The 57,671-nt window shown below is 50.5% G+C and carries 54 protein-coding genes and 1 riboswitch (2 of these 55 cut by a window edge); of the genes, 32 read left to right on the plus strand and 22 right to left on the minus strand.

From position 1 onward, the window contains the following. Nucleotides 1-217, plus strand: partial view of a DUF924 family protein gene (locus EHW56_RS07020; protein ID WP_046073545.1) — the 3' portion only. Its footprint begins 389 nt before the window's first position; only the last 217 of its 606 coding nucleotides appear in the window; its start codon lies beyond the left edge, outside the window; it ends in the stop codon at nt 215-217. A 74-nt stretch (nt 218-291) separates the two neighbouring features. On the opposite strand, the gene argS is transcribed toward EHW56_RS07020, so the two are convergent. Then, nucleotides 292-2,022, minus strand: coding sequence for an arginine--tRNA ligase (gene argS / locus EHW56_RS07025; RefSeq protein ID WP_172969980.1), 1,731 nt, complete (start codon nt 2,020-2,022; stop codon nt 292-294). A 314-nt stretch (nt 2,023-2,336) separates the two neighbouring features. On the opposite strand from argS, the gene EHW56_RS07030 reads away from it, so the two are divergent. After that, nucleotides 2,337-2,882 carry a VOC family protein gene (locus EHW56_RS07030; protein ID WP_172969979.1) on the plus strand — a complete coding sequence of 182 codons (546 nt, stop codon included), beginning with the start codon at nt 2,337-2,339 and terminating at the stop codon, nt 2,880-2,882. 26 nt (nt 2,883-2,908) lie between these two features. Here the strand turns inward: EHW56_RS07030 and purU are convergent, their stop codons facing one another. After that, nucleotides 2,909-3,742, minus strand: a complete 834-nt coding sequence (gene purU / locus EHW56_RS07035) for a formyltetrahydrofolate deformylase (protein ID WP_152794788.1) — start codon at nt 3,740-3,742, stop codon at nt 2,909-2,911. Nucleotides 3,743-3,901: 159 nt separating this feature from the next. On the opposite strand from purU, the gene EHW56_RS07040 reads away from it, so the two are divergent. From EHW56_RS07040 to rnd, 7 genes are all read left to right on the plus strand, one after another. Further along, the gene (locus EHW56_RS07040; protein WP_152794883.1) at nt 3,902-5,866 is read left to right on the plus strand and encodes an ATP-dependent DNA helicase; all 1,965 of its coding nucleotides are present in this window, start codon (nt 3,902-3,904) and stop codon (nt 5,864-5,866) included. Next, a complete protein-coding gene (gene tsaB, locus EHW56_RS07045; RefSeq protein ID WP_077579209.1) occupies nt 5,867-6,562 on the plus strand; it encodes a tRNA (adenosine(37)-N6)-threonylcarbamoyltransferase complex dimerization subunit type 1 TsaB in 696 nt (231 codons plus the stop codon). Nucleotides 6,563-6,594: 32 nt separating this feature from the next. Further along, the gene (locus tag EHW56_RS15690; RefSeq protein ID WP_152794790.1) at nt 6,595-6,897 is read left to right on the plus strand and encodes a chromosome partitioning protein ParA; all 303 of its coding nucleotides are present in this window, start codon (nt 6,595-6,597) and stop codon (nt 6,895-6,897) included. Nucleotides 6,898-6,919: 22 nt separating this feature from the next. Continuing rightward, nucleotides 6,920-7,465, plus strand: coding sequence for a Slp family lipoprotein (locus EHW56_RS07055; RefSeq protein ID WP_158010043.1), 546 nt, complete (start codon nt 6,920-6,922; stop codon nt 7,463-7,465). 18 nt (nt 7,466-7,483) lie between these two features. Beyond that, a complete protein-coding gene (locus EHW56_RS07060) occupies nt 7,484-8,443 on the plus strand; it encodes an alpha/beta fold hydrolase (RefSeq protein WP_227486487.1) in 960 nt (319 codons plus the stop codon). Nucleotides 8,444-8,564: 121 nt separating this feature from the next. Then, complete coding sequence (gene fadD, locus EHW56_RS07065) at nt 8,565-10,256, plus strand: long-chain-fatty-acid--CoA ligase FadD (protein WP_172969978.1); 1,692 nt, start codon at nt 8,565-8,567, stop codon at nt 10,254-10,256. Between the two features lie 85 nt (nt 10,257-10,341). Beyond that, nucleotides 10,342-11,475: a ribonuclease D gene (gene rnd, locus EHW56_RS07070; protein WP_172969977.1), complete on the plus strand. Its 1,134-nt coding sequence runs from the start codon at nt 10,342-10,344 to the stop codon at nt 11,473-11,475. A 74-nt stretch (nt 11,476-11,549) separates the two neighbouring features. Here the strand turns inward: rnd and minE are convergent, their stop codons facing one another. Genes minE through minC form a run of 3 tightly spaced genes read right to left on the minus strand, consistent with a single transcriptional unit; the run spans nt 11,550 to nt 13,313 of the window. Further along, a complete protein-coding gene (gene minE / locus EHW56_RS07075; RefSeq protein WP_046073536.1) occupies nt 11,550-11,819 on the minus strand; it encodes a cell division topological specificity factor MinE in 270 nt (89 codons plus the stop codon). A gap of 1 nt (nt 11,820) precedes the next feature. Next, nucleotides 11,821-12,633, minus strand: coding sequence for a septum site-determining protein MinD (minD, locus tag EHW56_RS07080; RefSeq protein WP_046073535.1), 813 nt, complete (start codon nt 12,631-12,633; stop codon nt 11,821-11,823). A gap of 17 nt (nt 12,634-12,650) precedes the next feature. Continuing rightward, nucleotides 12,651-13,313 (minus strand): septum site-determining protein MinC, encoded by a 663-nt coding sequence (gene minC / locus EHW56_RS07085; protein WP_077579212.1) that lies wholly within the window; start codon nt 13,311-13,313, stop codon nt 12,651-12,653. A gap of 269 nt (nt 13,314-13,582) precedes the next feature. Here minC and EHW56_RS07090 point away from each other — a divergent pair, with 269 nt between their 5' ends. Both EHW56_RS07090 and EHW56_RS07095 read left to right on the plus strand, forming a co-directional pair. After that, a complete protein-coding gene (locus tag EHW56_RS07090) occupies nt 13,583-13,858 on the plus strand; it encodes a YcgL domain-containing protein (RefSeq protein ID WP_069361431.1) in 276 nt (91 codons plus the stop codon). A gap of 10 nt (nt 13,859-13,868) precedes the next feature. Continuing rightward, nucleotides 13,869-14,840: a lytic transglycosylase domain-containing protein gene (locus tag EHW56_RS07095; RefSeq protein WP_046073532.1), complete on the plus strand. Its 972-nt coding sequence runs from the start codon at nt 13,869-13,871 to the stop codon at nt 14,838-14,840. Between the two features lie 51 nt (nt 14,841-14,891). On the opposite strand, the gene EHW56_RS07100 is transcribed toward EHW56_RS07095, so the two are convergent. Beyond that, nucleotides 14,892-15,317: an H-NS family nucleoid-associated regulatory protein gene (locus tag EHW56_RS07100; RefSeq protein ID WP_046073531.1), complete on the minus strand. Its 426-nt coding sequence runs from the start codon at nt 15,315-15,317 to the stop codon at nt 14,892-14,894. 272 nt (nt 15,318-15,589) lie between these two features. Next, nucleotides 15,590-15,771: riboswitch (Lysine riboswitch) on the plus strand. An 88-nt stretch (nt 15,772-15,859) separates the two neighbouring features. Here EHW56_RS07100 and EHW56_RS07105 point away from each other — a divergent pair. Both EHW56_RS07105 and EHW56_RS07110 read left to right on the plus strand, forming a co-directional pair. Further along, a complete protein-coding gene (locus EHW56_RS07105) occupies nt 15,860-17,443 on the plus strand; it encodes a Na+/H+ antiporter NhaC family protein (protein WP_152794798.1) in 1,584 nt (527 codons plus the stop codon). A 107-nt stretch (nt 17,444-17,550) separates the two neighbouring features. Beyond that, nucleotides 17,551-18,132 (plus strand): thymidine kinase, encoded by a 582-nt coding sequence (locus EHW56_RS07110; RefSeq protein WP_046073529.1) that lies wholly within the window; start codon nt 17,551-17,553, stop codon nt 18,130-18,132. Between the two features lie 77 nt (nt 18,133-18,209). Here EHW56_RS07110 and cspD read toward each other — a convergent pair whose 3' ends face one another. Continuing rightward, a complete protein-coding gene (cspD, locus tag EHW56_RS07115) occupies nt 18,210-18,431 on the minus strand; it encodes a cold shock domain-containing protein CspD (RefSeq protein WP_046073528.1) in 222 nt (73 codons plus the stop codon). A gap of 804 nt (nt 18,432-19,235) precedes the next feature. On the opposite strand from cspD, the gene clpS reads away from it, so the two are divergent. Together clpS and clpA are read left to right on the plus strand one after the other, a co-directional pair. Continuing rightward, a complete protein-coding gene (clpS, locus tag EHW56_RS07120) occupies nt 19,236-19,556 on the plus strand; it encodes an ATP-dependent Clp protease adapter ClpS (protein WP_046073527.1) in 321 nt (106 codons plus the stop codon). A 45-nt stretch (nt 19,557-19,601) separates the two neighbouring features. Further along, nucleotides 19,602-21,857: an ATP-dependent Clp protease ATP-binding subunit ClpA gene (clpA, locus tag EHW56_RS07125; protein ID WP_077579213.1), complete on the plus strand. Its 2,256-nt coding sequence runs from the start codon at nt 19,602-19,604 to the stop codon at nt 21,855-21,857. Between the two features lie 64 nt (nt 21,858-21,921). On the opposite strand, the gene infA is transcribed toward clpA, so the two are convergent. From infA to ald, 7 genes are all read right to left on the minus strand, one after another. After that, a complete protein-coding gene (gene infA, locus EHW56_RS07130; protein WP_021022425.1) occupies nt 21,922-22,140 on the minus strand; it encodes a translation initiation factor IF-1 in 219 nt (72 codons plus the stop codon). Between the two features lie 129 nt (nt 22,141-22,269). Next, the gene (locus EHW56_RS07135; protein ID WP_152794801.1) at nt 22,270-22,995 is read right to left on the minus strand and encodes an arginyltransferase; all 726 of its coding nucleotides are present in this window, start codon (nt 22,993-22,995) and stop codon (nt 22,270-22,272) included. Further along, nucleotides 22,995-23,705, minus strand: coding sequence for a leucyl/phenylalanyl-tRNA--protein transferase (aat, locus tag EHW56_RS07140; RefSeq protein ID WP_152794802.1), 711 nt, complete (start codon nt 23,703-23,705; stop codon nt 22,995-22,997). Before aat ends, EHW56_RS07135 begins: the two co-directional genes overlap by 1 nt. Before the next feature lie 14 nt (nt 23,706-23,719). Next, nucleotides 23,720-25,438, minus strand: coding sequence for a cysteine/glutathione ABC transporter ATP-binding protein/permease CydC (cydC, locus tag EHW56_RS07145; protein ID WP_152794804.1), 1,719 nt, complete (start codon nt 25,436-25,438; stop codon nt 23,720-23,722). Next, the gene (gene cydD, locus EHW56_RS07150) at nt 25,431-27,200 is read right to left on the minus strand and encodes a cysteine/glutathione ABC transporter permease/ATP-binding protein CydD (protein WP_152794806.1); all 1,770 of its coding nucleotides are present in this window, start codon (nt 27,198-27,200) and stop codon (nt 25,431-25,433) included. Before cydD ends, cydC begins: the two co-directional genes overlap by 8 nt. Before the next feature lie 77 nt (nt 27,201-27,277). Next, nucleotides 27,278-28,240: a thioredoxin-disulfide reductase gene (trxB, locus tag EHW56_RS07155; RefSeq protein WP_077579218.1), complete on the minus strand. Its 963-nt coding sequence runs from the start codon at nt 28,238-28,240 to the stop codon at nt 27,278-27,280. 117 nt (nt 28,241-28,357) lie between these two features. Further along, nucleotides 28,358-29,482 carry an alanine dehydrogenase gene (ald, locus tag EHW56_RS07160; RefSeq protein ID WP_046073520.1) on the minus strand — a complete coding sequence of 375 codons (1,125 nt, stop codon included), beginning with the start codon at nt 29,480-29,482 and terminating at the stop codon, nt 28,358-28,360. Between the two features lie 166 nt (nt 29,483-29,648). On the opposite strand from ald, the gene lrp reads away from it, so the two are divergent. The 5 genes from lrp to serS all read left to right on the plus strand — a co-directional run bounded on the left by lrp (nt 29,649) and on the right by serS (nt 36,471). Then, nucleotides 29,649-30,143 carry a leucine-responsive transcriptional regulator Lrp gene (gene lrp / locus EHW56_RS07165; RefSeq protein ID WP_046073519.1) on the plus strand — a complete coding sequence of 165 codons (495 nt, stop codon included), beginning with the start codon at nt 29,649-29,651 and terminating at the stop codon, nt 30,141-30,143. Nucleotides 30,144-30,377: 234 nt separating this feature from the next. After that, a complete protein-coding gene (locus EHW56_RS07170; RefSeq protein WP_152794887.1) occupies nt 30,378-33,131 on the plus strand; it encodes a DNA translocase FtsK in 2,754 nt (917 codons plus the stop codon). Nucleotides 33,132-33,147: 16 nt separating this feature from the next. Next, complete coding sequence (gene lolA / locus EHW56_RS07175; RefSeq protein WP_369795671.1) at nt 33,148-33,777, plus strand: outer membrane lipoprotein chaperone LolA; 630 nt, start codon at nt 33,148-33,150, stop codon at nt 33,775-33,777. Between the two features lie 17 nt (nt 33,778-33,794). Then, nucleotides 33,795-35,111 (plus strand): replication-associated recombination protein A, encoded by a 1,317-nt coding sequence (locus tag EHW56_RS07180; protein ID WP_046073518.1) that lies wholly within the window; start codon nt 33,795-33,797, stop codon nt 35,109-35,111. Nucleotides 35,112-35,184: 73 nt separating this feature from the next. Continuing rightward, nucleotides 35,185-36,471, plus strand: coding sequence for a serine--tRNA ligase (serS, locus tag EHW56_RS07185; protein WP_152794808.1), 1,287 nt, complete (start codon nt 35,185-35,187; stop codon nt 36,469-36,471). A gap of 42 nt (nt 36,472-36,513) precedes the next feature. Here the strand turns inward: serS and EHW56_RS07190 are convergent, their stop codons facing one another. Further along, on the minus strand, nt 36,514-37,314 hold the full coding sequence (locus EHW56_RS07190; protein WP_152799319.1) for a hypothetical protein: 801 nt from the start codon (nt 37,312-37,314) through the stop codon (nt 36,514-36,516). Between the two features lie 245 nt (nt 37,315-37,559). Further along, entirely contained in the window at nt 37,560-39,596 is a 2,037-nt protein-coding gene (metG, locus tag EHW56_RS07195) for a methionine--tRNA ligase (RefSeq protein ID WP_152794812.1), read from the minus strand. Between the two features lie 157 nt (nt 39,597-39,753). Here metG and apbC point away from each other — a divergent pair, with 157 nt between their 5' ends. From apbC to EHW56_RS07220, 5 genes are all read left to right on the plus strand, one after another. Next, nucleotides 39,754-40,872: an iron-sulfur cluster carrier protein ApbC gene (apbC, locus tag EHW56_RS07200; protein WP_152794815.1), complete on the plus strand. Its 1,119-nt coding sequence runs from the start codon at nt 39,754-39,756 to the stop codon at nt 40,870-40,872. A 141-nt stretch (nt 40,873-41,013) separates the two neighbouring features. Continuing rightward, complete coding sequence (gene udk / locus EHW56_RS07205) at nt 41,014-41,658, plus strand: uridine kinase (RefSeq protein ID WP_077605938.1); 645 nt, start codon at nt 41,014-41,016, stop codon at nt 41,656-41,658. A gap of 118 nt (nt 41,659-41,776) precedes the next feature. Continuing rightward, nucleotides 41,777-42,364, plus strand: coding sequence for a dCTP deaminase (dcd, locus tag EHW56_RS07210; protein WP_046073840.1), 588 nt, complete (start codon nt 41,777-41,779; stop codon nt 42,362-42,364). A 124-nt stretch (nt 42,365-42,488) separates the two neighbouring features. Then, on the plus strand, nt 42,489-44,627 hold the full coding sequence (locus EHW56_RS07215; protein ID WP_152794816.1) for an AsmA family protein: 2,139 nt from the start codon (nt 42,489-42,491) through the stop codon (nt 44,625-44,627). A 52-nt stretch (nt 44,628-44,679) separates the two neighbouring features. Next, the gene (locus tag EHW56_RS07220) at nt 44,680-45,762 is read left to right on the plus strand and encodes a metal-dependent hydrolase (protein ID WP_077579225.1); all 1,083 of its coding nucleotides are present in this window, start codon (nt 44,680-44,682) and stop codon (nt 45,760-45,762) included. A gap of 40 nt (nt 45,763-45,802) precedes the next feature. On the opposite strand, the gene cobO is transcribed toward EHW56_RS07220, so the two are convergent. Further along, nucleotides 45,803-46,393 (minus strand): cob(I)yrinic acid a,c-diamide adenosyltransferase, encoded by a 591-nt coding sequence (gene cobO / locus EHW56_RS07225; RefSeq protein WP_152794818.1) that lies wholly within the window; start codon nt 46,391-46,393, stop codon nt 45,803-45,805. 110 nt (nt 46,394-46,503) lie between these two features. On the opposite strand from cobO, the gene EHW56_RS07230 reads away from it, so the two are divergent. The 3 genes from EHW56_RS07230 to EHW56_RS07240 all read left to right on the plus strand — a co-directional run bounded on the left by EHW56_RS07230 (nt 46,504) and on the right by EHW56_RS07240 (nt 48,162). Beyond that, nucleotides 46,504-47,247: a dienelactone hydrolase family protein gene (locus EHW56_RS07230; RefSeq protein ID WP_152794891.1), complete on the plus strand. Its 744-nt coding sequence runs from the start codon at nt 46,504-46,506 to the stop codon at nt 47,245-47,247. 19 nt (nt 47,248-47,266) lie between these two features. Continuing rightward, on the plus strand, nt 47,267-47,569 hold the full coding sequence (locus tag EHW56_RS07235) for a Dabb family protein (RefSeq protein WP_077605942.1): 303 nt from the start codon (nt 47,267-47,269) through the stop codon (nt 47,567-47,569). A 104-nt stretch (nt 47,570-47,673) separates the two neighbouring features. After that, entirely contained in the window at nt 47,674-48,162 is a 489-nt protein-coding gene (locus EHW56_RS07240) for a low molecular weight protein-tyrosine-phosphatase (protein ID WP_152794820.1), read from the plus strand. A 97-nt stretch (nt 48,163-48,259) separates the two neighbouring features. Here the strand turns inward: EHW56_RS07240 and EHW56_RS07245 are convergent, their stop codons facing one another. Beyond that, nucleotides 48,260-49,018 carry a DNA repair protein gene (locus EHW56_RS07245; protein WP_152794822.1) on the minus strand — a complete coding sequence of 253 codons (759 nt, stop codon included), beginning with the start codon at nt 49,016-49,018 and terminating at the stop codon, nt 48,260-48,262. Between the two features lie 367 nt (nt 49,019-49,385). Between EHW56_RS07245 and cysB the strand changes: the two genes are divergently transcribed. The 3 genes from cysB (at nt 49,386) to EHW56_RS07260 (ending at nt 52,502) form a co-directional block, all read left to right on the plus strand. After that, nucleotides 49,386-50,363, plus strand: a complete 978-nt coding sequence (gene cysB / locus EHW56_RS07250) for an HTH-type transcriptional regulator CysB (RefSeq protein ID WP_152794824.1) — start codon at nt 49,386-49,388, stop codon at nt 50,361-50,363. Between the two features lie 74 nt (nt 50,364-50,437). After that, nucleotides 50,438-51,664, plus strand: coding sequence for a methyltransferase (locus EHW56_RS07255; RefSeq protein ID WP_152794826.1), 1,227 nt, complete (start codon nt 50,438-50,440; stop codon nt 51,662-51,664). Between the two features lie 112 nt (nt 51,665-51,776). After that, the gene (locus EHW56_RS07260) at nt 51,777-52,502 is read left to right on the plus strand and encodes a sulfite exporter TauE/SafE family protein (protein ID WP_152794828.1); all 726 of its coding nucleotides are present in this window, start codon (nt 51,777-51,779) and stop codon (nt 52,500-52,502) included. A gap of 73 nt (nt 52,503-52,575) precedes the next feature. Here the strand turns inward: EHW56_RS07260 and tyrP are convergent, their stop codons facing one another. Beyond that, nucleotides 52,576-53,748, minus strand: a complete 1,173-nt coding sequence (gene tyrP / locus EHW56_RS07265; RefSeq protein WP_046073504.1) for a tyrosine transporter TyrP — start codon at nt 53,746-53,748, stop codon at nt 52,576-52,578. 226 nt (nt 53,749-53,974) lie between these two features. On the opposite strand from tyrP, the gene EHW56_RS07270 reads away from it, so the two are divergent. After that, nucleotides 53,975-55,228, plus strand: a complete 1,254-nt coding sequence (locus EHW56_RS07270; RefSeq protein WP_370517141.1) for a CinA family nicotinamide mononucleotide deamidase-related protein — start codon at nt 53,975-53,977, stop codon at nt 55,226-55,228. Nucleotides 55,229-55,264: 36 nt separating this feature from the next. Here the strand turns inward: EHW56_RS07270 and yfaE are convergent, their stop codons facing one another. The 3 genes in view from yfaE to nrdA are tightly spaced (at most 52 nt apart) and all read right to left on the minus strand, a layout consistent with a single transcriptional unit that may run on beyond the window. Next, the gene (gene yfaE, locus EHW56_RS07275) at nt 55,265-55,555 is read right to left on the minus strand and encodes a class I ribonucleotide reductase maintenance protein YfaE (RefSeq protein ID WP_046073503.1); all 291 of its coding nucleotides are present in this window, start codon (nt 55,553-55,555) and stop codon (nt 55,265-55,267) included. Further along, nucleotides 55,552-56,685 carry a class Ia ribonucleoside-diphosphate reductase subunit beta gene (gene nrdB / locus EHW56_RS07280; RefSeq protein WP_077579233.1) on the minus strand — a complete coding sequence of 378 codons (1,134 nt, stop codon included), beginning with the start codon at nt 56,683-56,685 and terminating at the stop codon, nt 55,552-55,554. Before nrdB ends, yfaE begins: the two co-directional genes overlap by 4 nt. Before the next feature lie 52 nt (nt 56,686-56,737). Beyond that, on the minus strand, nt 56,738-57,671 hold the final stretch of the coding sequence (gene nrdA, locus EHW56_RS07285) for a class 1a ribonucleoside-diphosphate reductase subunit alpha (protein ID WP_046073501.1). The gene runs 1,355 nt beyond the window's last position; 934 of the gene's 2,289 nt are visible here — the last part of the coding sequence; its start codon lies beyond the right edge, outside the window; its stop codon occupies nt 56,738-56,740.

Here is a 57,671-nt window from a genome sequence, read left to right on the forward strand (position 1 = left end):
AGAAGAAGCACTGTTTCGGTTTGATCAACTGCGTCAGCGAGTGAGTGGGGAGGCAAAAGCTTGGTACGAGCAATGCTTTGATTACGCACGCCAGCACTACGACATTATTACTACCTTTGGTCGATTTCCTCATCGCAATGCGGTGATGGGACGGTTATCGACTCCCGAGGAACGGTTGTGGCTTAGCGAAACGGATCAGCATTTTGGTCAGGGATAAAAAAGGCGCCCACTTGCAACCAGTGGGCGCCCTTCTTCTGCGCTTATCCGCACAACAAGGATCATCTAACCTTGTTACATGCGCTCAAGCGTGTTGATACCCAACAGATCTAGGCCTTGCTTGATGGTTTTGGCCGTCAATGCAGCCATTCTTAGGCGGCTTTGGCGCGTATTCCCTTCAGAAAGCAGGATAGGGCATGCTTCGTAGAAGCTTGAGAATAGACCAGCCAGTTCAAATAGGTAGCTACACATTAGGTGAGGCTGACCCTCTCGCGCGACTGATTTAACCGCTTCTTCAAACTGAAGCAGTTTGGCGACCAGCGCTTTTTCTTTCTCATGCTCAATGAGCATTTCACCGTCGAGTGCATCACGGTCAACCCCAGACTTGGCAAAGACTGACGCCACACGGGTATAGGCATACTGCATATAGGGGGCGGTGTTGCCCTCGAAGGCCAGCATATGATCCCAGTCGAAGATATAATCCGTGGTACGATGCTTTGACAGATCGGCATACTTGACGGCTGCCATCGCGACCGTGGTTGAGATATCTCGCTGCGTATCAGCATCCATATCTGGATTTTTCTCTGCGATCAGTGCCTTGGCACGTGTTTCTGCTTCATCGAGTAAGTCAGCGAGGCGGACTGTGCCCCCAGAGCGGGTTTTGAAAGGTTTACCGTCTTTGCCGAGCATCATGCCAAACGCGTGATGCTCAAGACTGACCGAATCCGGCACATAGCCCGCTTTGCGCACAATGGTCCAAGCTTGCATGAGATGCTGGTGCTGACGTGAGTCAATAAAGTAGAGCACACGGTCAGCGTTGAATTGCTCGTAACGATATTTGGCACAAGCAATATCAGTGGTGGTGTACAAATAGCCACCATCACGTTTTTGGATGATCACACCCATTGGCTCGCCGTCTTTGTTTTTGTACTCGTCAAGGAAGACAACTTGTGCGCCATCATCTTCTACGGCAATCCCTTTGGCTTTTAAGTCTTCAACAATACCGGGCAGCATATCGTTATACAGACTTTCGCCCATCACATCTTTATTGCTCAATGAGACATTCAGGCGATCATAGTTACGTTGGTTTTGCTCCAACGTTACTTTGACAAGCTTTTCCCACTTTTCTTTGCAATAGGCGTCACCGCGTTGCAGGCGAACCACGTAGTCGCGCGCTGTGGCGGCGAAAGCTTCATCTTCGTCGTAGCGAGCTTTGGATTCACGATAGAAGTTTTCGATATCACCCAGTTCCATGGAGACATCGTCACCGCGTGACTCATGTAACTCGAGGTTGGCAATGAGCATACCGAACTGTGTCCCCCAATCACCGAGATGATTGGCACGGGTCACGTTGTGGCCTAAAAATTCGAGGGTGCGTACAACGGCGTCACCAATGATAGTGGAGCGAAGGTGGCCAACGTGCATTTCTTTTGCCACGTTAGGGGCTGAATAGTCCACCACAATGTTTTGTGTGTCTTGTTTATCGACACCTAAACGTGCGTCCGACAGGGCGGCATCTGCCTGTTTGGCTAACCACTGATCGTTAAGGAAGATATTGATAAAGCCTGGGCCGGCAATTTCTGTTTTGCTCGCCATATCACCGAGGTCGAGCGCATCCAAAACCTGTTGAGCAAACTCACGGGGGTTCGTGCCGAGCTTTTTGGCTGCTCCCATGACTCCATTCGCTTGATAGTCACCAAATTGTGGCTTCGCAGACTGACGCACTGCCGCTGGTGTGCCCTCAGGCGCACCCGCCGCAACCATCGCGGCAGACACTTTTTCGTTAAGAAGACTTTGAATATTCACTTGCTTACCTTTACTACTAGCCGGGCTGATTATGAATGACCCGTTTTGTGGGCTTCCAGCTTATTAATACAAGAATCCGCCAACACTGCACTGCCACGTAACCAAGCGTGCAAACACAGTGTTGGCGGGATGCTGTATTGTTGCGAACCATGACGTCAATCGACGCGGATTAGCCCTAATGATACCCATAAAACAGCAGGCATTGGCAATAGTTATTCAACGCCATCCTTGATATCTTTCGCGACTGGAAGACAACGAGCACTTTAAAACCTTGAGAGGTCACTATGCATGATGCCAGCAATTGGGTATCCCTGATGCGAGATCAAGCAACTTTTACAGATAAAATCAATCAGTTGCTGGAAACGCTGGCGATTGATTGTACCCAGTTAACGCTTGATCACGTTGCGATCCGTACCAATGATAGCGTGTTAACACAATCGCTTGCCGGCCATCTAAGCGCACAGGGGCAATTAATATCACAGGCGATGGTCAACCAGCGGCCGATCCATATTTATCAGCTTAATACCTCATTACACTTTGGTGCCTGGCAAACTGATTTAGTGGAATTGCCGTTTCCTCACCACAAAACCTATCCTTTTCAAAGCTGGGAACATATGGAGTTTGTGGTTCCTTGCCGCCATGCCACCCTATCAGGGCTTGAAGACGCGTTACACGCGCAGTTTCCAGGCTTACTCGCGCGCGCAGCAAAGCTGAGCGAGATAACGGTTAAACACAGTGAGCCACAGGTTGCGGGAGAGCGGTTGGCCAATCCAACCATCGCGTTTAAGCAAAATGGTGTTTGCGTGAAGTTTCATCCTTATTCACTCGCGCAAATTATTGCTAGCGAAGCCAGTGTTTGAGCACTGGCTCAACCAATGTTGTCGGTTTACAAGATCACGGTTTTATTGCCATGGACAAATACCCGGTCTTCGACAACACATTCAATTGCTTGACTTAGCACACTTTTTTCCACGTCGCGGCCTGCTTTGGCCATATCTTGCGCGCTAAAGCTGTGATCAACATGAATCACGTCTTGGCCAATAATCGGCCCTTCGTCCAAGTCATTGGTGACAAAGTGGGCGGTGGCACCAATGATTTTGACCCCACGCTCAAACGCTTGATGGTATGGACGGGCACCGATAAATGCGGGCAAAAAGCTGTGATGAATATTGATGATGCGATGCGGATATTGGGCAACAAAGTCAGGCGTCAGAACCCGCATGTATTTCGCGAGAATGATGTAGTCAGGCTGATGGGGTTGAATCGCTTTGAGCATGGCTTGCTCGTGCTCTTCTCGGCTTAGGCCCTCATGGCTTACATAATGAAAAGGGATATCAAAGCGCTCAGTCAGATGTTGTAGTTTGTCATAGTTACCGACTACCGCTGCAATATCAATCTCGAGCGAGCCATCATAGGCTTTCATTATAATGTCGCCGAGGCAGTGGGATTCTTTGGTGACCATGATGACGACGCGTTTGCGGCGCGAGCTAATCAGCTGGCGCTGGCTGCCAGGTGGTAGCGCATGGTCAAGGTCGAGAAGCAGGGTGTGATCGTTAAAAATCCCCTCCAGCTCAGTGCGCATATAAAACTGCCCAGTGACATTATCGACATACTCTCGGTTGTGAATAATGTTGAGCTGATGTTTATAGCAAATGTTGGTGATGGTCGCGATGAGCCCTTGGGCGTCAGGACAGTCCGTGAGAAGTGTTTTTCGTTCCATGTTGGTCGTGTACTGCTGATGACTAAACCCTCGGTTTTACCCTGTCTCAGCCGCAAGGTCAAAGTGATTTTACGATGCGCCATCGGTTTCTCAGGGGAGTGGTTTCATCCCGAAGAGGGGTTTGGCATAATGGCGGCTTTCCCCCTGTGTATTTATACAATGATCCGTAAGGTTTTCTCAGACACCGGTGCGCTGGCCAAAGCGATTGATGGTTTTGTGCCTCGCCAGCCGCAAACAGATATGGCGATTGCTGTTGATGCGGCAATTCGTGACCAAGGCCAGCTCGTGGTGGAAGCGGGCACAGGAACCGGGAAAACCTATGCCTATCTGGCGCCTGTTTTATTAAGTGGTAAAAAGGCCATCATCAGCACTGGCTCGAAAAATCTGCAAGAGCAGCTCTACCATCGAGACTTACCGCTGATGAAGTCAGCCTTGGGCTATACAGGAACCACCGCCTTATTGAAAGGCCGAGTCAATTACCTGTGCCCAGAGCGACTCGAGCGACAAATTAGTGAGTGCCACCGCCCCGACAGCGAGCCTGGGCAATTGAGTCAGCTGGTTAAAATTCGCGAGTGGTCGTCCTATACCGAGTCGGGTGATCTGAGTGAATGTGACGCATTGGCTGAAGACAGCCCACTGATCCCTGTGGTGACGTCCACCAATGACAATTGCCTTGGTAAAGACTGTCCAAGTTATGAAGACTGTTATGTGGTCAAAGCGCGGCGTCGTGCGATGGATGCCGACGTGGTGGTGGTCAACCATCACCTATTTTTAGCGGATGTTGCCATCAAAGAAACGGGGTTTGGCGAGCTCATCCCAGAAGCAGACGTGATGGTGTTTGATGAGGCGCATCAGCTTCCGGACATTGCCAGTCAGTATTTTGGCCAATCTCTATCTAGCCGGCAGCTGCAAGATGTTGCCAAAGACATTCATATCGCCTATCGCACTGAGTTACGAGACACGCGTCAACTGGAAAAAGTTGCTGATCGCCTCTCGCAAGCTGCGATGGATATGCGCTTGGTGATGGGCGAGCCTGGATACCGAGGTAACTGGCGTGAATTACAGACGTCGCCCAGCGTAGAGAAAGAACTGGTACGGTTATCAGATGCGCTCGATCTTGCGCATGACGTGGTGAAATTATCACTCGGCCGCAGTCAATTGCTTGACGCTGCATTTGATCGCATCACTTTATTTAAAGCGCGGCTTGCACGCTTAAAAGATACCTCAATCACCGGGTACTCTTATTGGTACGAATGTACTCGTCACCACTTTAGCCTCAATATTACCCCCTTATCGGTGGCGGATCGTTTTCGTGAGCAAATGGCCGAACAGGGCGGCGCTTGGATTTTTACCTCCGCTACCTTGGCCGTTGAGGGCGACTTCGCGCATTTTAATCACCGTCTCGGGATTGACGCTAAGCAACAAATGACATTGGAAAGCCCCTTTGACTACCCCAATCAAGCGAGGCTTTGCGTGCCTCGTCATGTACCGGAAACCAATAGTTTTCGTCGTGCCAACAGACTTGCCGCATTATTGGGACCGGTGATTGAACGTAACCAAGGGCGTTGCTTTTTCCTGTGTACGTCACATCAAATGGTACGAGAGCTGTCAGCCTTGTTTCGTGAGCAGCTGTCATTGCCCGTCCTCATGCAAGGAGAGATGCCCAAGCAGCGCTTATTGGCAGAGTATTTGTCGTTGGGCAATGCGTTGCTGGTGGCGACGGGCGCCTTTTGGGAAGGCATTGATGTGCGTGGACAAGCGCTCAGTTGTGTGATCATCGATAAACTCCCGTTTGCTTCCCCCGATGATCCTTTATTAAAAGCACGAATAGAAGATTGTAAACTGCAAGGGGGCGATCCCTTTGCTCAGGTACAGATCCCCGAAGCGGTGATCACCCTAAAGCAAGGAGTGGGGCGTCTCATTCGGGATCAACAAGATTTTGGTGCACTGGTTATTTGTGACAACCGATTGGTGACCCGCGCATACGGCGCAACCTTTTTGCGCAGCTTGCCGGCGATCCCTCGCACGCGGGATTTACACCACATTGACGATTTTTTGTCGGGCAGTGACACCAACAGCAACACGATGCAATCGCATTTATTAGATCAACCGATAGAGGGTTAAATGACGCTACGAATATTGGCCGTAGATACGGCGACCGAAAACTGCTCTGTCGCACTGTGCTGTGATGATCAGATTATCACACGCAGCGAAATTGCACCGCGTGAGCATACCAACAAGATCCTACCCATGGTCGATGAGGTATTGGCAGAAGCGGGCCTAACATTGACGCAATTGGATGCACTCGCGTTTGGTCGCGGGCCGGGCAGTTTCACAGGCGTCCGTATTGGCATCGGAATTGCACAAGGTCTAGCGTTTGGTGCAGATCTCCCAATGATTGGCGTTTCAACATTGGCAGCGATGGCAGCACAAAGCGGTCGCTTACATAATGCGACGCGCGTATTGACGGCGATTGATGCGCGTATGGGTGAACTCTATGTTGGCCAATATCTGCGGACTGACGCTGGCGTATGGCAGTGTGTCGGTGAAGAGAGGGTCGTCGCCCCGGACGCATTCACCCCTGAGTGCACCGAGGGGGTGTGGACATTGGCAGGAACCGGATGGGCAGCCTATCCTGATCTGGCAACACGCTTGGCATTGCAGACAGCGCCGTCAGAGGTGTTATACCCCCAAGCACAAGATATGCTGGAGATTGCTAAGCAGGCGTATCGTGCGGGAGACACAGTCGCTGCGGAGCTTGCTAGCCCCACGTATCTGCGGGATAAAGTCACTTGGAAAAAGTTACCCGGGCGCGAATAACCACCATGAGGCCGGCAGCATAGGACGTGAATATGGTATCGATTAACGGTGTATCCTCCCCACAGACAAACCGGCCTAACCATCCCCAGCGTGCGGGCAAAAAGCCGCAAACGACGCGCAAACAAACGCCCAAGACGACGCAAGTGGCTAAGGCGGTTCGCCAGCGTGTCGACCCCGCCGCGGTTGCGCAAGCAGAACAGGCGAAAAAAGCGTACGTGCAATATGATTTGCCGGATGGCCGCGGCCGTCAAGCGATGGCTTCCTACTTCGCGGTGTTAAATCAAGCCAGGCGAGAGGAACTGATCAACTTAGTAGGCGTCGATATCTATGTGTGATGTGGCGCGAAAGGAGCCTGATATGAAGTCTTACCTGTTAGTTTTATGCGGCATGTTGCTACTGAGTGGCTGTACAAGTTTGCCTGAGTCCCTAAAAGGCCGGATGGACCAGCCCGTGACCGAATACCCGGTGGTCGCGAAAATGACAGAGGCAAACCAAGGGGAAGAGGTGCGCCTTGGTGGCTTGATCGTTGGGGTGAATAACCGTGAACAGGACTCTGTGGTTGAAATAGTGGCGGTGCCAACGTCGACAGCGGGTCGGCCCGATATCGATGCCTCGTCGCTTGGGCGCTTCAAAGCGATTTTTACTGGTTTTATTGAACCGGCTGATTATGCCAAAGGCCGGCCGATAACGGTGTTGGGCGAGTTTCAGGGCCGTCAAGCGGGAAAAGTGGGGGATTATTCCTATGATTACCCCGTGCTTAGGGTAACAGGGCACCAGCTTTGGGATATTGAACAGCATGTGGTTGATGATGACAGACCTTATTGCTACGGCTTGTACTGCTCCCGAGTGCGCATTGGCGTCGGCACGGGACGGGTGCAAAGCGTGATTAGCTTACCTTATTAGCCCTTGTATGTGATTGTGATGATGACACCGCCATTGACGGAGGCTCTCGAGGCATTATTGGCGTCTGACCCGGCAGCACTCGGGTTATCGTCTGGCTTAACGCCGACCTCGATTCGACTTAATGATGTGACAGTGGCCGCGGCAAGCCGCCCAGCAAACGGCTTAGCGCCAACATTGGTTTTTTTACATGGCTGGCAAGACAACCTGGCGAGTTTTGATTCACTGATCCCCATGCTGCCTCAAGACTACGGGTTACTTATGTTTGATTGGCCCGGGCACGGTTTGTCTGAGCACAAAACCGGGGATTATCACTACCCGTTTTTTGATTATCTAGATAGCTTGCATCAAGTGCTTCACCAAACACTTTGTTCGCAACCTGAGAAAATAGGTCCCGTCATATTGGTGGGGCACTCATTGGGAGGGTTAGTGGCTAGCTGTTACGCGGCCAGTTTTCCTGAGTCGATCGCGGGGGCTGTCTCGATAGAAGCGTTGGGGCCCATTGTTGAACCTGAACATAAAATCACCGAACGCATCGCGAAAAGTCTCAATCAGCGCTTAAATTCAGCGCAAAAAACACCACGTCTCTTTGATTCTGCGATTAAGGCGCTACAATTGCGCGCATCCATTAATAAAGTCGCCTGTCAGTCACTGATGCCACTGGTAGCACGCGGGCTCGAGACATGCGGTCATGGTGTACGTTGGCGTCATGATCCTAAGCTTCGTGGTGAGCCACTGTATCGAATGGCGCCCGGCCATGGAGAGTCGATTATTCGAGCGATTGAATGCCCTGTGCTGGCGATTCGCGCGACAGATGGGTATCCTGCGCTGCGCTCTGCCGATGCCGCGCAACGAGCCACGTGGTTTAAGCAATTGACACTTATTGAGATCCCCGGGACACACCATTGTCACCTTCAGCAACCGCAACAAACTGTGTCGTTAATAACGGATTTTGTGACCAAAATTCAAACGCGCACTTAAAATGCTCGTGTAAAAATAATGTTAACGCTATGGTGGGCAGGTTAAACACCTGTTTGAATTATGCCTCGCGTCGATCGAAGCAGGCAATATAGCCTGCAAGTTAACACATAGGAGAAAGCCAGTGGAAAAGGTATGGCTTAATCGTTACCCGTCGGATGTGCCGGCGGAAATAGATCCAGATGCCCATCGCTCTCTGGTCGAGATGTTTGAACATTCTGTTCAGCAGTACGCGGATCAAACTGCCTTCATTAATATGGGGCAGGTCATGACATTTCGTAAACTGGAAGAGCGTAGCCGTGCGTTTGCAGCCTATCTACAAAACGAGCTGAAACTGAAAAAAGGCGATCGCGTTGCCATTATGATGCCGAACTTGCTGCAATACCCAAGTGCCCTGTTTGGTATTTTACGAGCCGGTTGTGTCGCCGTGAACGTTAACCCGTTGTACACCCCTCGCGAGCTTGAGCACCAATTAACGGACGCCGGGGCAAAGGCGATTGTGATTGTGAGTAACTTTGCTCACACGTTAGAGAAAGTGGTCGACAATACGCCGGTGAAACACGTGGTATTGACCAGTTTGGGTGAACAGTTGCCACGAGCCAAAGGGACCCTGGTTAACTTTGTAGTCAAATACGTCAAAAAAATGGTGCCTAAGTATCATTTGCCGCACGCGACCTCGATGCGCCAAGCGCTGCGCCGTGGTCGACGTATGCAATATGTGAAGCCTTTTTTGAAAGGCGAGGATATTGCATTTTTACAATATACCGGTGGCACCACGGGGTTAGCGAAAGGCGCCGTACTCACGCATAGAAATATGTTAGCTAACGTCTATCAAGCCAAAGGGACGTATCAGCCGGTACTCAATGCAGGTGAGGAGTTAGTTGTCACTGCATTGCCGCTTTATCACGTATTTGCGCTCACGGTCAATTGCCTCTTGTTTATTGAAATGGGTGGACAAAATCTACTGATCACCAACCCACGCGATATTCCAGGTTTTGTTAAAGAGCTACAAAAGTATCCGTTTACGGCCATTACAGGCGTGAATACCCTGTTTAACGCGCTACTCCATAACGAAGATTTCCATGAGTTGGACTTTTCTAACCTGCGTTTGACCGTCGGTGGCGGTATGGCCGTGCAAAGGGCTGTCGCGGAAAATTGGAAAAAGCTGACTGGCAAGCATTTGCTCGAAGGATATGGGTTGACGGAGTGTTCGCCACTGGTTGCGGCCTATCCTTATGATTTACGAGACTACAACGGCTCCATTGGGTTGCCCGTGCCATCGACGGAGGTTCGCATCGTTGATGATCAGGGTGAAGATGTGGCGGACAACCAGCCGGGTGAGTTGTTAGTGCGTGGCCCGCAAGTGATGCAAGGGTATTGGAATCGTCCAGAGGCGACACGAGACAGTATCGACGAACAGGGTTGGTTAGCGACTGGCGATGTGGTGCAGTTCGATGATGATGGTTTCTTGCATATTGTCGATCGCAAGAAAGACATGATCCTCGTCTCTGGTTTTAATGTGTATCCCAATGAAGTGGAAGATGTCGTTGCGTTACATGACAAGGTGTTAGAAGTGGCCGCCATTGGCCAGCCAGATGAGAATTCTGGGGAAGTGGTTAAAATTTGTGTGGTCAAAAAAGATCCGTCGCTTACGCGAGATGATCTTGTGGCGCACTGTCGCAAACACCTCACTGGCTACAAGGTACCACGTGTCGTGGAATTTAGAGATGAACTGCCTAAAACCAATGTGGGTAAAATTCTGCGTCGAGAGTTACGCGATGAGCCGCAAGCCACTGAGCAAAAAGCGTCAGCTTAATGCGAACCGACCCAGAAAAGGGTAAACTGTCGATAACGAATCACGAAATGCCGGCCTCGCCGGCATTTTCTTTATGGGCTTTTTTGTGAACTATCAACAAATCACCACCGATCAACAGCTGGTCGATATCTGCGCACATTTCCGTGACCAAGCCGTTGTGATGCTTGATACCGAGTTTGTCCGTACGCGTACCTTTTATGCACAATTGGGGCTGGTCCAGATTTATGATGGCGAGCAACTGGTGCTGGTTGACCCGCTAGCCATTGATGATCTTTCTCCGTTATGGGCGCTGTTGACTGACACCCAGGTCACCAAGGTGTTACATGCGAGTAGCGAAGACTTAGAGGTTTTTCAGCACTACGCGGGCGTGTTGCCAACCCCCATGGTGGACACGCAAATCGTCGCCGCCTTTTTAGGTCATGGCGTCTCCGAGGGCTTCGCAAGCTTGGTAGAGCGTTATGTCGGCGTGAGCTTAGATAAAGGAGAGTCGCGCACTGATTGGTGTGCACGTCCCTTAACGGACAAGCAGAAACAGTATGCGGCCGCTGATGTGTATTACTTGCTACCGCTTTATCAAGCGCTGACTCAAGCGCTATCCGACACACCGTGGTATGACGCCATGGTAGAAGAGTGTGGCCTGTTGTGCCGCAAAAAGCAGTGGGTAAAGCCGGATGAAGCAGCTTATCTCGATATTAAATATGCGTGGCAGCTTAAACCTCAACAGTTAGCGGTATTGCAAGCTCTTGCCAAGTGGCGAGCTGAGGAAGCGCGCCGCCGGAATATGGCACTCAACTTTATCGTTAAAGAGCAAAACCTCTGGAAAATGGCGCGTTATGGTATTCGTACGGTTGAGCAAATGAACGAGCATGGGTTCGACAAATTTGAAGTGCGTTATCACGCGCAAACCTTGATCACGTTGGCCACGCAAGCGGATAAAACCCCGTTAGCCAAATGCCCGCCGGCCATCACACGCTTAGTCGATGAGCCTGGGTATAAGTCGGTGATTAAAGCGATTAAGGAGCAGGTGCAAGCCCAGGCAGATAAGTCAGGCTTAGCGCCTGAGTTTATTGGTTCTAAAAAGCAGCTTAATCAATTGATTACCTGGGTATGGCGAGAGGAGCGTCAAGAAGACAAACGTCCTGACTTAGCCTCGGGGTGGCGCTTTCGGTTAGTGGGTGAGACATTGCTGACGATGATCCCTAACGCCCCAGGGGCATAGTCATCATCTCACGCATAAACAAAAGCGGTGGCCTTGAGCCACCGCTTTCTGTATTAGCCCGTTGTAATTGAGATCTAGCTCTCTTTTCCCTCTTCGGGCAAGGTGACATTCAGCTCCAAGACGGATAGGTCATCATCGCCTTGCTCTAGGCTGACAGACACTTGGTCCGGTGCGATATCCACGTATTTGCGGATCACGTCTAAAATATCTTGCTTGAGCTGAGGCAAATAAGTCGGCGCTGGGCTATCTGCACTGCGACGCTCGGCAACAATAATTTGTAAACGCTCTTTGGCAATATTGGCCGACTTTTTCTTAGATGGGCGGAAGAATTCAAGCAGTGCCACATTAGCCTCCAAATAAGCGTTTTAGGAAACCTTTGCGCTCTTCCTCGATAAAGCGGAAGGGACGCTCTTCACCCAGCAGACGCGCAATGGCATCTTCATAGGCTTGGCCTGCATCAGATTCTTGGTCAAGTACCACTGGCTCGCCTTTGTTTGAGGCGTGCAACACAGACTGGCTCTCCGGGATGACCCCTAACAGTGGAATACGCAAGATATCTTCAACATCCTCAACACTGAGCATTTCACCGTTGGTCACACGTGCAGGATTATAGCGAGTGAGTAATAAGTGATGTTTTACCGGATCCTCGCCGTTTTCTGCGCGGCGTGACTTGGAGTCGAGAATACCTAGAATCCGATCAGAGTCGCGTACGGATGAAACTTCTGGATTAGTGGTCACAATCGCTTCGTCAGCAAAATACAGCGCCATTAATGCACCGGCTTCAATGCCCGCGGGCGAGTCGCAAATAATGTATTCAAAGCCAAGCTCATCCATGTCTTTTAGAACCCGCTCCACGCCGTCTTTGGTTAGCGCATCTTTATCGCGTGTTTGTGAGGCTGGCAGAATAAACAAATTGTCTACGCGTTTGTCTTTAATTAATGCTTGATGCAGATTGGCTTCGCCATTAATGACATTGACAAAGTCATAGACGACCCGACGCTCACAGCCCATCACCAAATCCAGGTTACGTAGGCCAATATCAAAATCGACCACGGCGGTTTTTTTGCCTGTCATGGCCAACCCGGTCGCCAATGCCGCACTCGATGTTGTTTTACCAACACCGCCTTTACCGGAAGTAATTACAATAATTCGTGCCATTCCTCTTCCTTATTCTCTTATAGCGTGAGGGGGTCAATGTGTAAGCTTTCTTGATTAAGCGAGACCATGGAAGGTCGCTCTAAATGTTCTGATGGAATTTTATCGCTGAGCCAATAGCTTCCTGCTACTGACAATAATTCTGACTGAAGGTTCTGACAATAAATACGCGCTTGCTTTTGTCCACTTGCGCCGGCAATAGCTCGGCCACGCAAAACGCCATAGATATGAATACTGCCATCGGCTATCACTTCCGCGCCGGCACTGACATGATTGAGGATCACCAGATCGGCGTTTTTCGCATAGATTTGCTGACCTGAACGCACGGGGGCGGTGACCACTTTGGCAGGCGGCTGAATCGGATCGGCAACTCGGGATTGCTTGCTTGACTTGAGCACGGCTAGCTGCGCATTCAGCGCAAGCTCGCGTGTATCATTATGGGTGACGCCGGTCAATCCGACGAGAATCATGCCTGTGGCCTGTAAGCACTGCTTTAAGGCACCGATATCAGGACATTGTGATAGACGGCTAATGTCAGCGACAACAGGGGCGCCTTGAAAAAAGGCCGGTGCTTGGGTGACTTTCTCTGTCAAAACATTGGCAGCGGCAGCAAAATTATCGTCAACGAGGTGGAGGACGGAAAGGGTAAAGGTTGAGCCTTTCAACTCCGGTTGTTTGAGCATGTTATTCGATCCCGGTTTTGTCATTTAAACACGAGTCAGACGCGCATTATCAGACGTTGGATAGCATGGTATATTCACAGAGCCAATGCGGCAAGCAGGGTTTGCCGTTGATGCGGCATTTCTCCCTTTAATGGTGTTTTTTTAACGTTTGAATGAGAAATGGCAGCAGAGACGCGTTTTGACACACTTTGCTGCAAAGCTTAACAAACCTTTACCCCGAGATGACAATTTATCGCCAGTAATATGGCATGCTCATGAGGACTTTTGAGATGTATTGCGCAATTTATCGTAGCAAAAAGAAAGAAGGCACCTATCTTTATCTTGCAGAGAAAGATAAATTTGATGATGTGCCTGAGGCATTAATGAATAGCTTTGGGCAACCCGAATTTGCCATGATGATCAACTTAGACAAGCGCGATAAACTGGCTGCTGTTGACATCAATAAGGTTAAACAAAGCCTGCAAAGTGATGGTTTTTTTGTGCAATTGCCCCCGCCACCTGATGCGGCATTGCAGGCCATTCGTAATAAAAACGAAAAACTGTAAAAGGAAGACTATGCGCAAAGGTATGATTTCAGCTTCTATCGCGGCGGCACTTTTGGTGAGCCCTGTGATGGCCAAGCCCGGATTCGAGCAGTATGTGACCACCTTAAAAGCCGAGGCACGAGAGGCGGGCATCAGTGATGCGTTACTTGAGCGTGCGTTTAAGGACGTTGAATACCACGAGCGTGCGGTCAGCTCCGATCGAAATCAACCTGAGCGACGCCTTACGCTGGATGAATATATTCCGCGTGCTGTGCCTGATTGGAAAGTCGCCCAAGCGAAAAAACTGTATCGTGAACATTACGACACGTTGAAAACCATCGGTGAGCAGTACCAAGTTCAGCCGCGTTTTATTGTGGCTTTATGGGGCGTAGAAAGTAATTTTGGCAAACTTCAGGGCAGTTATAATGTGATTGAAGCTTTATCAACATTAGCCTTTGATGGTCGTCGAGAGGCCTTTTTTCGTAAAGAGACCATGGCTGCACTGAAGATATTACAGCAAGGGCACATTGCGCCAGAAGCGATGAAAGGCTCTTGGGCAGGGGCAATGGGCCAATGCCAGTTTATGCCAAGCTCGTTTATTAATTACGCGGTCGATGGCAATCAAGATGGTAAGAAAGACATTTGGCAAACAGAAGCCGATGTTTTTGCGTCTGCTGCGAATTACTTAAAAAAAGCCGGGTGGGATGATACTTATACATGGGGGCGGCAAGTACAGCTACCTGCAGGAATAGATCGTACTTTGCTTGGCACCGACAGTGATAAAGCACACTCATTGAGTGCCTGGCAGACGCGTGGTGTGCGCCGTTTGAATGGTCAGGCGCTACCCGCCGTCGATATCAATGCGTGGTTGATTCAGCCTGATGATGGTAAAGGCAGGGCTTATCTTGTTTATAATAATTATCAGAGTTTATTGAAATGGAATCGCTCGCACTACTTTGCGTTAGCGGTGAGCCATTTGGCAGACAGAATTAAATTTGGTTAAGGGATAAAAAAAAGAGGCTGAGCGCCTCTTTTTTTATGCGGGAATATGGACTTAGGCTTCTTGGCCTGGGATGAGGAAATCTTCCTGCTTAGCCGCACCGCTCTCAATCGCTTCGCGAATCACTTTCGGCATACGACCTTGGCCTGTCCAGGTTTTTTGTGAGCCATCTTCGCCCGTATATTGATATTTTGCTGGACGAGTCGCGCGTTTACCCGATGCTTTGCTCTTGGAAGCACCACCTAACAATGCCACGATTTCTTCTGGGTCAATACCGTCGGCTTCTAACATAGCACGGTATTTTTCTAACTTCTCTAAGCGCTCTTTTTCTTGCGCTTCAGCTTGGCGATCGATTTCTTTGCGCTCTTCAACAACCGTTTGTAATTTTTCTAAGGCTTCGTTCAGTTGCTCAGTAGACATCTCTTTTGCAACTGCGCGTAAGCTACGCAAATTGAGTAAGGCTTTCATTGCATCAGACATTATTGGTTCCTATTTGATTTATATGTTAATTGAAAGAATGATAGCAGTATAATTGAAATATACAATATGACCTATATTAATACGCCATATTGTTCATTAATTGCAAGTTAACCGCAAATTTGACTTTAATTCTATTGTCTTTTTTGAAACAGATGTCTAAAAAAATAGAAGATAAGACGCATTTTATTGGCATCGAGTAAGGTGGGGGTTAATCGACGTTTTTTCAACCATAAATAGTTGCGATAGTAAACACGTTGTGTAGAATGCACCACGCTTAACGTAGAGGTGCGTTGTTTATAAGTCGTGCGCAAGAGGGTGATACCGATGAGAGCGCATAAAAGGAAACAACGCCGAAGCCAATCAGGTCATCACACCGATTGAGCTGGGGCTGTTACCGAATAGGGGCAGCACTGCCATAGTACTTGGAAATACACTATGGAGCGCTACTGTATGTAGGAGGCAAGCTGTTTGCCGTGTGATACCACACCTTACCGTCTTCATTTCTGCAGTAGATCTCCAACCACCTGGTTGACACTGAGATCATGAACTTAACAGATTTTTCTTCATCCGCTTTATCACTGCTTCCCCCTTTATTGGCGCTAGGCCTCGCGATTGCCACACGACGGGTTTTATTGTCGTTGGGCATGGGAATCGTACTGGGTACTGTATTACTGACCGATTTTTCTTTCCTCTCTTCTGGACAGTACTTACTTGAGGTGATCACTGGGCTATTTATTGCTGATGGAGGCTTAAATAGCTGGAATTTAAGTATTCTCGCGTTTCTTATTTTACTCGGTATGATCACTGCGCTCCTGTCTCTTTCTGGAGGGACACGCGCGTTCGCCAATTGGGCGCAAAGCCGGATCAAGAGTAAACGTGGGGCGAAACTGCTCGCCGCTTTTCTCGGCGTATTTATATTTGTCGATGATTATTTCAACAGCTTAGCGGTGGGCGCCGTTTCTCGCCCCGTGACAGATAGATTTCACGTCTCTCGAGCGAAACTGGCTTACATCCTTGACTCCACGGCAGCCCCTATGTGTGTGATCACGCCAGCATCAAGCTGGGGAGCCTATATCATTACCGTGATTGGCTCGATTTTAGTGGCGCATGGTGTGACGGATTACACGGCTCTAGGGGCATTTGTCACCATGATCCCGATGAACTTTTACGCCATTTTTGCCTTGCTCTTAGTGTTTGCGGTGGTTTGGTTTCAACTGGATATTGGCCCGATGCGTCAGTTTGAATATCAGGCGAAAAAAGGCAGTCGATTGGGCGATGAAAGTGAAAACTGCGCTGATATCTGCGATGACTTAGGGATTGAAGAAAGTGATAAAGGCAGCGTGGCTGATTTGGTCGCCCCCATTATTATGCTAGTCGTGGCGACGGTGGGAGCGATGCTATATACCGGCGGGCAGGCCTTGGCCGCTGATGCACAATCCTTTTCTCTCCTCGGCGCGTTTGAAAATACCGATGTCGGCATGTCATTGCTGTGGGGTGGACTGGCGGGTTTAGCTGTGTCCTTAGTGATGACAGGTAAACAAGGTATTGCGGTATCAGATATTGCGAAAACCCTTTGGGTGGGCGCAAAGTCTATGTTTGGCGCGATCCTCATTCTGTTATTTGCTTGGTCAATTGGCCATATTATTGGTGACCTACAAACAGGCAAATATTTGTCGTCTTTAGTTGAGGGGAACTTACCGGCGCAACTCTTGCCTGTGGTGCTCTTCTTGTTGGCGGCAGTGATGGCCTTTGCAACAGGGACGTCGTGGGGGACGTTCGGTATTATGCTTCCTATCGCAGGCGATCTTGCCGCGGCGACAGAGATTGCTCTGATGCTACCTATGCTCTCAGCAGTATTGGCGGGGGCGGTATTTGGCGATCATTGTTCACCAATTTCTGATACCACTATCTTGTCTTCAACAGGGGCACGATGTGGACATATTGACCACGTCGCCACCCAGCTCCCTTATGCTATTGGCGGGGCGCTTGTCTCAACCGTAGGCTTCATGGTGTTAGGCTTTACCGCGTCACTTCTTTGGTCTTTGATGGCGACCGTGTTTGCGTTCGTTGCACTATGTGCTGGGTTAATGTGGCTTAAAAAGCGACCGTGTAAATTGGTCGGTTAATTATCTAGCCTCGCTTCGGCGGGGCTTTTCTTTTTCTGCTAGTGCGGTAGCATGCCTGTTTATTTAATCCAGCTCGCCCAAAACGGGCATTACGTGTAGAGACAGTTATGGCTCAGTTATACTTTTATTATTCGGCAATGAACGCGGGTAAGTCGACCACCTTGTTACAATCGGCCTTTAACTACCAAGAACGCGGTATGCAGCCTCTACTATTTACCGCCGCGATTGATAACCGCTATGGGGTCGGAAAAATTAGTTCTAGAATTGGCTTAGAAGCTGATGCCCACCTGTATGACAATCAGACGTCGCTATTCGAGCACGTTGCGACTATCTTGGCGCAAGAGAAAGTTGACTGTTTATTGATTGATGAGAGCCAATTTTTGACCAAACAGCAAGTCCTTGAGCTCACCGATGTGGTGGATAAGCTGCGGATCCCAGTATTGTGTTATGGATTAAGAACGGATTTTCGTGGTGAGCTGTTTGAAGGGTCGCAGTACTTGTTGGCGTGGGCTGATAAGCTCGTTGAACTGAAAACCGTTTGCCATTGTGGACGTAAAGCGAGTCGAGTTATTCGCCAAGATAGCGAGGGTAATGCCATTGCGGATGGTGATCAGGTGGTGATTGGGGGCAATGAACGTTATGTTTCTGTGTGTCGCCGCCACTACAAACAGATGCTTGGGTTACTCTAGACGGCATTGAGTTCGGTCAAACACAACAAAGGCGAGCGGTAAGCTCGCCTTTTCCATTTGGCCGACCGGATTCAGCGCTATTTAGCCGCTTCTTGATCGACTGGCACAATTTCACTGGCATGGTAGCCTTTTGGTCCTTCCTGAACCTCGTAGTTGACGGTTTGTCCCGCCTTTAATGTCTTATATCCGTCCATCTGGATGGTAGAATAGTGGGCAAACACATCGCCTTCTCCTTCTACCGGACAAATAAAGCCAAATCCTTTTGCATTGTTAAACCATTTTACTGTACCAGTTTCCATGCGACACATCCTTCTTGCATCAAACTTTGCATACCTGCGATAAACGCGTTCATTCCACCTCATCAATCCCGGCAGCGCGGCACTGTTGCCATCACTGATATGATTGAATAGAAGTGACATGGTTAGTTTACCTACCACATGTTTCACTTTAGTAGATACTTTTAGGCAGTCAAGTGTGGGGTATAACTTATAACAGTAATGTAATATCGAATCGAAAAAGTGTGAGGAAGTGGCAATTATTCATTCAACAACAGACATCTCAATTGCATAGTTTTTTAGATTTTACCCTGGATGTTTTCGCTATAAACCCGTGTGATTACAGTGATAGATGCGCTATTACAGGGCTGAACTATTACTTTTTATTCTAATAACTTGCTCTTTAGCCCTTAAGTGTTTGGATTGGCATGATCGCTACTGGCATTACGTAAGGAGTCTACCTGCTTAAAAATGATCATGGAGTGAATATTGTGAATCGAGATAGGCGTGTGCCTATTTCTCACCCGTCGCGCTTGATGCGATCCACCCACACGTTATTTGCTAGCCGGATTGCCTTGTTTTTTATGCATTTTGATGCAGTGAGCGATGACACGTTCGTGTCGCGCGCAGTGAACGAAATGCTGCGTCAGACACTATTACATAATGCAGTGCTTAACAATTGCTCAGGCAAACGGTGTTCGCAATGAAAAGGTTGCTGGAATACAATCTGTGGCTTAACTTTAAGTATAGGTGGACGGGAATCGTGGATGGCAGTAGTGCCCCGCCACATCACTTACCGAGACACCCTAACAATGCATTGAATGAGTTATGAGTAATTGGAACCAGTGGGGTTTGCCTGACGCAGAGGCCGAATCGTCAGAAAAAACCAAGTTGCAACCGCCATCAATGTACAAGGTGGTGCTAAATAATGATGACTATACTCCGATGGAGTTTGTTATCGATGTGCTCCAGACGTTTTTTGCCATGGATGTGGACAAAGCGACGCAAGTCATGCTGACGGTGCACTATGAAGGAAAAGCGGTCTGTGGCGTATTTACCGCCGAGGTCGCTGAAACGAAAGTGGCACAGGTAATGATGTATGCCAAAGAGCATGGCCATCCGCTACTGTGCACGATGGAGAAAGCTTAGCCGGCTCCATCACGCTTTAGCGCGGTTTTTGAGGGAGGTGCCTTTATGCTTAACAAAGAACTTGAAGCCAGTTTGAATGGCGCGTTTGCACGTGCGCGTGAAAAACGCCACGAATTCATGACGGTGGAGCACCTGCTTCTCGCGTTGATCGAAAATGCGGCCGCGCACGATGCGCTGGTCGCGTGCCGTGCAGATTTGGAGGCGCTGCGCAAAGAACTTGATGCGTTTATCGAACAAACCACGCCGCTGATCCCTGCGGACGATGAGTCGCGGGAAACGCAGCCAACGCTAAGCTTCCAGCGAGTACTCCAGCGGGCTGTTTTTCATGTGCAGTCATCCGGTCGTAGCGAAGTAAGCGGTGCGAACGTGTTGGTGGCCATCTTTAGCGAACAAGAGTCCCACGCCGCTTACCTGCTTAAAAAGAACGACGTGAGTCGCCTTGACGTGGTCAACTATATCTCCCATGGCACCACGAAAGATGAAGGCGACGATCTGCCAAGCAGTGACATGGGCGCCGATGAGGCCGGTGCGGAGCCGGGTGAAGACCGGTTGGAGAACTTCGCGACTAACCTTAATCAGCTCGCGCGTGTTGGCGGTATTGATCCGCTAATCGGTCGTGATAAGGAACTTGAGCGCACCATCCAGGTCCTGTGTCGCCGTCGTAAGAATAACCCCCTGTTGGTTGGCGAAGCCGGGGTCGGTAAGACGGCAATTGCAGAAGGGCTCGCATGGCGCATTGTCGAAGGGCAAGTGCCAGATGTAATCAAAGATTGCGTGATTTATTCGCTCGACATTGGGTCTCTATTAGCCGGGACCAAATACCGTGGTGACTTTGAGAAGCGCTTTAAATCGATCTTGAAGCAACTCGAAAAAGAAGATCATGCGGTGCTCTTTATCGACGAGATCCACACTATCATTGGCGCAGGTGCTGCCAGTGGTGGCCAGGTAGATGCCGCAAACTTAATTAAACCGCTATTGAGTAGCGGAAAGTTACGCTGTATCGGCTCGACGACCTACCAAGAGTATGGCTCTATCTTCGAAAAAGAGCGGGCACTGGCGCGCCGTTTCCAGAAAATCGACGTGATTGAGCCCTCTATTGATGACACCACTAAAATCTTGATGGGGCTGAAACCCAAATACGAAGCCCACCACGAAGTGCGTTATACAAATAAGGCCATTCGTGCTGCTGTGGAGCTGTCGGCGAAATACATTAATGAGCGTCATTTGCCAGACAAAGCGATCGATGTGATCGATGAGGCGGGGGCGCGGTGTCGTATGGCGCCAGCAAGCAAACGCAAGAAGACGGTCAATGTCCCTGATGTTGAGAGTATGATTGCGAAAATGGCGCGTATTCCTGAGAAGTCGATTTCTTCGTCAGATAAAGACGTGCTGCAGTCGCTGGATGACAAGCTGAAAATGTTGGTGTTTGGCCAAGATACCGCCATCACCGCGTTGTCTGAAGCGATCAAGTTAAGCCGCGCAGGACTGGGCGATGAGAATAAACCGGTCGGCTCTTTCTTGTTTGCCGGGCCTACCGGGGTCGGTAAAACCGAGGTCACGGTACAATTGGCCCGCGCGATGGGCATTGAGTTGCAGCGCTTTGACATGTCGGAGTACATGGAACGTCACACAGTGAGCCGCTTGATTGGTGCTCCCCCAGGCTATGTGGGATACGATCAGGGCGGGTTGCTGACCGATGCGGTGATCAAGCACCCATACAGTGTAGTGCTGCTTGATGAAATTGAGAAAGCACACCCAGACGTGTTCAACCTGTTGTTACAGGTGATGGATAATGGCACTTTGACGGACAACAACGGACGCAAAGCCGATTTCCGCAATGTTATCTTGGTGATGACGACCAATGCTGGCGTGGCCGAGACGGTGCGTAAGTCGATTGGCCTGATTCAGCAAGACCACAGTCATGATGCAATGTCCGAAATTAAGAAGGTGTTCTCGCCAGAGTTCCGTAACCGTTTGGACAACATCATCTGGTTTAATCACTTGGATGAGCAAGTTATCTTGCAAGTGGTGGATAAGTTCATTGTCGAGCTACAAGCTCAACTGGACGCCAAGGGCGTGTCGCTTGAGGTGACGTCAGAGGCTAAGCGCTGGCTAGCGGAAGAAGGCTATGACAAGGCAATGGGAGCACGGCCGATGGGGCGCGTTATCCAAGATAACTTGAAAAAGCCACTGGCTAATGAGCTGCTGTTTGGCTGTCTGGTCAATGGAGGGACGGTTCGTGTGGTATTGAAAGATAACCGGTTGGACTTCCAATTCAGTGATCAAATGGAACCTGCTTAATCATCTTGAGACGAAAAAGCAAAACCCGGCATCGCTGCCGGGTTTTTTGATCGCGTTCGGAGGATTAACGCGAACGGAAAACGATGCGACCTTTGGACAAATCGTAAGGGGTCATTTCAACAGTGACTTTGTCGCCGGTCAGGATGCGGATGTAGTGCTTACGCATCTTGCCTGAAATGTGGGCAGTCACCACGTGACCGTTTTCTAGTTCTACGCGGAACATAGTATTAGGCAACGTATCGAGTACGGTGCCTTGCATTTCAATTACGTCTTCTTTTGCCATTGAATCCTCTTAGGCCTCTTCTGGTAGCCAATTTTTTGACCGACAGATAATGCCTCTATTCTGAAAGTCTGTAAAGTTCGGGTGCGAATTTTACCCTGTTGGGGCGCTCCTTGCTAGAAAAAATAGCCACTATTGTGGAATAAGCGGCCAGGAAAACGCCCGCCACTGCTGGTTGATAAAGCGTTGATGTGGATAATAGTCCGCCTTATAACGCATCGCTGGACAGGTGTCGATTTGATAGCCCAAGTAGAGCCAGGGTAAATGGAGTGAATTTGCCAGTTGTAGCTGTGCCTGAATACTGACGCGTCCAAGAGAGAAGCGGTGCTCTGGTTCGAAAAAGGTATAAAGCGCACTTAACCCGTCGGCGACGACATCAGTCACGGCGATGGCAACCAGAGTGAGTTGGTTATGATCGCGTTGATACAAATGGATAAAGCGCGGGGATAACCAGTCACTACCGATAAAGTCGAGAAAATCTTGGCGCTTGGCAGGGTACATATTGCCATCAGCATGGCGAGTGGCGATGTACCGTTGAAAGAGCGCAAACCAGTTCTCATCAAGCTCATCACTCACTTTAATCTCTAGGCGATTAAGCTGGCTGCGATGACGCTTTTGGCTTTTTGAGGGTTGATATTTGGCCACATCAATCCGAAGCGCTTGGCAGGCCTGGCATTGTGGGCAGTGCGGCCGGTAAATAAGGTTACCACTGCGACGAAAGCCAGCGGCTAACAGTGCAGCATATCGCTCGGGCGTGTGGTAATCCGCCGACATCACCACGGCCAGTTGCTCTTGCTGGTGAGACAAGTATTGGCAAGGTGCTGTAGGCGTGACGCCTACCTGGATCCCCACACTCATTATGGTCTCCAATCTGCTATCTGCTGCGGTTGGCAGCCCTGGATAATGGGGTCATCGCGATGAGCGTGCAGCGCGGCGATAAACGCGTCGCGTGTCCAGGGTTTGGTGCCCAAAGAGGCTAAATGTGGGGTCATCATCTGACAGTCAATATAGTGCCCCCCTCGTTGCGCGAAGAATTGGCTAAATTGCCAAAGGGCAAACTTTGACGCATTGGACGTGTGGGAAAACATGGATTCACCACAGAACACACGGCCTACAGAGACACCGTAAAGCCCGCCGACAAGGTGTGTTCCGTCCCACACTTCCACACTGTGGGCATCGCCTTGCTGATGAAGCTGGCAGTAAGCGGCTTGCATCTCATCGGTAATCCAGGTCTGTTCAGGTCCACGAACAGTCGCGCAGGTAGCGATCACCGTCTCGAATGCGCGATTGAACGTGATGGTATACGCAGACTTTTTGGCGGCTTTACGCAAACTGCGACTGGCGTGAAAATCAGAGGGCTGAAGGATGGCGCGTTCACTCGGCGACCACCACAATAAAGGGTCATCTTCGCCAAACCAAGGGAAAATACCACTGCGATAAGCCGACATTAGCCGCGCAGGTGATAGATCTCCCCCAATGGCGAGCAAGCCATCGGGGTGAGAGAGCGCCTCATTCACGGGCGGAAAGCCGACATCATTTTGCGCTAAAGGGGGTAAAAAGAGGGTCATCGTACACTCTCTTATTACAAGCGGTTCATGAGTTGTGCATAGCGACCGTTACGTGCCAGCAAGTCTTGGTGCGTGCCTTGCTCAATAATGCGGCCTGCATCCATTAAACACACTGTGTCCATATGCGCCAAGCCAACCAATCGATGGGTAATGATCACCACGGTTTTATCCTGACAATGGTCTTGCAGTAAGGATAGGATCTCTGCTTCGGTTTGCACATCCAGTCCTTCCGTTGGCTCATCAAGCAACATAATCGGCGCGGGGTGCAAGAGGCCACGAGCAATCCCCAAACGGCGGCGCTCACCCCCAGAGAGTTGTCGTCCGCCGTCGCCCAACCATGCGTCTAGCCCTTGGCCTTCGAGCAGCCCGGTTAAGCCGACGCGGTGCAGGGCAGAGGCGAGATCATCGTCTGATGTATCTGGGCAAGCGAGGGTAAGGTTGTCGCGCAGTGTGCCATTGAACAAATCAACGCTTTGTGTCACCACAGACATGGCGTCACGCAGCGCGGTTTCTTGCCATTGCATTAGAGGCACCCCATCAAGGGTGATTTGACCTTGGGTGGGATCCCACGCGCGGGTGAGCAAGCTCAATAAGGTTGACTTACCACATCCCGTCCTTCCTAGAAGTGCCAGTGTGTGTCCCGGTGTCACGTGGAGCGAGATATTTGAAACCGCGTCTTGTGCCGCGCCTGGGTATTGGTAACTGACGTTATCAAAGCAAATATCGCCGACGGCAGGGCCAGTATGTCCGTGGGAAGGGAAGGGGACACTGGGTGCTCGCTCGGTGATCGCATTCAGTCGTTTGGCAGCGGTAAGCGTTTTACCCAGATATTGGAACGCGGCGGTAATAGGCATCATCAGCTCAAAGCTGGCCATGGTTGTAAAGGCGACCATCGCGATCAGTGGGCCTGGCATACGCTCACCGACACCATCTGCTGCGAGCCAAATCATCATCACCAATGTTAGCCCTGTGGCCGCGACGAGCACGGCATTGGCCAATCCGGTAATACGCGCCATATTGGCTTGTGCGTGAAGCATCGCTTGCTCGCTGTCATCGATGCGGGCGCGATAACGGTCACGTGCGCCAAATAAAGCCAGCTCGGCGTGGCCTTGTAACCAATCGAGCAGTGCTATGCGTGTGGCTGCGTTTTGCTCCAATTGAGCACGGCCTTGATCGTTACCCAAGCGATAAAAAAGGATGGGCAGCCCAATCAGTAACGCGAGCAAGGTCAGTCCAAGCGCCATGCCAAGCCTTGGGTCAAACCACCCCAGGAAGAAACTCACCGCCAGGATACCGACGATACCGACCAGCATCGGGCTGACTAGGCGCAGATAAACGTGATCCATGGCATCGACATCGGCGACCATGCGATTAAGCAAATCGCCATCACGCATATTCAGCCCTTGATCAGGGACTAACGGGGCGAGTTTGCGAAAAAATGACACGCGCAAATCTGCCAATAGTTTGAAGGTGGCATTGTGGCTAACCACACGTTCGGCCCAACGACCAAAGGTACGGCCAATAGAGAAGCCACGCACACCCGCCGCAGGGAGCATGTAATTAAAGGTAGCGATACTCGCTAGGCCTGCAACAGCCGCAGCGGCAATAAACCAGCCGGAGAGGGTGAGTAGGCCAATAGCAGCAAATAGTGTGGCAAACGCCAGTACCATGCCTAAACTCAAACCAAACCAGTGGCGCTTATAAAGGCGAAGATAGGGCAGTAGTTCACGCATCGAGGTTTCTCCTATCGGCGGAAGCCAGCATCTCTGCCAGCGGGCCCGAGTCAGCCAGACTGTGATATGGGCCTTGTTGCACGAGTTTCCCATCCATCATTACCCAGACTTGGTCACTTTTGGCGAGTGAGTCCAAACGGTGCGATACCTGTATACAGGTTTTATCTTGTGTTGCTGCACTCAAGGTTTCCAGCACGCGATTTTCGCTATGTGCGTCTAGGCTTGCAGTCGGTTCATCCAGTACCCAGAGGGCGCCATCTTGTAATAACGCTCGCGCGACGGCAATGCGCTGTGCTTGACCCACCGATAACCCCCCATTTCGGTCACCGACAGAGTGGGCTAAGCCGTCGGTCAATCGCATCACAAATTCATCCACGTACGCTTGCGTCATCACCTGATTAATCATATCTGGCGTTGCCTCAGGGTTGGCCAGAGCAATATTGTCTCGGATACTGCCGTGGAAAAGTTGCGGATTCTGCCCGACCCAACTGATCGATTGGCGCCAGTGGCTGATGGAGAGATCACGGCGTTCGCAGCCATTAATGGTGAGGCTACCACGGTAGGGCAGAAAACCAAGCAGGGCGTTAAGGAGGCTGGATTTGCCTGCGCCACTGACGCCAATGAGCGCAATCTGCTCGCCTGGCTGAACGGAAAAACGCATGGGCCCAGCCAATACGTGGCCGTCGGGACTGAGTACCTCCAGGTCGTGCGCGATAATAGCGACGGTGGATAAATCAGGCGTGGCCTCACCTTGAGTGCCGGTATCTGGCTGAGCGTCCAGGAATTCAACGATCGACTCAGCCGCACCAATCGCTTGCGCCTTGGCGTGATAAAAGGTGCCGAGATCGCGCAACGGCTGATAAAACTCGGGGGCGAGCACTAAAACAAATAAACCGGTAAACAGTGAAATGGAGGCGCCATAGTGACCAAAGTCGAGCTCACCAATAAAGCTAAAGCCGAAATAGACGGCGACAACGGCGATGGAAATAGCGGTGAAAAATTCCAGCACGGCCGATGATAAAAAGGCGAGGCGCAGCACTTCCATGGTGCGTTGACGAAACGTGTGTGACGCGAGATGAAGCTGCTCGGCCTCCGCTTCGACGCGGTTAAACAGCTTGAGTGTGGGCAGTCCACGTAATCGGTCGTAGAAGTAACCGGATAAACGTTGCAGTGCCTTAAAGTTTTTTCGGTTGGCATCAGCGGCTTTAATGCCAACCAAGGCCATAAAAAAGGGGACCAACGGTGCGGTCACTAAAAAGATCAATCCTGAGGCCCAGTTGATTGGGAAAACGGCGACTAAGATCACCAACGGGATCAGGACGGCGATGGCCATTTGCGGTAAATAACGGGCAAAAAAGTCTTGTAACTCTTCCACTTGCTCTAAAATCAGGCTCGCCCAACTGCCTGCTGGGCGCCCTTGGATACTCACCGGCCCCAACGCCTCGAGACGATTCAGGATTAAATGACGAATATGTTGGCGAATCGCTTCACCACAGCGGTAACCCGTTTGCTCTTTCGCCCAACTGCATAGCGCACGCACTATCACGACAACAGCCAGGGCAAAAAAGCTTGGGAGTAGGGCAAATTTATCCGTTTGTTCAATAATCAACTGGTGCAGCAGGTGGGCAAGAAGTGCTGCTTGGGCAATCAAAAGCACACCGGAGAGGAGTGCAATACTAATCGTCGCAACTAACCAGGGTTTGGCTAACGTGCTCTGCGACTTGAGCCATTGGGTTAGCGCCCGCTGTTTAGATTTATCCATATCGTCTTATTGTTTTATGAGAGCCTACAAATAGGCTGGGCAGGCCACCGAACGGCAGCCTGCATGAGAGCGTGGGCTTACTGATTATTTGCCAGAGCGTCGAGATAGCGCTCGGCATCTAATGCGGCCATACAACCGGTGCCTGCAGAGGTGATCGCTTGACGGTAAACATGATCCATCACATCACCAGCAGCAAAGACACCTTCAACGCTGGTTTGAGTGGCGTTGCCATTAAGGCCCGACTCAACCTTGATGTAGCCATTTTCCATCTCTAATTGACCCGCAAAAATATCGGTATTGGGTTTATGGCCGATAGCAACAAACACACCCATCACATCCAGTGTTTCGGTTTCATCACTTTGGGTGTCTTTCAAGCGTGCTTGGGTCACGCCCATTTCATCGCCTAAAACTTCATCCAACACGCGATTAGTATGAAGGACAATATTGCCGTTGTTGACTTTATCCATCATGCGGTCAACGAGGATTTTCTCGGCTCGGAAGGTCTCGCGACGGTGAACAACATGCACTTCTGAGGCAATATTCGACAAGTACAAGGCCTCTTCGACCGCCGTGTTACCACCACCGATCACCGCGACTTTCTGGTTGCGATAGAAAAAGCCATCACAGGTCGCACAGGCTGAGACGCCCCGCCCTTTAAATGCCTCTTCAGATGGAAGGCCAAGATATTGCGCAGAGGCACCGGTAGAAATAACCAACGCATCACAGGTGAACTCACCGTTATCACCTTTTAAGCGGAACGGGCGTGAGGATAAGTCCACGTCATTGATGTGATCAAAGATAATCTCAGTCTCGAATTTTTCCGCATGGGCTTTCATGCGATCCATCAATGCCGGTCCTGTCAGTCCCTCAGGATCGCCAGGCCAGTTTTCAACGTCGGTGGTGGTGGTCAGCTGGCCACCTTGTTGCATTCCGGTCACCATCACAGGGTTTAAGTTAGCGCGCGCGGCGTAAACAGCGGCCGTATAGCCAGCCGGGCCTGAACCCAGGATCAATAGGTTCGCATGCTTAATGTTACTCATTCACGTCTCCGAGCAGGAAAGAGGTTCGTTTTTGAATGGACTGATTGTAGGTAAATTAGAAAGGTAAAGAAAGGGCACCGTGATGGTGCCCTCGATTTCTATGATTGGCGTGGCCGATTAATGTGCCGACTTCAGTGCGTCCATTGCGTCGACATAAGGTAAATCAAAGCCTTCTGCGACTTCTTTGATGGTCACTTGACCGCCAATGACATTCAGACCATTACGTAGATGCGCATCTTCGACCAAGGCATCACGATAGCCTTTATTCGCTAGCTTAACGATATAAGGCAGTGTGGCGTTGTTCAGAGCGACAGTAGAAGTACGTGCTACCGCGCCAGGCATATTGGCGACACAGTAGTGAACGACATCATCCACGATATAGGTGGGATCTGCATGGGTTGTTGCATGTGATGTTGCGAAACAGCCACCTTGGTCGATAGCGACGTCCACCACGGCGGCGCCTGGCTTCATACGCTTAATGTGATCTTCGTTAACCAGCTTGGGGGCAGCAGCACCTGGGATCAGCACGGCACCGACAACCAGATCGGCGTTCAATACGTGTTGTTCAAGGGTTTCTTCTGTGGAGTAGACCACTTTGGCACGCCCTTGGAACTCTTCATCAAGGCGACGTAAGGTATCGACATTTTTGTCGAGAATTGTGACGTCAGCACGCAGACCAACGGCCATACGAGCGGCGTTCGAGCCGACAACACCACCGCCTAGTACCACGATTTTCGCCGGCTCGACTCCAGGTACACCGCTGAGCAGCATGCCCGAACCGCCGTGTGATTTTTCTAGCGCTTGTGCACCTGCTTGAATAGACATGCGGCCGGCGACCTCAGACATGGGTGCAAGGAGTGGCAATCGACCTTTAGAATCTGTTACCGTTTCGTAGGCAATACAGATGGCTTTACTTTTAATTAAGTCTTCTGTTTGCGGAAAATCTGGTGCAAGATGCAAATAGGTGAACAAAATCTGTCCTTCGCGGAGCATCGCACGCTCAACGGCTTGTGGCTCTTTCACTTTGACGATCATCTCTGCTTTGGCAAAGACGTCAGCAGCAGTAGGAAGGATAGACGCGCCGGCGGCTTTATAGTCGTCGTCAGAGAAACCAATACCGTTACCTGCGTTGGTCTCAATGTAAACAGAGTGGCCGTGAGAAATAAGCTCGCGAACACTCGCTGGCACCATACCAACACGGTACTCATGGTTTTTGATTTCTTTTGGAACGCCAATGATCATGCTGTCACCTCTTGTTTATTCAGTGTTATCGGCTGGCTTGTTATTGATATTGTCAATTTTCAGGCTAGTATAAAGGCAACAAACCAGCATTTGATGCTAAAGATCATTTAGATGTTATTTAATTTGGTATATCTTTTTGCAAGGAAGTAACAAGGTGGAATAAAAAATGGTAGATACCAAAAAAAAGCCCTCCAAGGAATTGGACCGCATTGACCGCAACATCCTGAACGAGCTCCAAAAGGATGGGCGAGTCTCTAACGTTGAGTTATCAAAACGTGTTGGTCTTTCTCCTACCCCCTGTCTAGAACGTGTACGACGTCTTGAGCGTCAAGGTTATATCCTTGGCTATACGGCACTGCTTAACCCCCAGTATTTGGATGCATCACTGTTGGTGTTTGTCGAAATCACACTCAACCGCGGCGCGCCTGATGTGTTCGAGCAATTTAACAAAGCGGTGCAAACGCTTGAGGACATTCAAGAGTGCTCGTTGGTGTCAGGGGATTTTGACTACCTGCTTAAAACACGAGTAGCGGATATGTCGGCTTATCGCAAGTTATTGGGTGAAACTTTGCTGCGTTTGCCCGGCGTGAATGACACCCGTACGTATGTGGTGATGGAAGAGGTTAAACAGAGCAATCATCTGGTTATCCATACCCGTTAGCCAGGTGATGAAAAGGGGTGCGATGCACCACCTATCGAGACTGAAGCCGAGCGTCATGCTCGGCTTATTTTTTGTGCGGATAGCATAAGATTGTGTGATATCTCGGTAAAGATTTGGCGTAAACATGCATCATGCCTGCCCTCACGGCATGAATGTGATAAAGTCAGGGCAACATGAGCAAGCCTCAAAGTAGGATGAGGAATGCGGTTCAAGAACGGTATTAAACAGGTGATGATGGAGTTTTCTTTACGTCGGGAGCCCAAAGCGGCTCGTGCTAAAGCGCGTTTAGATGGCGTTCAGCGATTAAAAGAGTGTGGGTTTATTCTGGTACTCGCGGCAGCCGTGTTCACCATGGTGGCCCTATTGTCTTTTAATCCGGCCGACCCATCCTGGTCGCAAACTGCCTGGCATGGTGATGTGCACAATGCGGCGGGTGCCATGGGCGCATGGCTCGCCGACAGTCTCTTCTTTTCGTTTGGCATCTTGGCGTATCCGCTGCCTCCAGCGGCGATCCTCGGAGGGTGGGTGTTCTTGCGTCGCCGCAGCGACGATGAACCGATTAATTATACCATTATCGGTGCGCGCATATTAGGACTGTTCATCCTGTTTTTAACTAGCTGCTCGTTGGCCGATTTGAATTTTGACGACTTTTGGCATTTTTCCTCTGGTGGCGTGATGGGGGATGTCACCAACAGTTTGGCGCTGCCGCTATTTAACGTATTAGGCACGACCTTGGTGATGCTGTTTGGTTGGGCGGCCGGCTTTACCCTTTTTACCGGTATTTCTTGGTTAACCATTGTTGACCATCTTGGCGCGATGACGCTCAACGGTGTGACGTGGGCGGTGAATCGGATTCGTGGTGACGCGCCGACCGAGTTAGGTGTGCCAGACACCGAGACACAGAGTACCGCAGCCAATGCATCTGAACCCATGGAGCTCAGTGATTTACGTCGCCTGACGCCGTCAGCGCCGGATAAGGCGGAGCGTACCACCAATGATGAGCACACACAGAACCAGGCTGCGTCGCCTATTATTTTTGGTGGACAAGCGCGTTCGGAAACCGATGTACCAGCGACCGATTATTCATCCGCAGACGATGCGGCATCCGTGGCCCATGAGAGCGATCAACCTAGTGAACCGACGCTAGGGCAGTGGGATATCGCGATCGAGCACGAAGTGCCATCTTTCTCGTCATCGGATGTTGAGGTAGAGGAAACAGAGGCGATCAGCGCATCAGCGGAGCAAATGAGTGACCACTCGCAAGCGGATGAAGCGCCTTCAGCCTCATCGTCTCGCCACGCCGACACAACCTATGGCAATCAAGATGGACTGTCCGAGCTTGAGCGTGCAGCACAAGCGAGTAGTGGCGCGGATGAGGATGACGATCCCTTCCAAGAAACCATTCGCCAAGCGCAAAAGGCTCAACAGCAGGCGGCGGGGCTCGACCATCCTTTCCTGGTAAAAGATGAGCCGGATTTACCCACGCCGACAGAGCCTTTCCCGACCCTCGATCTACTCGATCCCGCTCGCCATACTGCAGAGCAGGCGACGCGTGAAGAGCTTGAGAAGATTGCCCGCTTGGTTGAAGCACGGTTAGAAGATTTTAAAGTCCAGGCGCGAGTGGTTGGCGTGTACCCAGGCCCAGTGATCACCCGTTTTGAGCTTGACTTGGCCCCTGGGGTGAAAGTCTCGCGCATTTCTGGCCTATCCAAAGACTTGGCGCGTGCTTTGTCGACCACGGCAGTGCGTGTGGTCGAAGTGATCCCAGGGAAGCCCTACATTGGCCTTGAACTGCCCAATGAGCACCGGGAGACGGTGTTTATGTCCGAAGTGATTGGAAGCGAACGTTTTAAGAATAGCCACTCGCCTATTTCGGTGGTGCTGGGGAATGATATCGCGGGTGAAGCGATTATCACTGATTTGGGGAAGGCACCACATATGCTGGTGGCCGGTACCACAGGCTCGGGTAAGTCGGTGGGCGTGAACGTCATGCTGGTGAGCATGTTGTATAAAGCCTCACCCGAAGACGTGCGCTTTATCATGATTGACCCTAAAATGCTCGAACTATCGGTATACGAGGGGATCCCACACCTGTTAACAGAGGTCGTGACCGACATGAAAGACGCTGGCAATGCCCTGCGTTGGTGTGTTGGTGAGATGGAGCGTCGTTACAAGCTGATGTCGGCGCTTGGGGTGCGAAATCTAAAAGGCTTTAACGAAAAAGTGAAGGCGGCTGAAGCCGCCAACAACCCCATCCCCGATCCGCTCTGGAAACCGGGTGATTCGATGGACGAATCGGCGCCTAAACTCGAGAAATTACCGTATATCGTGGTGGTCGTGGATGAGTTTTCCGATTTGATGATGGTCGTGGGCAAAAAAGTGGAAGAACTGATTGCGCGACTAGCACAAAAAGCGCGGGCAGCGGGGATTCACCTTGTGCTTGCCACTCAGCGTCCGTCCGTTGATGTGATTACAGGCTTAATCAAAGCCAACATTCCAACGCGGATGGCGTTTACGGTGTCTACTAAGACAGATTCACGCACTATCCTCGACCAAGGCGGCGCAGAGTCGTTACTGGGGATGGGTGATATGCTCTTTATGCCCAATGGCTCCAACCACCCCATCCGTGTACATGGCGCTTTTGTCAGTGATGAAGAGGTTCACCGTGTGGTGAATAACTGGAAAGCACGTGGTAAGCCACAGTATCTAGACGAAATAACCAAAGGGGATCAAGGCTCTGATAGCTTGTTGCCGGGTGAAGCACCCTCAGGCGGAGATGGGGAAGAGTTGGACCAGCTTTTCGACCAAGTGGTTGAATTTGTCACCGAGAGCCGCCGAGGCTCTGTCTCTGGTGTGCAGCGCCGGTTTAAAATTGGCTACAACCGTGCGGCGCGTATTGTGGAACAACTGGAAGCACATGGTGTCGTAAGCTCACCAGGCCATAATGGTAATCGCGAAGTCATCGCGCCACCGCCACCCAAAGATTGATCGAATGGAAGGTTTCATGACTCGATTCTCTGCTATCCGCCACCTAATGGTGGTGCTGTCTCTACTTTTTGCATTGTCGGTGCAGGCGAAAACGCAGGCACAACAACACCTGATGGATCGCTTGAGTCAGGTTGACGCCTTTAGTGCGCAATTTTCCCAAACAGTGCAAAGCCCAGAAGGAGAGGTGATTCATCAAGCAAAAGGGCGGTTGGCGATTCAGCGGCCAAACTTGTTTAACTGGACCACGACCTCACCCGATGAAACCATCATGATTTCCGATGGCGAGACGCTCTGGTACTACAGCCCATTTGTTGAGCAAGTGACGGCGATGTGGTTGGAGGATGCTACGGCACAAACGCCGTTTGTCCTACTGACACGCAATCAGCCAAGTGATTGGCAGGCTTATCAAATCACCCAAGAGGCTGACACCTTTACCTTAACGCCAAAAACCACAGGCACGATTGGCGAATTTGAAGTCACCGTGAAGCCGGATGGTACCTTGACCGGCTTTACCGTGGTTGAGCAAGATGGGCAACAAAGCCAGTTCACGCTGAGCCAATTTAGCCGACAAGCACCGGCGTCGGACGTGTTTTCGTTTACGCCACCCGACTCAGTGATGATCGACGATCAGCGCCAACCAAGATAATTGCCTCGGAGGTGACTGTGTCGACCTTACCGCTTGACTTTGCAGACGATTTTCGCCCACTGGCCGCACGTATGCGGCCACTCACGCTTGACCAGTACATCGGTCAGCGTCATCTTCTCGCCGAGGGTAAACCGCTTCGCCGGGCGATTGAGTCTGGCTCCCTCCATTCGATGATTTTCTGGGGGCCTCCGGGGACCGGTAAAACCACGCTCGCCGATATTGCCGCGCGCCAAGCCAACGCAGAGCTGGAACAAATCTCGGCTGTGACCTCTGGCGTCAAGGAGATCCGAGAGGCGATTGGACGCGCAGAGCAAAACAAGCAAGCTGGTATTCGTACCGTTCTGTTTGTGGATGAAGTGCACCGCTTTAATAAAAGTCAGCAGGATGCGTTTTTGCCCCATGTGGAAGCGGGAACGGTCACGTTTATTGGTGCCACTACGGAAAACCCCTCGTTTGAGCTTAATAACGCGTTGCTATCGCGTGCCCGTGTGTATCGTTTAACCAGCCTTGACGAGAGCGATTTGGAAGCGGTGATTGATCAAGCACTTGCCGACTCACAACGTGGGCTCGGTGAGCAGTCCCTGGTCTTTGATGATGGCGTTAAAAGGGCGTTAACGGCAGCGTGCAGTGGTGATGCACGTATGGCGTTAAACCTACTGGAAATGTTGGCAGACATGGCCGATGGTCAAATCACGATGCCGATGCTTAAAGACGTGGCCGGTGAAAAAGTGGCACAGTTCGATAAGCAGGGGGATGCGTGGTATGACTTGATCTCTGCATTTCACAAATCAGTGCGTGGTTCATGTCCCGATGCCGCGCTGTATTGGTATGCACGCATTGTGAGCGCGGGAGGTGATCCGCTTTACGTGGCAAGACGTTTGTTAGCGATAGCCTCTGAGGATGTCGGTAATGCCGATCCGCGCGCGATGCAGGTGGCACTGAACGCATGGGATTGCTTTACCCGCGTCGGGCCTTCGGAGGGTGAGCGCGCCATTGCACAAGCCGCGGTGTATTTGGCCAGCGCCCCGAAAAGCAACGCGGTGTATACCGCGTGGAAACAAGCCTTGCGTGACGCGAAAGACACCGCCAACGCGCCCGTTCCCATGCACCTTCGTAATGCGCCAACAGCATTGATGGAGCAAATGGGACACGGTGATGGCTACCGCTATGCCCACGATGAACCCAATGCGTATGCGGCGGGCGAGCGCTATCTGCCCCCAGAGCTTGGCGAGGCGCGTTACTATCAGCCCGTCAATCGTGGGCTAGAAATTAAAATCGCCGAAAAGCTCGCCTTTCTCGCTGAGCAAGATGCAAAAAGCCCGCAAAAGCGCTAGGCAAATTTACCCTTTTTGGGTAAGGTTTAACTTCGTCAATTTACAGTCAATAACCCGAAAGCACAGGATTAGCATGCTGGATTCCAAATTACTTCGAACTGAGCTGGAAGAAACCGCTCAACAACTCGCTCGTCGTGGCTTTACGCTTGATGTTGACGCTATGCGTGAACTCGAGGAACAACGTAAGGCGCTGCAAATTCGCACCGAACAACTGCAAGCTGAGCGTAATTCCCGATCGAAGTCCATTGGCCAGGCTAAAGCAAAGGGTGAAGACATTGCACCATTGCTAGAAGAAGTATCAAACCTTGGTGATGAATTGGATGCGGCGAAAACGGAGCTCGCGGCACTCCAGCAAAAAGTGAATGACGTGGTCATGAGCGTGCCCAATCTACCTGCGGCCGACGTACCAAGCGGTAAAGATGAATCTGAGAACCAGGAAATCTCACGCTGGGGCGAGCCCCGTCAATTTGAGTTCGAGATTAAAGATCACGTCGACCTCGGTGAACTCACCGGTGGTCTTGATTTTGCCAGTGCAGTGAAGCTATCTGGCTCTCGTTTTATCGTGATGAAAGGGCAAATGGCGCGTATGCACCGTGCGCTTACGCAATTTATGCTCGACTTGCACACCAATGAGCACGGTTATACTGAGATGTATGTGCCTTACTTGGTCAATGCGGACAGCTTGTATGGCACCGGTCAGCTGCCGAAATTTGGTGAAGACTTGTTCCACACCCAGCCGGCGACGGAAGAAGGGGTGGGCATGTCGTTGATCCCAACGGCGGAAGTGCCGCTGACCAACATGGTACGTGATGAAATCATCGATGAAGCCGATTTGCCGCTGTGCATGACCGCACACACACCTTGCTTCCGCTCAGAAGCAGGTTCATACGGGCGTGATACGCGCGGCCTTATCCGTATGCACCAGTTCGATAAAGTTGAGTTGGTGAAGGTGGTTAAGCCAGAAGACTCAATGGAAGCACTGGAGTCATTGACTGCGGATGCAGAAAAAGTATTGCAGTTGCTGAATCTGCCATATCGTAAGATGTTGCTCTGCACCGGCGACATGGGCTTTGGTGCGGCGAAAACCTACGATCTAGAAGTCTGGTTACCAGCACAAAACACTTATCGTGAGATTTCATCGTGCTCAAACACCATGGACTTCCAAGCTCGCCGTATGCAGGCACGTTTCCGTCGTAAAGGTGAGAAAAAACCTGAGCTGTTGCACACCTTGAATGGTTCGGGCTTGGCGGTAGGCCGTACCTTGGTGGCTATTTTGGAAAACTACCAACAAGCGGATGGGCGTATTGAAATCCCTGAGGTATTGCGTCCATACATGGGTGGACAGACTCATATTGGGTAAGTGTCATCGTGTTGCTATTAAGCCGGCCTTGCGCCGGCTTTTTTATTGCTGTGTATGGTTGAATCTTTGATGGTGTGGATCATTGATGGGTGACAGCGTATTGAAGATATCATCTTCTGGTGTAGGAAAGCGGGCGAGCAGTGTAGCCAGAAAGGTGTCGAGTGCATCCAGCATCACGGCGTTAACTTGCTGCGCCAGCGCCAGGCGGCGATTGAGTGACAAGGTGTGTACATCATCAAGCTGTGAGATAACCTGATCTATCTTATCGGTGAATGCATCGCCCAATTCAAGGTCGCGCAGTTGTGCTAAACGCTTGGTGAGTATTTGTTGTTGTAAGCTTAGGGACTGGTGCGCATTGGGCGTTGCGTTCTCCAGTTGTATTGACGCGTAGGAAAAGCGTTGGCGAGCTTGAAGTAGCTCTAGCACGGCATACCAAATTTGTTGGTAAGACGAGAGCGTGTGGTCATCACCACAGGCAATTAACACGGGCGGGATGGCTTCATCCACCAAGTACGCTAGGTGCTGCAAGGCGCGGTTTTTCATCTTGGCCTGGGTCACATCATCATATTGTGGCAAGGCGTGAAGGTGATGGAAAAAAAGCCGATACATTGGCTTTTGCGCATGGGGTGCCAAGTGGTGTAACTGACGTGTTTGATCCAGCAATCGTTGATAGTCATACGGATCGACGCGCGGTTGAGTGGCGAGGTAACCTGCATGCTGGAGCAAAGCCCGTAACTCATGCAGTTGATGCAATCGCCAATCCGGTCGTTGACGAAACACGATGACCGCCACCACGCTAGCAATCGTGAGCGCCAGTATTCCTATCATCACTAACCATCCCATATGCTCTCCTTGCTATGGCTTCCGCGTATACAGAGCGGAGCATGAAGCATGCCAAAATTGAGAGGTGAATCACGCCTTGTAGCGCAATGACTGGCGCGTGGATGTGCTCTTACTGCGCACCTTACTTGGGCGTGATTGCTCACTCGTAGTGCAGGGGAGAATCGATGGATGGCACTCATTGGACAAAAAAAGAGCCCGACTGGGCTCTTTATTCTCTGCTTGTGCAAATTGACGAGGCAGCAAGGTTACATGACCCGCATACCTGGCTGGGCGCCCTCATGAGGCTCTAAGATCCAAATCTCTTTCCCGCCAGGGCCGGCCGCTAAAATCATGCCTTCTGACATGCCAAACTTCATCTTTCTTGGTTTTAAATTGGCGACCATCACGGTGTGCTTGCCCACCAGATCTTCCGGCTTGTAGGCCGATTTGATCCCAGAGAAAACCTGACGTGTTTCACCGCCAATATCGAGCTTGAATTTGAGCAGTTTATCCGCTTTTGGCACGGCTTCACACTCAAGGATTTTAGCGACACGAAGATCGACTTTAGCAAAATCACCAAATTCGATTTCATCCGCGAGTGGTTCATCGGCAAGTGGCCCTTGCGCGCTTGCTTTCGCCGCCTCTTCAGTCGCGACATCTTCTTTGCTGTCAGCAATCATGGCATCGACCGCTTTTGGATCAATTCGGTTAAATAGCGCCTTGAACTTGGTGATTTGATGGCCAGTCAGCGGGGTCGCAATGCTCTCCCACGTTAAGGTGTCGTTTAAAAAGCCTTCCGCACGCTCGGCCAGTTTGGGCATCACAGGTTTTAGGTAGGTCATCAGCACTCGGAACAAGTTAATACCCACTGAGCAAATCGCTTGCAGTTCGGCGTCTTTACCGTCTTCTTTGGCGATGACCCAAGGGGCTTTCTCGTCGACGTATTGGTTCGCTTTATCGGCAAGCGCAATGATCTCACGGATCGCTCGGTTAAACTCGCGTGCCTCGTAGAGTTCACCTATGTGCTCGGCTTTATCGATAAAGGTTTGATAAAGCTCAGGCTCAGAGCAAACGGGCGACAGCTGACCGTCAAAGCGTTTGCTGATAAAGCCCGCGTTGCGAGAGGCCAAGTTGACCACTTTGTTGACAATGTCGGTATTCACGCGCTGGATAAAGTCATCCAAGCTTAAATCGAGATCATCAATACGGCTGTTGAGCTTGGCGGCGTAGTAATAGCGTAAGCATTCGGGATCAAGGTGTTTTAAGTAAGTGCTCGCTTTAATGAATGTCCCTTTCGACTTGGACATTTTTGCGCCATTGACGGTGACATAACCGTGCACGAAGACGTTATTTGGCTTGCGGAAACCGGCACCGTCGAGCATGGCTGGCCAGAACAGACTATGGAAATAAACAATGTCTTTGCCGATAAAGTGATATAGCTCGGTGTCGCTGCTGGCTTTCCAATACTCGTCGAAGTCGATGTCACCGCGTTTGTCACAGTAGTTTTTAAATGACCCCATATAACCAATCGGTGCATCAAGCCAAACGTAGAAAAACTTGCCGGGTTGGTCAGGGATTTCGAAACCAAAGTAAGGGGCATCACGTGAGATATCCCACTGCTGAAGGCCGGTTTCGAACCACTCATTCATTTTGTTGGCAATTTCACTTTGCAGTGAGCCGGACTTTGTCCACTCATTCAGCATTTGCTCAAATTGCGGCAAATCGAAGAAGAAGTGCTCAGAGTCACGCATTACGGGCGTGGCGCCACTCACCGCTGAGCGTGGGTTAATCAGCTCTGCTGGGGTATAGGTCTCACCACAGTTGTCACAGTTGTCACCGTACTGATCGTCGGCGTGACATTTTGGACACTCGCCTTTGACAAAGCGATCCGGCAAGAACATTTCTTTTTCCGGATCAAACAGCTGAGAGATCGTACGGCTGGTGATGTAACCTTTATCGCGGAGCTGAGTATAAATAAACGAGGCGAGCTCACGGTTTTCATCACTGTGGGTGCTGTGATAGTTATCGAAGCTGATATCAAAGCCATCAAAGTCGGCTTGGTGCTCTTGTTGCACGCCAGCGATCATGGCTTCTGGCTCGACACCCATTTGCTGTGCTTTCAACATAATGGGGGTGCCGTGGGCATCGTCGGCACAAATAAAGTGAGTCGTGTTGCCACGTAGGCGCTGATAGCGCACCCATACATCTGCTTGAATATGCTCGAGCATGTGGCCCAAATGGATTGAGCCGTTCGCATAAGGCAGCGCACAGGTCACCAGAATTTTCCGTGGGTTTGCAGCCATAATCTTGTTTGTTCGCTCTTATGATATGAATGGAATGATTGCGGAAATCTTACCTGATACGATATGCCTTGCCTAGTGCAGGCCGTGAGTGAGGCTGTTTATCCGTTAAACGTTAGCTATCCGGCCTAATATATTTTAATCAATGGGATGGTGATGCATGTTGTTTGGCTCTAAAAAGAAAAAAGCACAAAAACAAAAAAAAGACACGGCCGCCCCGCTGACCAATGTGGATGACGCAGTGAGTCTATTGAATCAGTTTTCACATCCGCGTTTGGTGGAGCAGTGGGCAAGCCAACCATATTGGGTGAGCGTGACTGAACACGGCTTTAAAGTGACGTTTCCATTTGCAGCGGCGTCAGTGATGCAGGCACTCAATGACTGGCTGAATGCCCAGTCGACGACATTGGCGCAGCAGTTTCAACTGACACAGAGAGTGGCGCCATTAAAAAGTGGTGATAAGTCGCCCGTCAAAGGGGTGAAAAACCTGTTAGTGGTGAGCTCGGCCAAAGGCGGTGTGGGTAAATCGACGACGGCGGTCAATTTGGCACTGGCACTGCAGGCGGAAGGGGCATCGGTGGGCATTGTCGATGCGGATGTGTATGGCCCATCGCTCCCGATTATGCTCGGCGCTAAAGACAGCGAGCCGCAAACCCATGATGGCAAATTGATGGAGCCTGTGATGCGTCATGGTATTGCCTCTAATTCAATTGGTTACCTGGTGCCCGCTGATAATGCCACTGTGTGGCGTGGGCCAATGGCCTCGAAAGCCTTTGCTCAATTGATCAATGAAACCCGCTGGCCCGAGCTTGATTATTTGGTAGTTGATATGCCACCAGGCACCGGTGACATTCAGCTTAGCTTGGCGCAGCAGTTTCCGGTGACGGGAGCGATGGTGGTTACCACGCCACAAGATCTCGCACTGGCTGATGCGATTAAAGGCGTGGCGATGTTTGAGAAAGTACAGGTGCCGGTTCTCGGGGTAATTGAAAACATGAGCTACCATATTTGCTCACAATGCGGTCATCATGAAGCGATTTTTGGTACTGGTGGTGCAGCGAAAATGGCTCGTGAGCAAGGCGTGCCAGTGTTAGCTCAAGTGCCGCTTCATGTCGCGATTCGTGAGGACATAGACGCAGGCACACCGAGTATGGTGGCGCGCCCTGACAGCGAGCATGCTGCTGTCTATCGCCAAATGGCCGCCACCGTCGCCAGTCAGCTTTATTGGCAAGGGGAAACGCGCCCTGAACAAATAAGCGTACAAACGGTGTCGCCCTGATTGAGCAACGTGCAGATATCGCAGGCTTAAAGCAGCGGGTCAGTCAGGGAAGCGTGATTTTCTCTGGCGCCAGCGGCTTCAACTCCCTATAATCAGGCGGTTTATGTAGATTCCGCCAAGCTTCCTCTGGGTATTCATATTATGAGTGACAACAACCACCAATGCGTTATTATCGGCATAGCAGGTGCCTCTGCTTCCGGTAAAAGCCTGATCGCTAGCACCATTTATAAGGAATTAAAGGAAAAAGTCGGCGATCATCAAATCGGCGTGATCACGGAAGATAGATATTACCGAGATCAAAGCCATCTCAGCATGGAAGAGCGCGTACAAACCAACTATGACCATCCACAAGCGCTAGACCATGACTTGCTTTGCGAGCACCTAGAAAGCCTCGCGGCAGGTCAGTCTGTCGATGTGCCTGTGTACAGCTACTCAGAGCATACCCGCATGGATGAAACCACCACCATGACACCCAAAAAGGTGATCATTTTGGAAGGGATCCTGTTGCTAACCGATCCACGCCTGCGCAATCTGATCCATGCCAGCGTCTTTATGGATACTCCCCTTGATATTTGCTTGTTGCGCCGCATGAAACGTGATGTGGCTGAACGTGGCCGCACCATGGACTCCGTGATGGAACAATATCAGAAGACGGTCCGCCCTATGTTTATGCAGTTTATTGAGCCGTCAAAGCAATATGCCGATATTATCGTGCCACGTGGGGGTAAAAACCGCATTGCGATTGATGTGTTAAAAGCGCATATCGCGCGATTACTGAAAGCCTGATTTGGGTATGATGGTTTCACTGACCTCAATCTCGCTGCTTTTTATGCAGTGGACAACAAGCTAAATGAATGCGGTGCGTGAATGTATCGCCCCATCTATTAACCGTGAGGACTATCCGATGCGACTATGCGACAGGCATATCAAAGAACACCTTGATGATGGCCGCATCAAAATTGAGCCACGTCCGGCAGAGGCTTCGATTTCTGGTGTGACGGCGGATGTGACTTTGGGCAATCAATTCCGGGTGTTTAATGACCACGGCGCAGCATTTATCGATCTGTCTGGCCCGAAAGAAGAGGTCAATGCCCAGCTTGAACGTGTGATGAGTGATGAAATTGAGATTGCTGATGGTGAGGCTTTTTATCTTCATCCAGGCCAGCTCGCGCTTGCTGTCACGCATGAAGCGGTGACCCTTCCTGACGATATCGTCGGCTGGCTTGATGGCCGCTCGTCGTTGGCACGTTTAGGGCTGATGGTGCATGTGACTGCGCACCGGATTGACCCGGGCTGGTCGGGCCGTATTGTGCTGGAGTTCTATAACAATGGTCGTTTGCCCTTGGCGCTACGACCCGGTATGCCGATTGGTGCGTTAAGTTTTGAGCCTATGTCGGGCGCGGCTGATAAGCCGTATAACAAACGCGACAACGCAAAGTATAAAAATCAGCAAGGGGCAGTTGCCTCTCGCATTAGCCAAGACAAGGTTTAACGATTGCAATGCGCCTACGGGCGCATTTTTTTGTTAACGTGGAACCCGATCGCGAAATCATGGTCGATAATGCGGGTATCTCTCGTAAGTGGTATCGCCTGTTACGCACAAGGAGCATCTTGCAATGATAAAAAAAATCGCCCTTACTCTCGCTGTTTTGGTGGTGGTCGTCATGGGTGGCATCGCCGCTTTGCTCGCCACCATTAATCCTAACCAGTTTAAGCCATTGTTGGTCGAGCAAGTTAAAAAACAGACAGGCTATGACATGGTGATCGGTGGCGACATTGCTTGGCAGTTTTGGCCAAGTTTGGGTTTTTCAATCGAGGATGTCGCGATAAAAAATCGCCCCGGCTTTGATGAACCCGATTTGATGCGCTTATCTCAAGCCCGCCTCTCTGTCGATGTGTTGCCTTTGATGTCGCAAACCTTGCAGATCGGCGAAATTACATTGCAAGACCCACATGTGTTTATTCAAACCCTGAGTAATGGGGAGAGCAACCTCATCGCGACATCGCCGACGGCTGAGCCTCAAGCTGAGCCAGCGCCACAATCAGGCACATCCGCTGATAGCACGAGCACCGAGGCAAAGGCGTGGAACGTATCGCTACAAGGGCTCAGTGTGGCCAACGCGAGTGTGGTCGTCAAAGATGACCAAGCGGGCACCATGACAGCGTTGCGCGATGTGGATCTTGAGGTGGGCAATCTGGCGACGGATGTGTGGACGCCACTGTCAGTGTCGTTGCGCGGCGAGCAAAATGACGCTCGTGTTGAGCTGGAAGGTCAAGGTGAGTTGAAATTGGCCAGTGACCTGATACAAAGCCAGATGCGCAAACTGGCGTTGACGCTCTCCGCCGAGCAAGGTGCACTGACCCTAGAACAAGCGAACCTCACCCTCGATCGTTTGGCGCTGGGTGAGGCGGCGCAGTTGGGCTTTAATATCAACGCGCAAACCGCAGACATCGACGTTGAAAGCTCGGGGCAAGCCCAGGTCACTATCGCAACGACGCAAGATAAGATCACGGTTCAGGGGTTAGACATGCTCACGACGGTGTCTGGCGAGCCAATCCCCAACCAGTCGCTTAGCCAAGCGCTAGCCGCTGATATTGTGTTTGACATCAACCAGCAAACGTTGACGGTCAGTGAATTGATCAGCCGATTAAACGACGATGATGTTGTGGTGGATGGCAAAGTGGCAGTTAAATTGACGGAGATCCCCCAAGTTCGCTTTGCGCTGAATACCAACCACATTGACCTCGATACGCTGATACCGACAGACAATGCAGCGCCTAATCAATCTGCAAAAGATAGTGAATCTGGCTCTAATGATAAATCCAGCCCGAGTACGCAAGCGGCGCCACTGAGCAAAGAAGAGCCTGATTTGAGTGTGTTGAAGACGCTAGATATTGCCGGCTCACTGGCAATGAAAGGGCTTACTGTGAGTAACGTTACCTTAGGGCAAACACGCGCGACGGTGGCCATCGACCGTGGCAAGGTCGACGTGTCAGAGCTGACGACGCAAGCCTATGAAGGCAGCGTGGTTGTGCAAGGGATGTTAGATGCTACGCAAACGCCCGCTCGCTATCAGGTGAGTAAAAAAGCACGTGGGATCCAAGTGCTTCCGCTGCTGGAAGACGCTGCCCAGGTTGATCTTTTAGAGGGTAAGGGTAACGTCGATATCAATGTACAGGGCAAAGGTTTGTCGCAGTATGCATTGCGTCAAGCGATTCAAGGCAGTGTCGCTATTTTCTTCGAAGATGGCGCGATTAATGGGATAAACTTGGCACAGATGCTCAGAGAGGCGAAAGCGACGCTGAAAGGTGAGTCGGCAGCGGCCGCCAATGAAGTACGTAAAACAGACTTTAGCGCACTCACTGCGAGCTTTACCTTAGGTAACGGCATGGCTCGCACCACCGACTTACTGTTGGAAGCGCCCGCGCTTCGGGTACGTAGTGACGGACAAACCGATCTGTTACAAGAGACACTCGATTTTAATGTCTATACCTCGGTGGTCGAGACCAGTAAAGGCCAGGGCGGTAAAGATATTGATGAACTGCGTGATGTCACCATCCCAGTGACGGTGGCCGGTACCTGGCAATCGCCGAGCTATAAACTAAACATTAAGCAGCTACTCAGCAGTAATAACGCGTTGGAAGAAAAAGCCCGCAAAGAGGCGCAACGAGGGTTGAAAAAGCTACTGGGTGATAAAGCGGATGACGATAAGGTCAAAGAAACCGCTGATAAACTCCTTAATTTATTTCAGTGATCGGCTGACAAGCTATTGGGCTATCTAATGCAAAGCCATTAAAGGACGGTTTATGGATTCTGTCACGCAAGCAGCGCTAGGAGCAACGGTCGCGGGCTTGGTCGCGGGCAAACGTTGCTCACCGAAAGTGCTATTGGCGGGCGCGGCACTCGGGACTCTCCCGGACCTTGATGTCTTGATTGACTATGGCGATCCGGTGGCGAACACTGTGAATCACCGTGGGTTTAGCCACTCGTTGTTTGTGTTGCCTTGGGTCGGTGCACTCATTGCATGGTGCTGGTGGCGCTGGCAGCGCCAGTGGCCACTTTGGCAAGTGATGACGCTAGTCATCGCGGTGCTTGTCACCCATCCATTGCTCGATGCAATGACGGTATATGGAACCAAGCTATTCTGGCCGCTTGAGGTGCCATCGGTAGCGGTGGCGAGTCTGTTTATTATCGATCCCCTGTATACGGTGCCTCTACTGGTTGCGCTCATCAGCGCATTGGTATGGCGCCATCTGGGAGCCAAGGCATGTGGTGTTGGGTTGATGGTCTCGAGCCTTTACTTGGCCAGCTCTGTGTACCAGCTCCAACAAATAAAAACCCGTGTTGCCGAACAAACACAAGGAACCTTGCTGGAAGGCCAGCCGTTAATCATTATGCCAACGCCGTTTAATACCTTACTGTGGCGTGTGGTCGTCAGTGGCGAAGAGCAATACTGGGAGGGGTTAGCCTCACGACTTGATGCCAACCCGTCAATTGATTGGGTGGCGCAGCCTCTAGGAGAGTGGCCACTGGCCAACTCTGATACCCTCAGCGCTCTGCGGACGTTTTCACGTAATTTTATTCGCTTTGAAAACCGAAACGGGCAGCAGGTAGTCACCGACTTGCGCTTTGGTGTGGCCGCCTATCAGCCGTTCCAGTTTTTACTGGCAGAACAAAATACAGACGGGGACTGGTACCCTGTGTCGCCCAAACAACTTGAGCCTGGCCCGTTGCCCGAGACCGCGCTACCCGCGTTGTGGCAACGTTTGTTGGGCGATCAATCGATTGACGCCAAACTCTGCCGGCAGTCGTGTCAGCAAACTGACCCGCGTTGGGCCGAGCCCATCTCATCTGCCGCCTTACCGGCGACGGCCTCTGAAAAACAATGAGCGCACGCCGTGCACACGTATTGTCTCACGTTGTCAAAGGTTACCAATCAATGCCTTGGCGCGCTTTAATGCCGGCATCAAACGCATGTTTGACATTGCGAACTTCAGAGACAGTATCGGCGATTTCGATTAAACGACGGTGAGCGCCTCGACCCGTGATCAGCACAGATTGCTCACTTGGGCGTTGGCTAATTGCATCGATGACATCGTCCAGGTCAATGTAGCCATAGGTGATCATATAGGTGATTTCGTCCAAGACGACCAAATCATAACTAGGGTCGCTGAGCATGGTTTTGCATGCTGACCAGATTTTTTGTGCGGCTTGCGTGTCGGCTGTTTTATCTTGGGTATCCCAGGTAAACCCTGTACTCATCACATGAAAGTCCACGCCATGCTGCCTGAGTAAGTCTCGCTCACCGCATGCCCACGTTCCCTTGATATACTGCGCCACCCCGCATTTGAAACCATGGCCTGCCGCGCGTGCGACGGTGCCAAAAGCGGATGTCGATTTGCCTTTGCCGTTGCCTGTAATAATAAGAAATAGCCCTTTTTCTTGTTGTGCGGCGTCAATCCGAGCATCGACTTTTTCTTTCAGTTTTTGCTGGCGCTGTTGATGACTGTGTTCTGACATGTGATTTCCAACCTTTGGTTAACTTAGGTCTATAGTAAAGGGACGATAGGGTGGATGCCACCCATGACATTCTGGCCGCAAACCGACGGCCCCAGCCAAAGGACGCTATGATGAGAAAAGGAACGCACGCTCTTATTGCTTTGTTGGCTCTATGCTCGCTGCCTGCTGTGGCGGGTAAACAGATAGGTTATCAGTTAGACGGGGAGGCATTTTCCGGCTACCTGGCGATCCCTGCTTCTTTTGAGAACGGCAGTGTGGTGATTATTCATGACTGGGATGGGCTAACGGACTACGAACGTCAACGTGCGGATATGCTGGCAAACTTAGGCTATCGTACGTTCGCATTGGACATGTTTGGCGCCGGGAATCGACCGACCAGTCTAGAGGCGAAGAAAGCGGCGACTCGTTCACTGTATGAAGACAGAGTGCGGATGCGCGAGCTGATTGAAGCAGGGATGAGTGCCGCGCAATCGCAAGGTGTGACGCAGCCAGTAGTGGCTGGCTATTGTTTCGGTGGCACGGTGACGTTAGAGCTTGCACGCAATCCAGGCAATATGCCTGTCAGTGGCTACGCGAGTTTTCATGGCGGTTTGGGCACGCCAGATGGCCAAGGCTATTCAGAGGACATTGCGCCACTGTTTATTGCTCATGGTGGGGCGGATAAAGCGGTGCCCATGGCAGATTTTGCGACCTTTATACAAACGCTAGAGCAGGCGGGTGTCGATTACTGGTCGCAAGTGTATGGTGGGGCGCCGCATGCGTTTACCGTATTTGGCTCGGAGAGGTACCGTGAAAAAGCTGATAAAAAGTCTTGGCAGGCGTTTAAAACGTTTTTGACGGATCGGATGGAATAGTGACACGAGGAGAAAAGAAATGATTCGTCATGTATTGCTTGTTCGTTTTACCGCTAACGCGCGCGATGATCAGATCCAAGCATTGAAAGATAAATTTGAATCAATGCCTAGCGTCATTGATGGCGTTGGGCCGGTCGAATGGGGAGAAAACAACAGCCCAGAAGGTAAAGACCAAGGCTACACGCATGTGATTGTGATGACGTTTCGTGATAGTGCTGCGCGGGAGCGCTATTTACCGCATCCTGAACATGAGGCGCTAAAAGCGATATTTCGTCCTATCCTGGAAGACATTATTGTTGTGGATTATTCCGTGCCAGCATAGGTGCTGACAAACTGCCCTATCACCGAGTATTACCTGCCTCACTATAGGCAGTGCTTAGCCTTATTGGTAATCTGAGGGCTTATCAATAAGGAGGTTTGACGCTGATGACAACTGATAATCAAAGGCCCAGTGTTTTGGTGGTGTGCTTGGGTAACATCTGTCGTTCGCCCACCGCAGAAGCCGTATTACGTACTCGCGCACAGGCGCGAGGCTTGGCAGTCGATATTGATTCGGCGGGCACGGCAGGTTATCACCAGGGTAACCCGCCTGATAGACGTAGCCAAGCGGCAGGGCAGGCGAGAGGCTACTCGTTTGAAGGTATTCGAGCGCGCCAGGTCGGCCCTGCAGACTTTGTGTGTCATGACATGATTCTGGCAGCCGATGAGAGCAACCTGGCTGACTTGCAAGCACAATGCCCACCCGAGCACCAAGGCAAGCTGTCTTTATTTCTCCACTGGGGCGAGCATACCGAGGGGCCGATCCCCGACCCTTATTATGGTGGCCCTGACGGCTTTGAGCGGGTGTTAGACTTGCTTGAACAAGCGGCAGATGGGGTGCTGAATCATATTGAAGCGCATCTTTTGCCTCGTTAGTTGAGAGAGTGCGCGTCTAGAATGAACGCATGGGTGAGAAGAATAAGCAAAAGGCGCGTGATGAACGCGCCTTTGTTTTGAGCCTACGTGAGCTGACTTACCATTTCTTTTTCGGTGCAAACAACTCGTCTAGATCGCTTCTTTCTTCTTCTTGCTCCGACTGGAGTTTTTCATGGCCCGTATTCAGTGTATGGGTAATATCGCTATGCATTTGCTCTAAATGCTTTTTCATCTCTTGAGAGTAATCATCGGTTTTGGGCGAGACCACATCAATGGCTTTTTTCAATAACTGCTGAGCGGTGCCCATTTGCCCTTTTTGCTTGGCGTCATTGGCACGCTTAATCACATTCTCAATATTGATTTTAAGTTGCATCTTTTCCAAGCGTGCGTTCTCAGCCACAAACGCTTGCGTCGCTAGTCGTCCCTTAGAGTGCTCCGCTTTTACCACGGAGCGCAGACGTTTTACTAGCTTGAGCATCGAAATCGCTTGTCGATCGTTATCTGGCACTTTAAAGGAAGTCGACTCGCGGTTTGAGTAGCTTTGTTTGATTTCATCGATCTGCGCTTGCGTCGCACTAATACGTTGCTTGATAGATTTATCGGAATTATCAATCTCGTACATGGCTTTCAAAGAATCTAGGATCTTCTTATTCAAGCAAACCAACAGCGTCCCGCTATATGGCAGATTATGTGCATTACCAATCAGCTCTTCAGTGGCGTCAATCACTGCAATGTGCTTAGCCATCTCTTGGCGCTTGTGAGATTCAATTTGCTTACGTTGTTGAGCCAATATGTTGTAGCCGACAATCAGGCCGAGCAATATGACACAAAGGCCAGCTATCAAGGCAATATTCATAATTCAGCGTCGATGTTCCTTGTAATAAACTCAACTGGTTAAGATACACGATCTCAACCGACAGAGATAGCATCAATCAAGGATGGAGGCAGCATGAGTGATCCGCATCTAACTCTGCACATTACATCCGATTCGCATGCGCTGGTAATAGTGTGGCCCATAATCGTGCACTTGGCGATAAACTGGTTGAAATAATCGGATTTTAGCGATTGGGCAATACCCTATTTGTTCACCAAATTGCTTAGTGAATGTGCAATCGCTAACGTTTATATAACCAAAGCCTATTAAATAGTCTAATTTGGGTATATAAATAATCTATCACAACCCAATGCTGTCACTTAACCCATGAGGCTCGCGCGTCTGCACTATGAAATTACAACAGCTTAGATATATCGTTGAGGTCGTCAACCACAACCTAAATGTGTCTGCGACCGCAGAGAGTTTGTATACCTCTCAGCCTGGGATCAGTAAACAAGTTCGATTACTAGAAGACGAACTAGGCGTGCAAATATTTGAGCGCAGTGGCAAACACCTTACCCAAGTCACTCCTGCTGGTGAGGCCATTGTGGAAATATCTCAAAGTATTTTGTCTCGGGTGGAAAGCATTAAAGCGGTGGCGAGTGAACATACTCATCCAGAAATGGGAAATCTCAATATTTCCACCACCCACACACAGGCACGATATGCATTGCCCGATGTGATCAAAGCATTTACTGCCCGCTACCCTAAAGTCTCTTTGCATATGCATCAGGGAACGCCGACGCAGATCTCCAGCTCGGTCGCCAAAGGCACATCAGATTTTGCTATCGCGACCGAAGCTTTCCACCTCTATGAAGACTTAGTGATGCTGCCGTGTTACCACTGGAATCGTTCGATTATTGTGACGCCTGATCACCCACTGGCACAGAAAAAAAACAATATCACCATTGAGGATTTAGCGGCCTATTCTCTTGTGACCTATGTCTTCGGTTTTACCGGGCGTTCAGAGTTGGATGAGGCGTTCCATCGCGCCCATCTCACTCCCAAGATTGTATTTACCGCCACAGACGCGGACGTAATTAAAACCTATGTGAAGTTAGGGTTAGGGGTTGGCGTTATCGCCAGTATGGCGATGGATAGTCAAGCTGACTCGGACCTGGTCGCCATTGACGCTAGCCATATTTTTGGTGCTAGCACGACCAAAATTGGATTTCGTAAAGGCACCTTCCTTCGCAGCTACATGTATGACTTTATTGAACGCTTCGCCCCACACCTGACGCGCAATATGATAGATAAAGCGGTGGCTCTGCGTTCAAACGAAGAAATTGATGCCATGTTTAAGGACATTCCGCTGCCAATTCGCTAAACTTCCCGTGTACGATATGGCTGCGTCAAGCAGCCTTTTTTGATCACGCTTTTATTCAAGTCCTGATAGCAGCCATGTCTTCCGTCTCTTTTCAGCAACAGTTCACTCAATTAACCCAACTTCTTACCCAGTTTCAGTGGTTATGGCAACCGATGCCAATGGCACATAGATGTTTACCGTGGCAGGAAGAAGACGCATTGTGCGCTTGGCTAGCCAGCTTGGATTATTCCCAGATAACAGCACTCAAGGCAGCACCTGAAGCTGTGATTACCCAGTTGTCGAGCTGGTGGCCTGCGTTGGCGTCATTGACCGAACTGACTGCTGTACCGCAGGCGAGTACGACCAAGGTGGGTGTGGATCCGCGGTTGGCGGTAGGGGTTCCGGGAAGAAAGTGGGCGCAAATCGAGGCATACATCGGTGCGGTTCCCACTCACGGGGAGACGGTACGCTATCTCGAATGGTGTGCCGGAAAAGGGTATCTCGGGCGTGCCATCTCATCGGTGACCGATAAGCCGGTTGAGAGTATCGAATGGCAAAAAGCACTTTGTGATCAAGGACAAGCGTTTGCACAGCGCAACGCCCTCGCGATGCGATTTTATCCCTTAGATGCCATGGGCACGGAGGCTGCCGCTGTGATGGCCGGTTGTGATCACGGATTAGCGTTACATGCCTGCGGCGACTTGCATGTAACGCTCCTGCAAAAAGCAGTGACGTGTGGTATGCCGCGTCTATCCGTCTCTCCATGTTGCTATCAGCTGATTCGGGGGGAGATTTATCAGCCACTCTCGGATGTCGCCCAGAATACGGGAATGCGGCTGACAAAAGCTGACCTTAAACTTGCCGTCCAAGAATCGGTGACTGGCGGACAGCGAGTGCGTCGCCAACGGGAACAGGAAGTTATTTATCGCTTAGGCTTTGATGAATGGCAGCGAGACTGGCAAAACCAGGATCATTACTTGCCATTACCTGCACTGAAAAAATCACAACTTAGCCAAGGGTTTGCGGAATTCTGTCGTTGGGGTGCGGCACAAAAAGGGCTCTCGTTACCCGATGATTTCGATGTGGATGGCTACTTTCGCCGCGGGGAGGTGCGTTTTTCCATTCTCGAACAAATCAACGTCGTTAAGAGCGCTTTTCGCCGAGCAATGGAAATATGGCTGGTGTTGGACAGGGTGTTATATCTTGAGCAACACGGATACTCGGTGAGTCTGATGCAGTTTTGTGAGCGTGAATTGACGCCTCGCAATCTATTGATTCATGCTGAAATGATTAATGCGCCCAGCACACCAGCCCATCCCTGACGTGTTACGCGCGGTGAACAAGTGTCGATAAGATGATCAGCCGTAAAAGCTCGCTCAAGATTGAGTAAATCGTTACACTCTGGTTACCTATCTTTACCTGAAGTTACTTTTTATGCCTGATATCGGCGTTTCCATAGCGGTGGCCATGATCTTGGGTCTCGGCTGTTTTGTGCAAAGCTTGGTAGGCTTTGGTATGGCGATTGTGGCGGCACCACTATTGCTGATGATTGATCCCAAACTCGTCCCAACCACCATTTCTATGGTGGGACTGACATTGGCGAGCATTAATGCTTGGCAATATCGGCATCAACTCTCATTTCGTGATCTTAGTTGGGCTTACTTAGGCCGTGTGCCAGGTACTGCCGTGGCCGGAGGCGTGATGTTGGTCGTCACAACACAAATGCTGGAAATTATCATCGGGGCAGCCGTCTTAATCGCAGTATTGGCCAGTGTCATGCGCTTTGACATTGCCCCTAATCGACGAAACTTTTTTGTCGCCGGTTTTACCTCTGGGGTGATGGGCACGACGACGAGTATTGGTGGCCCGCCAATGGCCCTTGTACTGCAACACGCTGATGTCAATAAGATGCGCGCATGCCTGGCGGGGTACTTTGCGATCAGCTGCATCTTGTCTTTGATCGCCTTAAGCGCCACGGACTTTCTGACATGGTGGCACTTAAAGCAAGCGGCTTTTGCGGTGCCTGCTGTACTGGTGGCGACATGGCTTGCTTATCGGGTCGCACCAAAGGTGAAACCGCATCTCGTCCGTCGGGCAATGTTGCTACTCTGTACCTTAGCTGGGGTCAGCACGCTGGTACGCGGCTTGATGGGTGGATGAAACGCGTAAAACGCAATGACGCCCCAGAGTCAGTGGGGCGCCATTGAATCATTGGATACTTCGCGAACGATGATCAGCCTATAAACTGTGCCACCACAACGCTTATGCCTCCCACCATTGCCAAGCTAAGGCCAAGATTCCCACCAATCACCTGATAATGCTCATCCGTCGAGACGGTTTGACGTGCTTTACGCACCATCAGCACAGGTAGCACCACCGCAAGAATCACCAGAGCAATTGCCGCGTAACCTAACGCAGTGATAAACCCTTGAGGGTAGAAAAGTGCGAACACCAAAGGCGGTAAGTAAGTAATAGCGGCGGTTTGCAAGCGGCCACGCACACTGTCTTGGCGATTAAAGCTATCGGAAATAAAGTCAAATAATCCTAAGCTAACGCCGAGAAATGACGTGGCTAAGGCTAAATCAGCAAAAAGCGAAATACTGGAGGCGATATAATCTTGTTGCACCACCGATTGGATGATGGCAACGAACTGAGACAGTTCACCGTTTTGCACCAAGGTAGCTTGTGCCACTGTTCCTAAACTCGCGACTTGCCAAAAAATGTACAGTGCAAGTGGAAGAGTCGAGCCGACGATCATCACTTTACGTAGTGAAGGCAGATCTATCCCGACATAACGTACAATCGAGGGGATACTGCCGTGGAAGCCAAAAGAGGTGAAAATAACGGGCAGTGCAGCGACCAAGAGCCCTTTTTCGACTGGCATCTCTACGAGGTTAATACTGGAGACGTGTGGGGTGAGTAAGGTTAACGCTAAAATCAGGAATAAGACTTTAACAGTAAATAAACCACGGTTGATTAAATCCACTTTACTCGTACCCAGAGTCACCACTAAGCCAAATACGAGGGTGAACAACACTGCACCGGCTGCTGGCGGTAGCTCGATGGTTGACCATTGTGCCAGCTTCTCATTGAGCTGGCTCCCACCGCCCGCAATATAAGCAGCGCACAGAGAGTAAAATAAGAACAACATGGCGAATGAGGCAAGCCACTTGCCCTTATCCCCTAAAAACTGTTTGGCCAGACTGTGCAATGTGGCATCCGCGTCAGCGTACTGATGGACCTCTAGCATTAACAGCGCTGTGTAGGTCATCAGAGCCCACATCGCCCCCATTAATGCCATCGATGCCCCAAATCCAATACCAGCGGAGGCAAGTGGTAAAGCTAGCATGCCTGCGCCAATGGTTGTCCCTGCGATAATCAGCGAACTTCCTAGTACTTTATTCATATTATGTTTAACCAGTGTTAATAAAAAGTTAATTGTTGTGTTCGCACAAAAGATAACGTGAATTTATGCGCATTGTGCACTGTCTATGCAGATAAAAAAACGGATGCGTGTAATGCTAAAGGTACGTATAAGTAAAGTAAAGTGTACGGTTAGGATGGGGTAGTGAATCGAGCGGTCTAATGTCATAATCAAAGACGAATCACGGTGACCAATAAGGAGCGGCAGGGTGGAAAACCAACAACATCAAGCACCAATGTCACAAATCGCGATGCTTTCTACCGGAGAGGAAGTGTTGCTGGGAGATATCACGGATACCAATGCAGCATGGCTATCAAGGACATTATTTGAGAACGGGCTAACAATGTCTCGTCGCGTGACCATTGGAGATGACCTTGATGATATGGCGATCGAGCTGGTTCGATTATCACAGACAGAGCAAGTGGTCATTGTGAACGGAGGACTGGGACCGACCACAGACGATCTCACTACGGCAGCAATGGCATCGGCGATGGGGGTTGAGCTAACACTGAACGAAGCGTGGCTTGATGAGCTGAAACAGCGCTTTGAGCGACACGGCCGGCCGATGGCACAAAGCAACCTTAAGCAAGCGATGTTACCTGACGGTGCGCGCTTAATTGAGAACCCGAAAGGGACGGCGTGTGGTTTTCACTGTGAACTCAATGGATGTCATTTTTATTTTACACCTGGTGTGCCCTCTGAGTTTTTCGACATGGTTGAGCGCCAAATCCTTCCTGAGTTGTTACATGTTTACGCGGCAAAAGCGCGATCGTGTTACCGTTTGTTTACATTTGGCTTGTCAGAGTCCGGGATCAGTGACGTGATGGCATCATTAGTGCTTCCTGACGATGTGTCACTGGGATATCGCTCGAGTTTGCCTTTTATTGAGGTGAAGCTGTTTATTGATGCAGAGCATGATGAAAAAGACACCATACTTGAGGCGCTGCAACAGCGGCTCGCTGATTATGTGGTGTCATATAATGAGCCAATGGCTTCAGCATTAGCGTTTGATGTTAATCGTCACGGTATTGCGTTGAAAGTGGCTGAGCAGTTCACCGGTGGCTGGCTATCAAGCTTACTCAATGGGCAAGCGGCTTATTTGGTTGAACAAGGCTGGGTGATGTCGAACGCCCATGTGCCAGAGCAAGCGTTGGCCAATCCGTTAGCAGCCTCACTGGCGATGGCCAGTGCGACGATCAGCCCCGAGCAAAAGCAAATTGGCCTTGCCTGTGGTCCGGAACTTCACGGACAAATCTGTGTGGCTATCTCCACGCCCGAGGGTGAGTGGGGGCAGCGTTTAAGCTTTAAACGGCAACTGTCTCACGACGATGCGCGCTGCTACATCTCCACTGTATTGTTAGATATGTTAAGGCGTTATTTAAATGGATATACGGTGATTGCCGATTATGCCTCACTGACGCGACATGACGATATTTATATTGATGCAGACAGCATAGAATAGAAGGTCGGTAAGAGAAGGGAAGGCGAGGCGATTGTATTACGCCTCGTTAACTTGTTTCTTGATGTCAGCGGGTTGGTAGTCGAACGCAATGGACACATCAGTCTGCGGCGCACTTTGACAAGCGAGGATTTCGCCTGGCATCACAAAGGCCATGCTTTCTCCCTGCGTGACAGACCCTTGATTAAGCTTACAGCGGCATGCGCCACACATGCCATTTCGGCATTGATATTCAGGCTGAATACCGGCGTCTTCTAACTGCTCTAGCAAGTTTTGGTGGGTGTTGCCACCCACCGTTATGCCGTTCACTTCGATGGTGATGCGGGTCATAGTTCGAAGTCACCAAAGTCTTCGACGCTGACTTCGTTGTCGATCTGACCGACTAGGTATGAGCTAATTTCTGCTTCCTGTGGGGCCACCTGAACATTATCCGAGGACAGCCAAGCGTTAATCCAAGGAATGGGGTTTTGTGTCGCATTGTCATAGGCAGGCGCTAAACCCACGGCAGACATTCTTAGGTTGGTGATATATTCAACATACTGACACAAGATATCTTTGTTCAGGCCGATCATCGAGCCGTCACGGAACAAATACTCAGCCCAGTCTTTTTCTTGCTCAGCCGCTTTCTTGAACAGATCAAAACACTCTTGCTCGCATTCTTTGGCAATGTCGGCCATCTCAGGGTCGTCTTGACCGCTACGTAGAATGTTGAGCATGTGCTGCGTGCCAGTCAGATGCAAGGCTTCGTCACGGGCAATAAACTTGATGATCTTAGCATTACCTTCCATCAGTTCACGCTCGGCAAAGGCAAAGGAGCATGCAAAACTGACATAGAAGCGAATCGCTTCAAGCGCATTGACCGACATCAGGCACAAATACAGCTGGCGCTTCAGCGCGCGCAGGCTGACTGTGACTGTCTGGCCATTGATCGAATGCGTCCCTTCGCCAAGTTGGTGATAATAGTTACTCAGCTGAATAAGGTCATCATAATACTGGGCAATGTCTTCTGCGCGCTTTTGAATGTGCTCATTCATCACGATGTCATCAAACACAATCGCCGGATCAGCCACAATATTACGAATAATGTGGGTATAAGAGCGAGAATGAATGGTTTCAGAGAAGCTCCAGGTTTCAATCCAGGTTTCGAGTTCTGGAATAGAGACCAATGGGAGTAGCGCGACGTTAGGGCTGCGGCCTTGGATAGAGTCCAGCAACGTTTGATACTTCAAGTTACTGATGAAAATATGCTTTTCATGTTCAGGTAGCTTGTTGTAATCAATACGATCGCTCGATACGTCCACTTCTTCTGGGCGCCAAAAGAACGACAACTGCTTTTCGATCAGTTTTTCAAAAATTTCATATTTTTGCTGATCGTAGCGGGCAACATTAACGGACTGACCCAAGAACATGGGTTCTTTGAGCGGGTCATTGTTGATTTTAGAAAACGTACTGTAAGCCATGAATCTTATAAACCTCTAGAAAAGGGCCCAGAGGCCCTTTGCATGTCGTGTGTTAGATCTTACATGCACCGCCGGCACAATCGTCTTCAGCAGCTTGCGCCGCGGTTGATTCCGACTGACCATCGCTCGCGCCATCACGGGTGTTGTGGTAGTACAGGGTTTTAACCCCCAGTTTGTACGCGGTGAGCAAATCTTTAAGCAGCTGGTTCATAGGAACTTTACCGCTTGCATGTCGGCTCGGATCATAATTGGTGTTGGCAGAAATCGCTTGGTCGACGAATTTTTGCATGATACCGACTAGCTGTAAGTAGCCTTCATTGCTGCCAATGTTCCAGAGCAGTTCGTAATTATCTTTATACTTGTGATACTCAGGTACCACTTGTTTGAGAATGCCATCTTTTGAGGCTTTCACCGAGACAAAACCACGTGGTGGTTCAATGCCATTGGTGGCATTTGAAATTTGTGACGACGTTTCTGATGGCATCAAAGCGGTCAGTGTTGAGTTACGCAAACCATGGGTTTGGATATCCTTGCGCAAGGTTTCCCAATCCAAGTGTAACGGCTCATCACAAATCGCATCCAAGTCTTTCTTGTAGGTATCGATAGGAAGGATACCTTGCGAATAAGTGGTTTCGTTAAACGCAGGACACGCGCCTTTTTCTTTCGCCAGCTCCACGGATGCACGCAATAAGTGATATTGAATCGCTTCAAAGGTACGGTGCGTAAGGCCATTCGCACTGCCATCCGAATAACGTACACCGTGCTTGGCGAGGTGATAGGCAAAGTTAATCACACCCACACCGAGTGTACGGCGGTTCATGGTCGCTTTGCGCGCGGCAGGTAACGGATAATCTTGATAGTCCAATAACGCATCAAGCGCACGAATGGTCAAGTCGGCCAGTTCACCCAGCTCGTCGAGTGATTCAAGCGCACCCAGGTTAAAGGCGGATAGCGTACACAGTGCAATCTCACCGTTCTCATCTTCA

It is taken from the genome of Salinivibrio sp. VGrn1 (assembly GCF_009377995.1).
In the GTDB taxonomy this organism is placed as follows: domain Bacteria; phylum Pseudomonadota; class Gammaproteobacteria; order Enterobacterales; family Vibrionaceae; genus Salinivibrio; species Salinivibrio siamensis.

Coding starts and splice junctions, on each gene's coding strand:
- EHW56_RS07220 (WP_077579225.1), top strand. CDS start 44,680: ATGGATTCTGTCACGCAAGCAGCGCTAGGAGCAACGGTCGCGGGCTTG.
- EHW56_RS07215 (WP_152794816.1), top strand. CDS start 42,489: ATGATAAAAAAAATCGCCCTTACTCTCGCTGTTTTGGTGGTGGTCGTC.
- EHW56_RS07190 (WP_152799319.1), bottom strand. CDS start 37,314: ATGGGATGGTTAGTGATGATAGGAATACTGGCGCTCACGATTGCTAGC.
- EHW56_RS07105 (WP_152794798.1), top strand. CDS start 15,860: ATGAACTTAACAGATTTTTCTTCATCCGCTTTATCACTGCTTCCCCCT.
- aat (WP_152794802.1), bottom strand. CDS start 23,705: ATGACCCTCTTTTTACCCCCTTTAGCGCAAAATGATGTCGGCTTTCCG.
- apbC (WP_152794815.1), top strand. CDS start 39,754: ATGTTGTTTGGCTCTAAAAAGAAAAAAGCACAAAAACAAAAAAAAGAC.
- EHW56_RS07260 (WP_152794828.1), top strand. CDS start 51,777: ATGCCTGATATCGGCGTTTCCATAGCGGTGGCCATGATCTTGGGTCTC.
- EHW56_RS07030 (WP_172969979.1), top strand. CDS start 2,337: ATGCGAGATCAAGCAACTTTTACAGATAAAATCAATCAGTTGCTGGAA.
- yfaE (WP_046073503.1), bottom strand. CDS start 55,555: ATGACCCGCATCACCATCGAAGTGAACGGCATAACGGTGGGTGGCAAC.
- EHW56_RS15690 (WP_152794790.1), top strand. CDS start 6,595: ATGGTATCGATTAACGGTGTATCCTCCCCACAGACAAACCGGCCTAAC.
- dcd (WP_046073840.1), top strand. CDS start 41,777: ATGCGACTATGCGACAGGCATATCAAAGAACACCTTGATGATGGCCGC.
- lrp (WP_046073519.1), top strand. CDS start 29,649: ATGGTAGATACCAAAAAAAAGCCCTCCAAGGAATTGGACCGCATTGAC.
- clpS (WP_046073527.1), top strand. CDS start 19,236: ATGAGTAATTGGAACCAGTGGGGTTTGCCTGACGCAGAGGCCGAATCG.
- EHW56_RS07040 (WP_152794883.1), top strand. CDS start 3,902: ATGATCCGTAAGGTTTTCTCAGACACCGGTGCGCTGGCCAAAGCGATT.
- nrdB (WP_077579233.1), bottom strand. CDS start 56,685: ATGGCTTACAGTACGTTTTCTAAAATCAACAATGACCCGCTCAAAGAA.
- infA (WP_021022425.1), bottom strand. CDS start 22,140: ATGGCAAAAGAAGACGTAATTGAAATGCAAGGCACCGTACTCGATACG.
- cobO (WP_152794818.1), bottom strand. CDS start 46,393: ATGTCAGAACACAGTCATCAACAGCGCCAGCAAAAACTGAAAGAAAAA.
- EHW56_RS07235 (WP_077605942.1), top strand. CDS start 47,267: ATGATTCGTCATGTATTGCTTGTTCGTTTTACCGCTAACGCGCGCGAT.
- cydC (WP_152794804.1), bottom strand. CDS start 25,438: ATGCGTGAACTACTGCCCTATCTTCGCCTTTATAAGCGCCACTGGTTT.
- cspD (WP_046073528.1), bottom strand. CDS start 18,431: ATGGAAACTGGTACAGTAAAATGGTTTAACAATGCAAAAGGATTTGGC.
- EHW56_RS07245 (WP_152794822.1), bottom strand. CDS start 49,018: ATGAATATTGCCTTGATAGCTGGCCTTTGTGTCATATTGCTCGGCCTG.
- EHW56_RS07110 (WP_046073529.1), top strand. CDS start 17,551: ATGGCTCAGTTATACTTTTATTATTCGGCAATGAACGCGGGTAAGTCG.
- EHW56_RS07095 (WP_046073532.1), top strand. CDS start 13,869: ATGCGCAAAGGTATGATTTCAGCTTCTATCGCGGCGGCACTTTTGGTG.
- cysB (WP_152794824.1), top strand. CDS start 49,386: ATGAAATTACAACAGCTTAGATATATCGTTGAGGTCGTCAACCACAAC.
- EHW56_RS07230 (WP_152794891.1), top strand. CDS start 46,504: ATGAGAAAAGGAACGCACGCTCTTATTGCTTTGTTGGCTCTATGCTCG.
- EHW56_RS07135 (WP_152794801.1), bottom strand. CDS start 22,995: ATGAGTGTGGGGATCCAGGTAGGCGTCACGCCTACAGCACCTTGCCAA.
- EHW56_RS07240 (WP_152794820.1), top strand. CDS start 47,674: ATGACAACTGATAATCAAAGGCCCAGTGTTTTGGTGGTGTGCTTGGGT.
- minD (WP_046073535.1), bottom strand. CDS start 12,633: ATGGCACGAATTATTGTAATTACTTCCGGTAAAGGCGGTGTTGGTAAA.
- lolA (WP_369795671.1), top strand. CDS start 33,148: ATGACTCGATTCTCTGCTATCCGCCACCTAATGGTGGTGCTGTCTCTA.
- EHW56_RS07090 (WP_069361431.1), top strand. CDS start 13,583: ATGTATTGCGCAATTTATCGTAGCAAAAAGAAAGAAGGCACCTATCTT.
- EHW56_RS07255 (WP_152794826.1), top strand. CDS start 50,438: ATGTCTTCCGTCTCTTTTCAGCAACAGTTCACTCAATTAACCCAACTT.
- trxB (WP_077579218.1), bottom strand. CDS start 28,240: ATGAGTAACATTAAGCATGCGAACCTATTGATCCTGGGTTCAGGCCCG.
- cydD (WP_152794806.1), bottom strand. CDS start 27,200: ATGGATAAATCTAAACAGCGGGCGCTAACCCAATGGCTCAAGTCGCAG.
- EHW56_RS07100 (WP_046073531.1), bottom strand. CDS start 15,317: ATGTCTGATGCAATGAAAGCCTTACTCAATTTGCGTAGCTTACGCGCA.
- metG (WP_152794812.1), bottom strand. CDS start 39,596: ATGGCTGCAAACCCACGGAAAATTCTGGTGACCTGTGCGCTGCCTTAT.
- tsaB (WP_077579209.1), top strand. CDS start 5,867: ATGACGCTACGAATATTGGCCGTAGATACGGCGACCGAAAACTGCTCT.
- EHW56_RS07170 (WP_152794887.1), top strand. CDS start 30,378: ATGGAGTTTTCTTTACGTCGGGAGCCCAAAGCGGCTCGTGCTAAAGCG.
- udk (WP_077605938.1), top strand. CDS start 41,014: ATGAGTGACAACAACCACCAATGCGTTATTATCGGCATAGCAGGTGCC.
- EHW56_RS07055 (WP_158010043.1), top strand. CDS start 6,920: ATGAAGTCTTACCTGTTAGTTTTATGCGGCATGTTGCTACTGAGTGGC.
- tyrP (WP_046073504.1), bottom strand. CDS start 53,748: ATGAATAAAGTACTAGGAAGTTCGCTGATTATCGCAGGGACAACCATT.
- minC (WP_077579212.1), bottom strand. CDS start 13,313: ATGCTCAAACAACCGGAGTTGAAAGGCTCAACCTTTACCCTTTCCGTC.
- EHW56_RS07060 (WP_227486487.1), top strand. CDS start 7,484: ATGATGACACCGCCATTGACGGAGGCTCTCGAGGCATTATTGGCGTCT.
- ald (WP_046073520.1), bottom strand. CDS start 29,482: ATGATCATTGGCGTTCCAAAAGAAATCAAAAACCATGAGTACCGTGTT.
- serS (WP_152794808.1), top strand. CDS start 35,185: ATGCTGGATTCCAAATTACTTCGAACTGAGCTGGAAGAAACCGCTCAA.
- clpA (WP_077579213.1), top strand. CDS start 19,602: ATGCTTAACAAAGAACTTGAAGCCAGTTTGAATGGCGCGTTTGCACGT.
- purU (WP_152794788.1), bottom strand. CDS start 3,742: ATGGAACGAAAAACACTTCTCACGGACTGTCCTGACGCCCAAGGGCTC.